This window comes from Halonatronum saccharophilum DSM 13868 (assembly GCF_000517025.1).
Taxonomy (GTDB): Bacteria; Bacillota; Halanaerobiia; order Halobacteroidales; family Halobacteroidaceae; genus Halonatronum; species Halonatronum saccharophilum.
In genome coordinates this window covers 511,359-569,029 of the sequence record NZ_KI912097.1, presented here as the reverse complement: position 1 = coordinate 569,029, position 57,671 = coordinate 511,359, and the positions used below count along the sequence as shown (strand labels likewise).

General features: G+C 33.9%; 53 protein-coding genes, 1 tRNA gene and 5 pseudogenes (2 of these 59 cut by a window edge). 7 read left to right on the top strand and 52 right to left on the bottom strand.

What is annotated here, in order from left to right:
- The 4 genes from HALSAC_RS16100 to HALSAC_RS0113995 all read right to left on the bottom strand — a co-directional run.
- Window positions 1-1,488: the 5' portion of a bifunctional 2',3'-cyclic-nucleotide 2'-phosphodiesterase/3'-nucleotidase gene (locus HALSAC_RS16100; RefSeq protein ID WP_051412246.1), read on the bottom strand. The gene continues 441 nt to the left of window position 1, outside the view; 1,488 of the gene's 1,929 nt are visible here — the first part of the coding sequence; its start codon is at window positions 1,486-1,488; the stop codon falls past the left edge of the window.
- Window positions 1,489-1,941: 453 nt separating this feature from the next.
- Window positions 1,942-2,151: a hypothetical protein gene (locus HALSAC_RS0114005; protein ID WP_027340794.1), complete on the bottom strand. Its 210-nt coding sequence runs from the start codon at window positions 2,149-2,151 to the stop codon at window positions 1,942-1,944.
- A 24-nt stretch (window positions 2,152-2,175) separates the two neighbouring features.
- A complete protein-coding gene (locus HALSAC_RS16095) occupies window positions 2,176-3,297 on the bottom strand; it encodes a YibE/F family protein (protein ID WP_051412245.1) in 1,122 nt (373 codons plus the stop codon).
- 128 nt (window positions 3,298-3,425) lie between these two features.
- Window positions 3,426-6,401, bottom strand: a complete 2,976-nt coding sequence (locus HALSAC_RS0113995) for a 5'-nucleotidase C-terminal domain-containing protein (protein WP_027340793.1) — start codon at window positions 6,399-6,401, stop codon at window positions 3,426-3,428.
- A gap of 947 nt (window positions 6,402-7,348) precedes the next feature.
- Here HALSAC_RS0113995 and HALSAC_RS17885 point away from each other — a divergent pair.
- Window positions 7,349-7,489: pseudogene (locus HALSAC_RS17885) on the top strand (transposase); the annotation flags it as partial.
- Between the two features lie 423 nt (window positions 7,490-7,912).
- Here the strand turns inward: HALSAC_RS17885 and HALSAC_RS17770 are convergent.
- The 13 genes and pseudogenes from HALSAC_RS17770 to HALSAC_RS0113925 form a co-directional block, all read right to left on the bottom strand.
- Window positions 7,913-8,302, bottom strand: a pseudogene (locus HALSAC_RS17770) (cytidine deaminase).
- A 229-nt stretch (window positions 8,303-8,531) separates the two neighbouring features.
- The gene (locus HALSAC_RS0113980; RefSeq protein WP_027340792.1) at window positions 8,532-9,725 is read right to left on the bottom strand and encodes a NupC/NupG family nucleoside CNT transporter; all 1,194 of its coding nucleotides are present in this window, start codon (window positions 9,723-9,725) and stop codon (window positions 8,532-8,534) included.
- Between the two features lie 161 nt (window positions 9,726-9,886).
- On the bottom strand, window positions 9,887-10,561 hold the full coding sequence (gene deoC, locus HALSAC_RS0113975) for a deoxyribose-phosphate aldolase (protein WP_027340791.1): 675 nt from the start codon (window positions 10,559-10,561) through the stop codon (window positions 9,887-9,889).
- A 41-nt stretch (window positions 10,562-10,602) separates the two neighbouring features.
- The gene (locus tag HALSAC_RS0113970; protein ID WP_027340790.1) at window positions 10,603-10,758 is read right to left on the bottom strand and encodes a XapX domain-containing protein; all 156 of its coding nucleotides are present in this window, start codon (window positions 10,756-10,758) and stop codon (window positions 10,603-10,605) included.
- Window positions 10,759-10,904: 146 nt separating this feature from the next.
- Window positions 10,905-11,618 (bottom strand): DeoD-type purine-nucleoside phosphorylase, encoded by a 714-nt coding sequence (locus tag HALSAC_RS0113965; protein WP_027340789.1) that lies wholly within the window; start codon window positions 11,616-11,618, stop codon window positions 10,905-10,907.
- Window positions 11,619-11,831: 213 nt separating this feature from the next.
- Window positions 11,832-12,161, bottom strand: coding sequence for a hypothetical protein (locus HALSAC_RS16085; protein WP_051412244.1), 330 nt, complete (start codon window positions 12,159-12,161; stop codon window positions 11,832-11,834).
- 196 nt (window positions 12,162-12,357) lie between these two features.
- Window positions 12,358-12,434 (bottom strand) — tRNA-Arg (locus tag HALSAC_RS0113955).
- Window positions 12,435-12,492: 58 nt separating this feature from the next.
- On the bottom strand, window positions 12,493-13,383 hold the full coding sequence (locus HALSAC_RS0113950; RefSeq protein WP_027340788.1) for an ABC transporter permease: 891 nt from the start codon (window positions 13,381-13,383) through the stop codon (window positions 12,493-12,495).
- On the bottom strand, window positions 13,383-14,444 hold the full coding sequence (locus HALSAC_RS0113945) for an ABC transporter permease (RefSeq protein ID WP_035571936.1): 1,062 nt from the start codon (window positions 14,442-14,444) through the stop codon (window positions 13,383-13,385). Before HALSAC_RS0113945 ends, HALSAC_RS0113950 begins: the two co-directional genes overlap by 1 nt.
- A complete protein-coding gene (locus tag HALSAC_RS0113940; protein ID WP_027340786.1) occupies window positions 14,444-15,973 on the bottom strand; it encodes an ABC transporter ATP-binding protein in 1,530 nt (509 codons plus the stop codon). Before HALSAC_RS0113940 ends, HALSAC_RS0113945 begins: the two co-directional genes overlap by 1 nt.
- A gap of 85 nt (window positions 15,974-16,058) precedes the next feature.
- The gene (locus HALSAC_RS0113935) at window positions 16,059-17,183 is read right to left on the bottom strand and encodes a BMP family lipoprotein (RefSeq protein WP_027340785.1); all 1,125 of its coding nucleotides are present in this window, start codon (window positions 17,181-17,183) and stop codon (window positions 16,059-16,061) included.
- Between the two features lie 314 nt (window positions 17,184-17,497).
- Window positions 17,498-18,253: a tetratricopeptide repeat protein gene (locus HALSAC_RS0113930; RefSeq protein WP_027340784.1), complete on the bottom strand. Its 756-nt coding sequence runs from the start codon at window positions 18,251-18,253 to the stop codon at window positions 17,498-17,500.
- A gap of 98 nt (window positions 18,254-18,351) precedes the next feature.
- A complete protein-coding gene (locus HALSAC_RS0113925; RefSeq protein ID WP_027340783.1) occupies window positions 18,352-18,801 on the bottom strand; it encodes an S-ribosylhomocysteine lyase in 450 nt (149 codons plus the stop codon).
- A 448-nt stretch (window positions 18,802-19,249) separates the two neighbouring features.
- Here HALSAC_RS0113925 and HALSAC_RS0113920 point away from each other — a divergent pair.
- The 3 genes and pseudogenes from HALSAC_RS0113920 to HALSAC_RS0113915 form a co-directional block, all read left to right on the top strand.
- Window positions 19,250-19,525: pseudogene (locus HALSAC_RS0113920) on the top strand (hydroxylamine reductase); the annotation flags it as partial.
- A gap of 187 nt (window positions 19,526-19,712) precedes the next feature.
- A pseudogene (locus HALSAC_RS17575) lies at window positions 19,713-19,916 on the top strand (IS256 family transposase); the annotation flags it as partial.
- A 149-nt stretch (window positions 19,917-20,065) separates the two neighbouring features.
- A complete protein-coding gene (locus HALSAC_RS0113915) occupies window positions 20,066-21,307 on the top strand; it encodes an EAL domain-containing protein (protein WP_169730102.1) in 1,242 nt (413 codons plus the stop codon).
- A 29-nt stretch (window positions 21,308-21,336) separates the two neighbouring features.
- Here HALSAC_RS0113915 and HALSAC_RS17725 read toward each other — a convergent pair whose 3' ends face one another.
- The 7 genes from HALSAC_RS17725 to HALSAC_RS0113880 all read right to left on the bottom strand — a co-directional run bounded on the left by HALSAC_RS17725 (window position 21,337) and on the right by HALSAC_RS0113880 (window position 29,291).
- Window positions 21,337-21,471 (bottom strand): hypothetical protein, encoded by a 135-nt coding sequence (locus HALSAC_RS17725; protein ID WP_281172362.1) that lies wholly within the window; start codon window positions 21,469-21,471, stop codon window positions 21,337-21,339.
- A 160-nt stretch (window positions 21,472-21,631) separates the two neighbouring features.
- Window positions 21,632-21,901 (bottom strand): late competence development ComFB family protein, encoded by a 270-nt coding sequence (locus HALSAC_RS0113910; protein ID WP_051412243.1) that lies wholly within the window; start codon window positions 21,899-21,901, stop codon window positions 21,632-21,634.
- 41 nt (window positions 21,902-21,942) lie between these two features.
- Window positions 21,943-22,845 (bottom strand): DUF8173 domain-containing protein, encoded by a 903-nt coding sequence (locus HALSAC_RS0113905; RefSeq protein WP_027340779.1) that lies wholly within the window; start codon window positions 22,843-22,845, stop codon window positions 21,943-21,945.
- A 212-nt stretch (window positions 22,846-23,057) separates the two neighbouring features.
- The gene (locus HALSAC_RS0113900) at window positions 23,058-24,575 is read right to left on the bottom strand and encodes an AbgT family transporter (RefSeq protein ID WP_027340778.1); all 1,518 of its coding nucleotides are present in this window, start codon (window positions 24,573-24,575) and stop codon (window positions 23,058-23,060) included.
- A gap of 287 nt (window positions 24,576-24,862) precedes the next feature.
- Window positions 24,863-25,918 (bottom strand): ABC transporter ATP-binding protein, encoded by a 1,056-nt coding sequence (locus tag HALSAC_RS0113895; protein ID WP_035571932.1) that lies wholly within the window; start codon window positions 25,916-25,918, stop codon window positions 24,863-24,865.
- Between the two features lie 117 nt (window positions 25,919-26,035).
- On the bottom strand, window positions 26,036-27,667 hold the full coding sequence (locus HALSAC_RS0113890; RefSeq protein WP_027340776.1) for an ABC transporter permease: 1,632 nt from the start codon (window positions 27,665-27,667) through the stop codon (window positions 26,036-26,038).
- Between the two features lie 586 nt (window positions 27,668-28,253).
- Window positions 28,254-29,291 (bottom strand): iron ABC transporter substrate-binding protein, encoded by a 1,038-nt coding sequence (locus tag HALSAC_RS0113880; RefSeq protein ID WP_027340775.1) that lies wholly within the window; start codon window positions 29,289-29,291, stop codon window positions 28,254-28,256.
- A 292-nt stretch (window positions 29,292-29,583) separates the two neighbouring features.
- On the opposite strand from HALSAC_RS0113880, the gene HALSAC_RS0113875 reads away from it, so the two are divergent.
- Complete coding sequence (locus tag HALSAC_RS0113875; RefSeq protein WP_027340774.1) at window positions 29,584-30,261, top strand: outer membrane beta-barrel protein; 678 nt, start codon at window positions 29,584-29,586, stop codon at window positions 30,259-30,261.
- Between the two features lie 188 nt (window positions 30,262-30,449).
- Here the strand turns inward: HALSAC_RS0113875 and HALSAC_RS0113870 are convergent, their stop codons facing one another.
- From HALSAC_RS0113870 to HALSAC_RS0113745, 25 genes and pseudogenes are all read right to left on the bottom strand, one after another.
- A complete protein-coding gene (locus HALSAC_RS0113870) occupies window positions 30,450-31,304 on the bottom strand; it encodes a MurR/RpiR family transcriptional regulator (RefSeq protein ID WP_035571929.1) in 855 nt (284 codons plus the stop codon).
- Between the two features lie 118 nt (window positions 31,305-31,422).
- Window positions 31,423-31,815 (bottom strand): amidohydrolase family protein, encoded by a 393-nt coding sequence (locus HALSAC_RS16685; RefSeq protein ID WP_027340772.1) that lies wholly within the window; start codon window positions 31,813-31,815, stop codon window positions 31,423-31,425.
- 91 nt (window positions 31,816-31,906) lie between these two features.
- The gene (anmK, locus tag HALSAC_RS0113860; protein WP_027340771.1) at window positions 31,907-33,070 is read right to left on the bottom strand and encodes an anhydro-N-acetylmuramic acid kinase AnmK; all 1,164 of its coding nucleotides are present in this window, start codon (window positions 33,068-33,070) and stop codon (window positions 31,907-31,909) included.
- 2 nt (window positions 33,071-33,072) lie between these two features.
- Complete coding sequence (gene chbG / locus HALSAC_RS0113855) at window positions 33,073-33,828, bottom strand: chitin disaccharide deacetylase (protein ID WP_027340770.1); 756 nt, start codon at window positions 33,826-33,828, stop codon at window positions 33,073-33,075.
- A gap of 292 nt (window positions 33,829-34,120) precedes the next feature.
- The gene (locus HALSAC_RS0113850) at window positions 34,121-35,437 is read right to left on the bottom strand and encodes a 6-phospho-beta-glucosidase (RefSeq protein ID WP_027340769.1); all 1,317 of its coding nucleotides are present in this window, start codon (window positions 35,435-35,437) and stop codon (window positions 34,121-34,123) included.
- A 3-nt stretch (window positions 35,438-35,440) separates the two neighbouring features.
- Entirely contained in the window at window positions 35,441-35,770 is a 330-nt protein-coding gene (locus HALSAC_RS0113845) for a PTS lactose/cellobiose transporter subunit IIA (protein WP_027340768.1), read from the bottom strand.
- 212 nt (window positions 35,771-35,982) lie between these two features.
- Window positions 35,983-37,248 (bottom strand): PTS sugar transporter subunit IIC, encoded by a 1,266-nt coding sequence (locus HALSAC_RS0113840; protein ID WP_027340767.1) that lies wholly within the window; start codon window positions 37,246-37,248, stop codon window positions 35,983-35,985.
- 26 nt (window positions 37,249-37,274) lie between these two features.
- Window positions 37,275-37,580, bottom strand: coding sequence for a PTS sugar transporter subunit IIB (locus HALSAC_RS0113835; protein ID WP_027340766.1), 306 nt, complete (start codon window positions 37,578-37,580; stop codon window positions 37,275-37,277).
- 16 nt (window positions 37,581-37,596) lie between these two features.
- Complete coding sequence (gene murQ / locus HALSAC_RS0113830; RefSeq protein ID WP_027340765.1) at window positions 37,597-38,493, bottom strand: N-acetylmuramic acid 6-phosphate etherase; 897 nt, start codon at window positions 38,491-38,493, stop codon at window positions 37,597-37,599.
- Between the two features lie 60 nt (window positions 38,494-38,553).
- Window positions 38,554-39,540 (bottom strand): N-acetylglucosamine kinase, encoded by a 987-nt coding sequence (locus HALSAC_RS0113825; RefSeq protein ID WP_027340764.1) that lies wholly within the window; start codon window positions 39,538-39,540, stop codon window positions 38,554-38,556.
- A gap of 253 nt (window positions 39,541-39,793) precedes the next feature.
- A complete protein-coding gene (locus tag HALSAC_RS16680) occupies window positions 39,794-39,985 on the bottom strand; it encodes a hypothetical protein (RefSeq protein ID WP_027340763.1) in 192 nt (63 codons plus the stop codon).
- A gap of 186 nt (window positions 39,986-40,171) precedes the next feature.
- On the bottom strand, window positions 40,172-40,702 hold the full coding sequence (locus HALSAC_RS17570) for a methyl-accepting chemotaxis protein (RefSeq protein WP_027340762.1): 531 nt from the start codon (window positions 40,700-40,702) through the stop codon (window positions 40,172-40,174).
- Window positions 40,703-40,971: 269 nt separating this feature from the next.
- Window positions 40,972-42,153 (bottom strand): N-acetylglucosamine-6-phosphate deacetylase, encoded by a 1,182-nt coding sequence (gene nagA, locus HALSAC_RS0113810; protein WP_027340761.1) that lies wholly within the window; start codon window positions 42,151-42,153, stop codon window positions 40,972-40,974.
- Between the two features lie 28 nt (window positions 42,154-42,181).
- Complete coding sequence (gene nagB, locus HALSAC_RS0113805) at window positions 42,182-42,910, bottom strand: glucosamine-6-phosphate deaminase (protein ID WP_027340760.1); 729 nt, start codon at window positions 42,908-42,910, stop codon at window positions 42,182-42,184.
- Between the two features lie 69 nt (window positions 42,911-42,979).
- Complete coding sequence (gene nagE / locus HALSAC_RS0113800) at window positions 42,980-44,359, bottom strand: N-acetylglucosamine-specific PTS transporter subunit IIBC (protein WP_027340759.1); 1,380 nt, start codon at window positions 44,357-44,359, stop codon at window positions 42,980-42,982.
- Between the two features lie 284 nt (window positions 44,360-44,643).
- Window positions 44,644-45,525: an N-acetylmuramic acid 6-phosphate etherase gene (gene murQ, locus HALSAC_RS0113795; protein WP_027340758.1), complete on the bottom strand. Its 882-nt coding sequence runs from the start codon at window positions 45,523-45,525 to the stop codon at window positions 44,644-44,646.
- 19 nt (window positions 45,526-45,544) lie between these two features.
- Entirely contained in the window at window positions 45,545-46,285 is a 741-nt protein-coding gene (locus HALSAC_RS0113790; protein ID WP_027340757.1) for a GntR family transcriptional regulator, read from the bottom strand.
- 231 nt (window positions 46,286-46,516) lie between these two features.
- Entirely contained in the window at window positions 46,517-46,759 is a 243-nt protein-coding gene (locus HALSAC_RS0113785; protein ID WP_027340756.1) for a ChbG/HpnK family deacetylase, read from the bottom strand.
- Window positions 46,760-47,029: 270 nt separating this feature from the next.
- A complete protein-coding gene (locus tag HALSAC_RS17565; protein ID WP_245579487.1) occupies window positions 47,030-47,314 on the bottom strand; it encodes a transposase in 285 nt (94 codons plus the stop codon).
- A gap of 21 nt (window positions 47,315-47,335) precedes the next feature.
- On the bottom strand, window positions 47,336-48,070 hold the full coding sequence (locus HALSAC_RS16070; protein WP_245579486.1) for a transposase: 735 nt from the start codon (window positions 48,068-48,070) through the stop codon (window positions 47,336-47,338).
- Between the two features lie 113 nt (window positions 48,071-48,183).
- Window positions 48,184-48,576 (bottom strand): IS200/IS605 family transposase, encoded by a 393-nt coding sequence (gene tnpA, locus HALSAC_RS0113775; protein ID WP_027340755.1) that lies wholly within the window; start codon window positions 48,574-48,576, stop codon window positions 48,184-48,186.
- 122 nt (window positions 48,577-48,698) lie between these two features.
- Entirely contained in the window at window positions 48,699-49,043 is a 345-nt protein-coding gene (locus HALSAC_RS16065; protein ID WP_051412242.1) for a ChbG/HpnK family deacetylase, read from the bottom strand.
- 33 nt (window positions 49,044-49,076) lie between these two features.
- Window positions 49,077-49,497 (bottom strand): annotated as a pseudogene (locus HALSAC_RS17880) (family 4 glycosyl hydrolase); the annotation flags it as partial.
- A 95-nt stretch (window positions 49,498-49,592) separates the two neighbouring features.
- Window positions 49,593-50,264, bottom strand: a complete 672-nt coding sequence (locus tag HALSAC_RS0113750; RefSeq protein ID WP_027340753.1) for a hypothetical protein — start codon at window positions 50,262-50,264, stop codon at window positions 49,593-49,595.
- Between the two features lie 348 nt (window positions 50,265-50,612).
- Window positions 50,613-51,968 (bottom strand): DUF6263 family protein, encoded by a 1,356-nt coding sequence (locus HALSAC_RS0113745; RefSeq protein ID WP_027340752.1) that lies wholly within the window; start codon window positions 51,966-51,968, stop codon window positions 50,613-50,615.
- A gap of 249 nt (window positions 51,969-52,217) precedes the next feature.
- Between HALSAC_RS0113745 and HALSAC_RS0113740 the strand changes: the two genes are divergently transcribed.
- Window positions 52,218-53,228, top strand: coding sequence for a polysaccharide deacetylase family protein (locus HALSAC_RS0113740; protein WP_051412241.1), 1,011 nt, complete (start codon window positions 52,218-52,220; stop codon window positions 53,226-53,228).
- 192 nt (window positions 53,229-53,420) lie between these two features.
- On the opposite strand, the gene HALSAC_RS0113735 is transcribed toward HALSAC_RS0113740, so the two are convergent.
- Window positions 53,421-53,645, bottom strand: a complete 225-nt coding sequence (locus HALSAC_RS0113735) for a DUF1450 domain-containing protein (RefSeq protein WP_027340750.1) — start codon at window positions 53,643-53,645, stop codon at window positions 53,421-53,423.
- Between the two features lie 236 nt (window positions 53,646-53,881).
- Complete coding sequence (locus HALSAC_RS0113730) at window positions 53,882-54,166, bottom strand: hypothetical protein (protein WP_281172369.1); 285 nt, start codon at window positions 54,164-54,166, stop codon at window positions 53,882-53,884.
- Window positions 54,167-54,276: 110 nt separating this feature from the next.
- On the opposite strand from HALSAC_RS0113730, the gene cooS reads away from it, so the two are divergent.
- Window positions 54,277-56,409: an anaerobic carbon-monoxide dehydrogenase catalytic subunit gene (gene cooS, locus HALSAC_RS0113725; RefSeq protein WP_027340748.1), complete on the top strand. Its 2,133-nt coding sequence runs from the start codon at window positions 54,277-54,279 to the stop codon at window positions 56,407-56,409.
- A gap of 192 nt (window positions 56,410-56,601) precedes the next feature.
- Here cooS and HALSAC_RS0113720 read toward each other — a convergent pair whose 3' ends face one another.
- Window positions 56,602-57,671, bottom strand: the 3' portion of a protein-coding gene (locus HALSAC_RS0113720) for an L-lactate MFS transporter (RefSeq protein WP_027340747.1). It continues 157 nt past the right edge of the window; only the last 1,070 of its 1,227 coding nucleotides appear in the window; its start codon lies off the right edge, out of view; the stop codon is at window positions 56,602-56,604.

Here is a 57,671-nt window from a genome sequence, read left to right as displayed (position 1 = left end):
AATTTGATACTCAACTCCTTCAATATGCTCAAAGTTAAACCCTCTAAATCCATAATCTAATAGTACTTGATCTTCAGTTTCAGATGGATCAATTTGATTGAAGTTATCTGCTGCTCTCTCTAACCAACCTCTTAATTCATCTCCATCTACCTTAACAACTTGTAAAGTATTGTCATAGATATAGATCTCTGCAACGTCTCCAACTGATATACCACCTGCAGTAACGTCTGTGTAGTAGCTTGCTCCATGACGTCCAGCTTTAAATGGTGCTGCTGCTGAAAGAATTGGTAAGTCAGCATACTCACTACCTTCAAAGTGAGTCTCAGCAAACCATAATTGAGCATCATTAACTAATTGAGTTGTTAAGTTATCTGTAACTCTTGAGAAGAATGTATTAAGACTTGTGAAAGTCTCTCCAACATCTCCTCTTACAAAATCCAATGTTTCTTGATGCTTATTTTCTGTAGCTTCAACAATAGCTTGATCTGTTCCTTCTCTTCCTTCAACACCCATTACTTCAGATCTAGCATCTACAATCTCCCATGCACCATTGTTATTAGTAAGACTTAAGTTGATAGCACCTAAGTGACTACCCCATGATCCTGGCATTACTGCAGGAACACCATGAATCGTTCCTCTCTCAATATCTACCCCAGGTATACCTTCATAATCTGTACTTGGGAATCTTCTGTGCTCATGTCCTAATAACATTGCATCGACACCTTCAACTTGAGCTAAATGATAAGCAGCATTCTCACTTGCATCATCACTTGGATCTATTCCTGTATGAGCAACAGCAATAATAATATCTGCTCCTTCAGCTCTCATCTGTGGTACGAACTTCTGGGCTGTTTCTGCTATCTCTCTAGCTTCTACTTTTCCTTCTAAGTGAAGTCTATCCCAGATCATAATTTGTGGTGGAGCAAAACCGATAACTCCAACCTTGATCTCTTGGCCATCAACTTCACGATCTAGAATTTGGTAAGGAGTGAAGTAATTATTATCAGTTCCAGCTTCATAAACGTTAGCATTTACTACTGGGAATTCCGCATCACTATAAGCTCTATCTAAAAAATCTAAACCAAAGTTAAACTCATGGTTTCCTAAGATTGTAGCGTCATATCCGATCATATTCATAGCATTGATTGTTGCATGTACTTGTCCCTCTTGAATCGGATTTACTACAGCCTCTATATTAGCCAATAAGCTACCTTGAATTAAATCACCAGCATCAAATAATAAAGTATTGTCATTATTTGCCCTTGTTTGGTCAATTAATGTAGCAGTTTGTACCAATCCAAAATGATCAACCTCACTATCATTTAGATAATCATAAGGCATGATATAAGAGTGAACATCTGTAGTACCCATAATCACTAATTCGTGAATATCACTTGCTCTAGCTTCCGCTAGTACAACCATAGAAAATGTCAAGACCACTGCCAGCGTAAAAATAAATAACTTACTAAAATTTCTTTTGATCTTCATAATTTTCCCCCTTTATTTTTTTAAAGTTTAGGTTAATAACCTATTTTTAATTTATACTAATATTTAAGCTTAAACTCAAATATTAATATCTCCAATAATTCTTTCAAAGGAGTTTTAATGTAGCTATTACTCCCTTATTGATTTCAATAAGCTTCTTAATGTACTTATAATCTTATATTTATTATTGATGTAAATTAATAATTTCTGGGTCAGATGTCTAACGACAAGGATTAAAAAATCTTCTTGTGGAAATATTATACTCTTGTCATCTCTAACCACTGCTAAATTATAACATAAAATAGAATTTATTTTAATGATTTTTGTGGATTTAATCAGTTTTTATTATTCATAGGGTGAATAATAATACTTTGGTTAAAATTTCCTGCTGATTGATAACTCTATCGTATATCTAAAATGTTTCCTATTTATCTGAATTTTAATTTCACCAATAGTTTATTTTTCATCAGCTTTATCAATAATAGTAAAAGACTCTCCTTCAGATACTGCTCCACTTAACATTACCTGATTCCCATACATATCTACAACATATTTGTTCCCCCTTACTATCTCTTTGTAATCTTTCAAGGAATACTTTCTAATAACATCTTTTAAATGTGCTCTTTGGAAAATAATTACTTCTTCCTCATTAACTATTACTTTCATAAGCATCTCCTTGATTTAAAAATTTTAATTTTTCCTACCTAATAATAAACTAGCTATTACTGAGGTCACAGGTATTGCTACCACTAATCCAAGTGAACCAGCAATCCCATTTAAAATTTCTGCTGCCACATAATCCATATTAACTATCCTAACCCAACTAAAGTTCTGGTATAAAAGTAACAATAACATAGGTAAGGATCCTCCAACATAAGCTAAAATTAGAGTGTTTGACATAGTCCCCATTATATCTCTTCCTACCTCTAATGAATGGAACATCAGTTCTTGAAAACTAATATCAGGATTGGCTTTTTTAAACTGAGTAGCACTAGAAGCAATTGACATCCCCACATCAACTATTGCCCCCAATGAACCAATGATAATCCCAGTATAGAATAATCCACTTATATTAATCGTCCCTTCTCTTGCACTAAATGCTCCTCTTGCCATTGTCAACATTTGTAATTCATCAGTAAGACCAGTTATCTGAGTAATTTGTCCTATATAATAAGCTATTAAACCAGCAACTGAAACTCCAACTCCAGTACCAATAAATGCAGCTATAGTTTTGGGGCTTACACCATCTATTATTATTAAAGTTAAAGCAATAATGATTAAGGCACTACCAGTAGCTACTGGTATAGGTGACCACCCAGCTAAAATCATTGGTAACATTATTTTGACTATTATATACCATGTTATAACTAAAGTAATAATTGTTTTTAAACCTTTAATCTTACCAATTGCTAGTAAGGCTATCCCTAGAATAATTCCTGCCCAAAGTAACCCTTCATCTCGGACTATATCATGTAACACAACATTTCTATCTTCTCTTTGATAAAAAGAGTACATCAATACTCTAGTTCCTTCTTCTAATTTAACATCAGCATGTCTGCTATTTTCTCTGTACTGATTTGTTACATAAACCTTATCTCCTTGATAACTTCCGCTTGTTACCTTTACTTTAGCCCGCTGACTAATTGATGTTCTAGTAGTACGATTTTCAACCTCCAAAACTTCACCTCTAAAATATTCATGATCTTGATAATGCGATCCATGCTCAAACTCTGGAATGAAATTTTGGGCTCCAAATGATATTAAGATTATAATAGCAATTAAAAATATCCATTTTATAATTTTAGAAAACACACTCTTCCTCCTTAGATTATGCTAATCTTTACTTTTAACTCTTTAGGCTAAAGCCCTTTATAGATTTTTTCTATTACTAATTTGAAAAATAAGCAGCCTAAAGATAGACTGCTCATTTAAATATTTAATTACTGAATAGTAATTCTTTCTTCTTCAACCTCATCAGTTACAGTTCCAAGTTCCTTAAGATGATCGATTAAGATCTCTCTTTCTGTACGAGATGTCTCTTCAACTATAACCTCAACATCATCTCTATCTACAATACCTGCATAACCGCCCCATCCAGCTCTATCCCAGATAAAGGAATTTAGAGCAACATTATAATAATCTTTTTCAACATCAATATCTAATGTAACCTCTCCATCATTGTTAATCGTATACTTCATACCAGATACTTGGTTTGGCCCATCATGGTTTGATTCATATCTTGTTTGAATAATATTTCTTATTTCATCTGCAGTTAAGGCCACTACAGTAACATTATTAGTATATTCAAAAGCAATATTATCTAATAACTCTTCATAGATTGGTCCTGCTTCAATAGTAGCACCTTCCTCTAAATCCCCTAAAGAATAAAGTGCTATTTCAGCTTCTTCAATTTGAGTAACAAATGCATCCATTAATAAATTACCTGCAGTAATTGAACCTTCTTGCATTCCAACAGTTGTAATGTCAACTTCTGTAGTAGCAATTTCATCTTGTGGATCTAGATTTTTATCCACCTCTATCGTAATTCTATCTTCTTCTAGCCCTTCTCCAACCATTTGAACATTCTTTAAATAATCTACCAAAATTTCCTCTTCTGTTCGCTCACTAGTCTCAAATTTAATTACTTCCACACCATTACTGTAATGATTCCATCTAAAATCATTAATAGCAATAGTATATTCTCCATCTGCCTTAACTCGCTCACCATTAATATAAACTTTAATCTCATGTGCCGTATCATACGAATTAGTTATAACTGTATACTCTGCACCTGAAATCTGAGTTACTGACGGGAAGTTACTATCAGCTTGATTCAATATCATTTCTTCAAGGTTCTCTCCATCTAATGTAGCAATTACTACATTATTATCAAATCTAAAACTATCATAAAGAAGTGGACCTAATGCTTCTTTATAAATTGTCCCACTATCAATTGTAGAATTATCTACAAATTGATCTGCTGGATAAATTCCAATATCAACACCTAACTCTTCTCTAGCTGCATCAGCAAATAAGTTTCCTGCTGAAACAGAACCATCCCTACTTCCTTCAGTTGTTAATGGGACAGTGGTTTCCGCAATTTCAGTTCCACCATCAGTACCTTCAACTATCACAGTACTAACTCGATTTACATCTTCATACCTTGTATTTAATTCTTCTCTACTAATATCATTTTCAAGAAAGCTAATTATAGCATCATTAGCTCTAATATAAGTGTCTACTCCGTCATTTTGACTAGTATATTCGTAAGCGGTAGCAACATATTGAGTTAAAGCAACATTATAAACCTTATCTTCACCTAATTCATTACCATCATAATCATATAGGTTAGCTCCTACTCCTGCTCCAAGCTGGTTTATTTTAACCTCATAATGTAATCCCGAAACTCTCAAATCTATACTACCACGTCGGTTGTAAGAGAACTCAACTAATGATCTTATATCCTCAGCTGTCATCTCGAAAACAATTACATGATTACCAAATGGCTCTAACTCGAAAATTTCACCAACAGTTAAAGGTCCTGCATCTAAACTACCAACTCTAATTCCACCACCATTTTGGAAGGCAAAATCAATATTATCATCATATGCACTTGCTACAATTGTAGATTCAGTAATAGCATCGGTCATTAAGCTTCCTAAAGCTTCCCTACCACTAATAGAAGTTTCAAGGTAATTGATCTCTCTATTAAAGATATCTTCAACTTGACCTTCAAAGTAAGCAATCTTATCTTCTACTTCATCAATTGTACCCTTAATAGTAGCAGTATCAATTAACTCACCACGACGACCAATAACTTCATGAGTAGCTGCGTCTACAGTTACAACTATTTTACCTAGGTATCTTGTATCATCACCAGCTTGGGCAATTAAAACATCATTTACTTCAGCAGGTGGATCAACAACAGTATGAGAGTGACCACCAATAATTAAATCAAGTTCTCCCATCTCTTCAGCTAAGCTTTGTTCCCAACCATGTCCCATATGGGTTAAACCTACAAAGATATCACTTTGCTCTCTTAAATAAGTATAATTAAGAGCTGTATCAACAGGATCAGGGAAGTTTAATCCATATAAATTGTCAATCAAAGTAGATGGGTATCCAGTACTACTTGAAACTTGAACTAAACCTAAAAGCGCAACCTCTGCTCCAAAGCTAGTTTCTAAAATTACATACGGATCAGGTTGAGTCATAGTTGCTACATTTTCATCAACCTCTATATTAGCTAAAATCCATGGATAGTCAGTAGAATCTATAGAATCCTGTACTCTCTGTTGACCATAATCAAATTCATGGTTTCCTATTACTACTGCATCATAAGCAGCCATATTCATAAGTTCAGTCATTGGTTTTCCTCTTAAATTCTCTTCATTTATTACATACTCATCTACAATTGGAGTTCCACTAAACATATCTCCACCACTAACTAGAAAGACATCATCATATTCTTTTTCAAATTGTTGCTTCTGCCAAGCTATTTTACCGAAGTTTTCAAGTACACCATGCTCATCATTAGTGTGTAAGAATACAACTTCATAAACAGAATCTTCTTCTCTTATTTCAAATACTATGTCATCTTGAGCATTATCTACAGTCTTATTATTAGGATTAAATACAAACCCTTCTTTGACAGGAGTAATAGTAACTTGACCTGTTAGGTCTGTCTTAGTCCAATTTCCTTCTTCATCAGTTATTGCTGTTGCATCAATATTACTGAAATTTAATGTTACTCCTTCTACACCATTCCCGTCAACATCTACAATCTGACCAGAAACAGTATATGGGTCTGGAGTAACAGAATCATTATCACTATTACTACAACCTACTAAGACCAATGCTCCTATAAGTAATATAGATAAGACTAACAACCTATTGCGCTTAAATAACGATTTCATAAAAAACCTCCTTTAATTTTTAAGTTCCCTAGTTGATAAAAGATAAATTCTTAAATAATAACAATCAGCTTCTTTACCTTCTTGTCTTCCTCCCCCCTTAAAAAGAGTATAGAGCGACTTACTACTAATCGCTAGATAACTTTCTTTAAAAGCTATTATATGTAAGTCGCTATTTACACAATCTTGGATCCTCTAACATTATCAAACCCAAGTGTTAAATGTTGATAGACGTCTGACGAATTCTGAAAAAAATAAAAGGATTTACTACCCCCTTTGATGGTTGTAATAAATCCTTATACTCTTATCTACTTATATTTATTATCTTATAACTTATTTTCTTATGACTTATAATAGTTTTAAATTTTCAAAGAACATCTTCTCATTATTTCCTTCTTATAAAAAACTGCTAACTTATTGGACTCTCTATTAATAAAAGCTATGTAACTTTGAAAATTTTCCAGACAGACGTCTGACGATTAATAGAAAAAATTAAACACTTGTACCTTTTCTTTTAGTCTTATTTATATTATAATCTAATTATAACATAGCTTAGTTCTGATTTCAAGATTTTTTAGGTGATTTACAAGTTAAAATGCACGATTTATTATTCACCTGTACCTTCTGCACCTTTAAAATCACCTTGTCTCAAATAATTCATTTGCTGTTTTATAATTAAATATTCCAGAGGGATATTTAATTATAAACTTTTGTATCTTTTTCACTATATTTCTTGTTAAATCTTTAAAACTAGATCCCTTAGATAAAAATCTTCTAATCATTCTATTTATATTTTCATATTGATAATGCAGTAAAAAAACAAGCAAGTCCAATGATTGAAGAAAAAACATCTAACTTAAAAAATGCTAAATCGACTAGTTTAGTGGTGAATATTTAAAAGATGAAGAACATAATAAGCTACTAGCTTTATTTAAGCTAAGTTCAAAACTAAAAGAACTTGGAAACTCAAAGAAGAGTTTAGAGACTTCTTAAAATTAGATAATATAGATGAAGCAACAGCTGCATTAAACCAATGGTATCAAAGAGTTTCTAATAGTAAGTTAATCAAAGCTTCATACCTCACCCCCTAGTCCCCTCTCCTAGAGCAGAAGAGGCGGGTTTTGTACGAAGGGGAATTGAAGTTTATTCCCCGTAGGGATTAGGGTGAGGTAGGAATTGTTATAATAAATAAGTTCACTTAGAAGAATATGACTTAAGTTAAGGTACATTAAAAATTCTATATGATTAATTAATTTGAACAAGATTTTTTTGCACAACAATTAACAGAGACCCAAATTATAATGATTCTCTCTAGTTTATTAACTTTAATACCTTAAGGTTTCAAATACTTCTATTCCCCCAAAAACAGATACTCTTTTTTCTGTTAGACGACTACTTACCAGTAATCTGGCGACTAATAGTCTAACATAACTATAGTTCTTTGAAATTATCAGCTTAACTTTATTAAACCTTGAAAGGATAATTATATTAAATAATATGAAATGTCCTACACTTTAGTCAAAGTCCTCGTTAGTAAAGCCACCCAATAGTAATTCACTTGAACTCTTGGTGACTACATCACTCTTCAAATTAGCCATAATAACTTCTATATCCTCCCCAAATTCTAAGATAACCTGTCAACAGGCTCCACAAAGAGAACAAGCTCTTTCTGTATCTGCTATAATGGCAATAGTCTTAAAATTCTTCTTCCCTTCTGATATAGTTTTAAAAATAGCTGTTCTTTCAGCACAGTTGGTCAGCCTATGAGATCAATTTTCTAGATTACAACCTATATAGATATCACCCTCCTCTGTCAATAAAGCAACACCTACCTTAAAATTAGAGTAAGGCACATAAGCAATCTCTCTAGCTCCCTTTACTTTCTCAATCAATTTCTCTTGCATAATTTATGTTCAGTAGAATAATCTAAATAAACCCTACTAAATCTTCCTTCTTTTTTAATTAAGTCTTTATTTTACATCTTTTTACTTGATATCAAAAAGAGAACCTACTGCTTTTAAAAAGCTATATAGGTCCTCTTTCTCTTATAGTCTTATAGTCTTTCTTATTAAAAGCCTAATATAAAATACATTATTGAAGTATATTTTAATTAGAATGGTGTTACTCAAATTATTACATAAAGATACCAGCAATAGTAGCTGTAGTATAAGTTGCTAAAGTACCAGCAATTAGAGCTTTAACACCTAATGAAGCAACCATTTGCTTATTCTTTCCTGCTAGTGGGCCAATACCTCCAATTTGAATTGCAATTGAAGCGAAGTTAGCGAATCCACATAAAGCGAAAGTAGCAATCATTTGGCCCTTAGGCGATAGAGCTTCTTCAGCAATAAATTCTGATAATGTAGCATAAGCAACAAACTCATTAATAGCCATCTTTTGACCTAATAGAGTTCCTAACTCAGTAGCTTCAGCCCAACTAGCTCCCATTAGATAAGCCAATGGAGAGAATACATATCCTAATATAGCTTCTAAACTAGTCCCAACTAAGCTTAATGGATAGTTAATTAAAGCAATTAAAGCTACAAAAGCAATTAACATAGCTGCTACATTTAAAGCAAGTGTCATACCTTCACTAGCTCCTGCTGCTGCTGCATCAATAACATTAGCGCTATCAACTTCAATATCGATATCTACACCACCAGCAGTTACTGATTCTTCAGTCTCTGGTATCATTATCTTAGCCATAACTAAAGATGCTGGAGCAGACATTATACTTGCTGCTAGAAGATAACCTGGGTCAATTCCCATACCAACAAATCCAGCTAAAACACCACCAGCTACTGTAGCCATACCACCAGTCATCATAGCCATAACTTCAGATCTGGTCATTGTTGGTATATACTTCTTAACAACTAAAGGAGCTTCGGTTTGACCAACAAAAACATTAGCTGCTGCTGATAAAGACTCAGCACCACTTAATCCCATAGCCTTCTTCATAACTTTAGCCATTCCTTCTACTACCTTTTGGATAATTCCTAGGTAATATAGAACAGACATCAAAGATGAGAAGAAGATGATTGTAGGTAATACCATCATAGCAAAGCTAAACCCTACCCCCATTAAAGCTTCTCCAAATACAAATTCAGCACCTGCTGATGCAAATTCTAAAATAGTTGCAATGAAATCACTCGTCCATTGAAAAAGATTCCTACCAACTGAAGTTCCAAGAATAATAAAAGCAAATACAAGTTGTAATATGATTCCACCAGCTACAGTCCTCTTATTAACAGCCTTCTTATCCTCTGATAATAAATAAGCTATTCCTAAAAATACGAATAATCCTAAAAATCCAACTAATCTACTCATTTTTTAATAACCCCTCTCTGTTAATTTAATTATTTTAAAAAGGGTTATTAATAGTTATTGATTATTAGGCGCAATCTTCTGACTATATTTAAGATATAAAGTTCTTTAAAGCACAATAACTATTATATTATATAGCGCCTAACAGTGTTGGTATAAAGATATTAATACCCTTCTGTCACCTCTATACCATCTATAATTTTAACTCCAGAGCTAGCACCAATTCGAGTAGCTCCGGCTTCAATCATAGCTTGGGCATCTTCTATACTTCTTACTCCTCCAGAAGCTTTAACTCCTAGTTTTTCTCCAACTACCTCTCTCATTAGAGTGATATCTTCTACAGTTGCTCCACCACTTCCAAAGCCAGTAGAGGTTTTAACAAAGTCTGCTCCAACCTCTTTAGCGATTTTGCATACCTTCCTCTTCTCTTCTTGGGTCAAATAGCAAGTTTCAATAATTACCTTAACAATAGCCTTGCCCTCTGCTGCTTTAACAACAGCACTAATATCCTCTCTAACTACATCCCAAGCCTCAGATTTTACTGCCCCGATATTGATAACCATATCGACCTCATCTGCACCCTTTTTAATGGCATTTTTAGTTTCAAAAGCTTTAGTCTCTGCTGTATTATTTCCTAAAGGAAATCCAATTACTGTACAAACTTTTACAGGTGTACCTTCTAGTTCCTTATTAACTAAAGAGACGAATGTAGGGTTTATACAGACAGAAGCAAAGTTGTATTCTTTTGCCTCTTGGCACTTAAGGATAACATCTTCCTTAAGTGTATCTGCTTTTAAAACTGTATGATCAATCATATTAGCAATCTTGTTCTTATCCATCTTATTACCTCCTGTAAATTATGGGATTAACCTAATTTAGATTATACTAAACTATTTACTAAAATAAAGCCTAAATATATTCCTGCTACTCCCATAACCCCAGCAATAGTCGGTGGCGCTGGAACAGGTAGTTTCAAGAAAGAGAACAATGCTCCTACAGCAAGACCAGATATAGTTGCAGTTAAAATTTGAGTCATATCCACTCCTCCTTCTTTTGATTAATTCCCTCGCCCTCCCGCTCACTAACTTCATGAGCAAAATAATTTATAGGTATCAGCCTTCATCTATCAGCTAACAGCAAGGATTAATCTTTAGCTGACTGCTGACGATTAATAGCTGATTGCTACAATTTCGTTGCTGTATCTAAAACCATTCTTGTCATCTTATCTACGCCTTCTTTTATCTTTTCCTTATCAGCTCTTATCTGCGTGAAGACATGGTCAGATACCGTAAGTACAGTAGCTGCCTTCAATCCATACTTTGCTGCAATGTTATAAAGGGCTGCAGTCTCCATCTCAACTGCTAAGACACCTCTTTTAGCCATCTTCTTTAAATCTTGGGCATAATCTTCACCTTTGCCATAAAAGAAGTCTGATGTTGCTATCTCACCAACATAAACTGGCATATTCAATTCAATAGCACTCTCGTATAAATTTTTAATTAATTCAAAGTCTGCTGGCGGTGCTAATGTTATATCAGAAGTCATCTTATTAATTGTGCTTCCAATTGTTGCTGATGATTGGGCAATAATTAAATCTGCTTGTTCTAAATCATCTCTTAAAGCACCACAGGTTCCAACCCTAATCAATGTCTTAGCTCCTAACATCTTAAGTTCCTCTAAGACTATTGCAATTGAAGGAACTCCCATCCCTGTACTCTGAATTGATACATCTACACCATTAAATTTACCTGTGTAGCCATACATCTTCCTATAAGTTGTATACAATTTTGGATCCTCCAAGAAGTTCTCAGCCATATATTTGGCCCTTTCTGGATTTCCAGGTAACAGAACAATCTCTGCTACTTCACCTTCTTTTGCTTCAACATGAATTGGCATATTACCACCCCATTCTATTATTAATATTTTATATCCTTTTATAAAGGTCTGACGTCTTACAATACCATTTTATTATCCTTTTCCTTTTTTGTCAAGGGGGTTTAAGAAAATATCTTAAATTTATAATCTCTTCCAGTTTTCAACCACGTATTTATTTAAAGCTAACAAATAAAAAAGATAAGATCTCAAACGAGATCTTATCTTTATCTATAATTAATTCTCCCTTTTTTTCATCTTATTAGCTAACTCCTCTTCAGAAGCTTCGATAACATCTTCAAGTCCAGTGCGTCCAATATTCATATCTTCTGTCTCTGTAGCAGGAGACCCCATAACTACTTGATCACTAAATCTTCCTGTTATCTGTGCAACTTCATTCTTAAAGCCGGTGTTAACACCTGTCTCTACCTCAGTGTGAGGAAAAGAAACCCTACCTAACCCTAGTTCTTGTGAATTTTCATTATTAAATTCCTCATTGTTGAACATACCTTCCATTCTATCGAATTTAGGAAGGTGGTTATGAATTTCATATTCACCTTGCTTCATTAATTTACTCACCTCCTTCTTCAATAGTTTATGATTTATCATACGATAAAATACCAAATAATTATTATTTTTAAAAAATTTTTTGAAATAAAAAAGCTTAACCTAAAAAGGTTAAGCTTTTAAACAATCCTATTAATATATAGTTTATTTTGAAAAGATTAGAACAAATCGACATTTTATGTTTTCTGTTATAAAATGGTGGGACTAGCAGGAGTCGAACCTGCGGCCTACAGATTAGGAGTCTGTCGCTCTATCCTACTGAGCTATAGCCCCACAACTATTAAAAATTATAAATGATTTTTTTATAAAATGCAAGTTTTAATTAGAAATATTAACTCCTATTATTTTTCTTAAATGGCTTACCAATTGCCGCTGGTGGAGTAGCTCTACCAATAACTCCAGCTAAAGCAACTACAGTAAAGATATAAGGTATCATTTGTACAAATTCACTAGGAATTGCAAATCCTTGTAAGCGTATTTGTACTGCTTGGAAAAAACCAAATAACAACCCTGCTCCTAAAGCTCCAAAAGGAGTCCATTTTCCAAAAATCATAGCTGCTAAAGCTATAAACCCTCTTCCTGCTGTCATCCCTTCTCTAAAGATATTTAGCACACCCAAAGATAGATGAGCTCCAGCAAAACCAGCCAACATACCACTAATAATAACACATATATACCTAGTTAACTCTACATTTATACCAACTGAATCAGCTGCATGAGGGTGTTCTCCAATTGACCTTACCCTAAGACCAAAAGTAGTGTGAAATATTACATAATGGGCTACTAAAACAAATAAAAGACCAAAATAAACTGTTGGTTTAAAAGGACCCCAGTAAGGCAAAGAATTAACTGCTGGTGAAGTTCCAGAAGTATTAAAGAATACATTTAATAAAAATACTGTTCCTCCTGCTGCTAACATATTTAACGCTACTCCACTAACAACCTGATCAGCGTGATATTTTATACTAACAAAAGCATGAATAACAGCAAAAACACCACCAAAAACTGTAGCACCAATTAGTCCTAACCAAGGGCTACCTGTAAAATAGCTAATCAAGACTGCTATAAAAGCTCCCATTAACATCATACCTTCTAAAGCAATATTAATTATTCCAGACCTTTCACAAAAGATTCCTCCAATAGCTGCTATAACTAATGGTGTAGCCATTCTTATTGTTGCATAAAGGGTCTGTAAATTAAATATCTGGGTCAAAATATCCATCACTCATCCCCCTTTCCGTTTTTCTTAAATTTAAATAACCTTCTAAACACCAAATCAGCCGATACAAATAAGATGATAACTGCCTGTAAAATTACAACTAAATCAACAGGAACACCAGCCATCATATTCATATAAGTTCTACCATTAGATAAAATTCCAAATAATAAAGCTGCTAATAATACACCAAGGGGATGATTTCTTCCCAACAAAGCAACCGCAATACCTGTAAAGCCATACTCAGCAGAAAAACCACTACGATAATTATAAAATAAACCTAAAGCCCTTTCAGCGCCAGCCAATCCTGCTAACATACCACTAATCATCAAAGCTATTACTATATTACGAGCAGAATTAATCCCTCCATATTCAGCAGCATCAGGACTAATACCTACAGCTCTAATTTCATAACCAATAGTTGTCTTCCACAGTAAATAGTAAACAATAACTAAAACCGCTAAAGCAATTACAAAACCAATATTAAGGTATGAATGCATGTCTATCAAATTTGAAAATCTCCAAAACTTAGCACTTTCTTCAATAGTATGAGTTTGTACAGTTCCAGGTCTAGCCAAAACTTTTAAGCTTATATAAGCTACTAAACTATAAGCGATATAGTTAAACATTATTGTAGTTATTACTTCATGTACACCCAACTTGGCTTTTAAGATAGCTGGAATAAAGACCCATAATGCACCAGCAAGCATAGCTGCCATAACAGTCAAAGGTAAATGAATTAACATAGGAATACCTTGAAATGTACCTACCCAAGCAGCAGTCAACCCTCCTACCAATAGCTGACCTTCTCCACCAATATTAAATAGACCACACCTAAAAGCAAAAGCTACTGCCATTCCCGTAAAAATAAGAGGGGTAGTAGCAAGTAATGTGTCTGCTATATTATTCAAACTACCAAAAGCTCCATATAACAAAGCATGATAAGCTTGAATAGGGTTATAACCTGATAATAAAACCACAATAGCACCAATTATAAATGAAGAAAATATAGCTACTAAAGAAATAGCCATTTCTTTTAAAACTTTATTCCACTCTATGCCTGACATTATTTTGATTCCTCCTTCGACTTGCTTCCACCTGTCATTAATAAACCTAACTCTTCTTTAGTTACTTTATCAGCTTCTACTATGTCAACTATTCTCCCTTCATACATAACAGCAATTCGATCACTTAAAGACATAATCTCTGATAATTCAGCTGAGATTACTAAAACAGCCTTACCAGCATCTCTTTGTTCAATTATTCTTTTGTGAATAAATTCAATGGCACCAATATCAACTCCTCGGGTTGGTTGAGAAGCTATTAATAATTCTGGGCCAAAGTCAAATTCACGTGCTACAATAACCTTTTGTTGATTCCCTCCAGAAAAAGATTTTACCTTAGCATCTTTATTAGCTGGACGAATATCATACTCTTTAATTAAACGCTTAGCATTATCTTCTAAGGCATTAAAATCAAAGTTGATTCCTTTAGCAAATGGATCTTTATAATGGTGTCCTAAAACTAAATTATCTTCAACTGAATAATCTAAAACCAAACCATGTTTATGCCTATCCTCAGGAATATGACCAACTTTAGCTTCTCTAATATTACGTGCTGTAGAATTTAATAGTTCTTGGCCCTCTAATTTAAAGATACCTTCAGTAGCCTTAGTTAAACCCGTTAAAACTTCAACCAACTCACTTTGACCATTACCTTCTACTCCTGCAATGCCCAAAATTTCGCCTTCTCTAATTTGGAAATTTATATCATCTAAAACTTTAACTCCTTTATTATCATTAAGATTTAAACCTTTAACCTCAACTCTAACATCACCTAGATTAGCAGGTTCCTTGTCAACCTCTAACAAAACTTCTCTACCTACCATCATTTGGGCCAACTCTCTTTCAGAAGCTTGTGCAGTCTCTACTGTACCAATTGACTTACCCTTTCTTAATACAGTAATATGATCAGAAACAGATAAGACCTCTTTTAACTTATGAGTAATAAAAATAATCGATTTCCCCTGATCGATTAAATTATACATTATCTTATATAGACCTTCTACCTCTTGAGGAGTTAACACTGCTGTAGGTTCATCAAAGATTAAAACTTCAGCTTGACGATATAAAACCTTTAAAATTTCTACTCTTTGCTCCATACCAACAGATATATCCTTAATTTTAGCTAAAGGATCAACTTCTAAACCATACTCTTGAGAAAGCTTTCTTACCTTAGCAACTGCTTTATCAATATCAATTCTCCCTAAAGATTTAGTAGGTTCAGATCCCAAAATAATATTTTCTGTTACAGTTAAAGTAGGAACTAACATAAAATGCTGGTGAACCATACCTATTCCAGCATCAATAGCATCATTAGGATTGTTAATATCTAACTTTTGGCCCTTATAATAAATTTCCCCTTCATTTTGCTTATAAATACCAAATAAAATACTCATTAAAGTAGATTTTCCAGCACCATTTTCTCCAATTAATGCATGTATTTCACCAGCTTCTAAATCCAGGTTAACCCTATCATTGGCTAAAACACCAGGAAACCTTTTGGTAATATTTTTCATTTGTAGAATCTTTCCCATTTTTAGACCTCCCTACTAAAGATAAAGAAATTATAAACAAGTTGCTAAATTCATTTAGCAACTTGTTTATAATTAGACATATATGCTAATTTTGTGACATATAATCTGGCACTACAATATCACCAGAAATAATTTTTTCTCTAATTTCTTCGATCTCATCAATAATATCTTGAGGAATCATCTCTTTCATATCCTTAACTCTTGCTAAATCCTCTTCGCTTATATTACCCATTTCATATGCTTCTTCAACTGTTACACCCACTCTATCTAATGGGGATAAAGCTACTCCTGCACTCTCTAATCCATAAACTTGAATACCAGCTTCAAATCTATCCTCTGTAATTGCTAATACCGTATCATAAACAGAGTTGTCAACTCTCTTTTGCATACTAGTTAAGACATTACCAGAAGCAACCCAATCTTGATCTGAATCTACACCAATAGCATATAAACCTCTACTTTGGGCAGCTCTAAATAATCCACCACCAGTTCCACCAGAAGCATGATAAATAATATCTGCTCCAGCATCATATTGAGATAAAGCAATCTCTTGACCTGTTGCTGGATCATTAAAAGCGGCTGGTGAACTTCCAGCATAAGCAACTCTATAACTTACATCAGTACCTTTAACTTCATTAATATAATCAACTCCACTTGTATAACCTAGCTCAAACTTACGGATTAATGGCATATCCATACCACCTAAAAACCCAACTACAGTATCCTCTTTAATACCATCAAGCTCATTACGAGTTGTCATTAAAGCCGCAAAAGCTCCTGCTAAAAATGAACCTTCATGCTCAGCAAAAACCAAAGATGCAACATTATCATTTTCTACTACAGCATCGATAATAGCGAATTTAGTTTCAGGAAACTCACTAGAAACTAGTGCAATATCATCTTCTTGCATAAAACCTACTCCAATAACTAAATCAAAGTTATTACTTGCTAAAAAACGTAAGTTTCTCTCTGCTTCAGCAGTTTCACGAGGCTCCATATATTGAAAATCGGCAATCAGCCCATCTTCTTTAGCCCTTTCTAATCCTCTTAAAGCTGAATCATTAAAAGACATATCACCTTTTCCACCACTTGATAATACAATTCCTACTTTTAAACCTTCTTCGGTTGTTACTTCTTCTTCTCCTCCACAACCAACTAACAATGATGTTAACATTAATAATACTAATAACATTAAAATTGTTTTTTTCATTTTCACCCTCCTAGAGATTAATTTAATTTTAAAACATTCTTAACTACCATTAACACAAATTCAACACCAAATTTTATATTCCTCTATAAAATCGTAATTTTTTATCTATAAATATATAAAAAAACACCACCTACACACTTAAAATATACTTTGTTAGCATTACTTTTTAATGCTTATCATAGCAAAACCTTTTATATTATCTGCTATTAAATCTTGAACTTAAAATTAAAATCATCGGTTCTTCTATAAATCGAATTAGATAATAACATAATCCAAAAGGCCCTTAACCTGTACAGGTTAAGGGCCAACAATCATTAATTTAACATTCTCTCAACTCTATTTAAATTAACCTCTGCTCTACTGTAATTAGGATCTATCTCTAAAGCTTTCTGATAAGCTTGCTTGGCACCAACTAGATCTCCTTCATTTTCATAAGAGATACCTAAATTATTATAGATATAAGGAAGTTGTTGATTTAACGCAGTAGCCCTCTCTAAAACAGGTATAGCATCTGCATATCTTCCAGTACTAATATAAGCAAAACCTAAATTATTTAAAACATAATAATTTTTAGGATTTAACTCACTAGCTTCTATATAATTATCAATTGCTCTTTCATAGTTCCCTTTATTCATATAAGCCCTACCTAGGACATTATAAGCATCGGCAAAGGAATCATTAGCTTCAATAGACTTTTCTAATATCTCTATTGCCTCATCATTCTCCCTTAAATCCAAATAAACTCTTCCTAGATTAACCATAACACGATAATGGCTAGGATTAGCCTTATGAGCTGCTTTTAGCTGAGTTTTAGCAGCCTCTAGTTGGCCGGTATATCTATAACTAAGACCTAAAATATAATGAGGATACATCTGTCCAGAGCTATCAGAAATAGCTTTAATTAACTCTGGAATTGCTTCCTCATATTCCCCTGCTCTAAAATGCCTTAATCCCCTTTGATAGTCAGTCAATCCATCATCGGAATTTGCTAAAGCTATAAAAGAAGAACTAACGATTATAGCCCCTACCAATAATGTTACTAATATAATAATTTTATAATCTCTTTTCATTTATAATCACCACCAGATTAATTATTGAGATTATTAGCACTTAAATAATCTCTTAATTAAAATATTCTATCTAAAGGTGAAAATTCCTGCAATTAAATCTAGAGTTTCTTCTTTATATTATCAGCAAATTGGGCCAATCTGACCTTAGCAAGCTCTGGATTATGCAATCTATAATTTCCACACTGAACCTCATTAGTAGCTGGAACCTCTTCAGTCTTACTAGCCTCTTCAAAGGTCTCTACAATTTTTGCTCTAATAAGATTTATATCTCTTCTTCCAAAAAGGGTTAGATAAAATCCAGTTAAGCATCCCATTGGAGATAAATCAATTACCCCTGGGATAATATCTCTAATATTATAAGCTAAAAGATGCTCCATAGAGTGAATAATACCTGGGGCCAAGAAATCTTGGTTTGGCTGAGCTACTCTAATATCATATTTACTCACCACTCCAAACTCCTCATTCTCATAAACTACCGCCTCTCTAATATAGGGCGCTTCCACCTTTGTATGATCTAATTCAAAACTCTCTACTTTACTTTCTTTCATAGTTAATACAACTCCTTCTTTATTATAGTTACTAATATTATTTATCCATCAGCGATTATTATCCTGCTTTAATTAATAAGATCAGCTTTGAGCCTTAAGCTAAAAGATTAAAACTTCAGTTTAGCTAGTAGCTACTAGCTATTGGCTATTATCAATGCTTTAATCAGATCCTTATCCGCTCTTATCAGATCTTAGTCAGCGTAAATGCCTTTGACCTTGACCTTCTTAAACCTCAAGTGCAAAATCATCTGCGCTGATTCCAAATTCCTAAAACCCTGAACTTTTACAGGGTAAACAAATCTTTTTTTTCGGTTTTTTGGGCTAAAGTGATCTATCTCACAAAAAAATTTAAATTATTGGGGTACTATTAATAAGAAAGATAAATTGAAAATTAATACAAGGGGGAAACTAAATGTTTGATCTTTTTAAGAACAAGAAAGAAAAGGGTAACAATTCAGGATCAGCTGTTAAGATTGCTTTAGCACTAGCTGAAGCCTTCGACTGTGAAGTAAATGATCTACCTTTGAGTATTGTGCTATTATGGTTTGAGCAAAAAGCGGTAGCTATTTTATTGGGTCTATTTAACCTAGGTATCCAAGATATCTATGTTGGCCCGTCAGCTCCAGAGTTCTTATCTGAAAATGTAGTAAAGGTATTACAAGATAACTTTAATCTACAATTAACTGGGGACGTACAAGAAGATCTAAAGAAGATGTTAGGATAGTATATAATAAATATAAAAAGAGATAGTGTACAATATTATGTGTAAATGACTTTACAATAAAAAAAGAATCCTCCTTGAAAAGTTGAAATGATTAATCACCACAAAAAACCGCTCAACTCAAAGGAAGATTCCATATAAATAGTATAATCCAAGAACTATTGAATGGTCAAGTAAATATTTATGAATTAATAAAAATAAATTATTAGCTTTTTTCAAATATCCTAGTTCTATTAGAAAATCAATTTATACTACTAGCTGGATAGAAAGAACTAATAGTTTACCTAATTTAGAAGCAGCTGAAAAACTGATTTACTTGGAAGTGAATTATTATAATGAAAAGGTATAAGATTGCGCAAGAAAAATTTCAACATTTTTTGAGGAGCGATATTAATAATTTTATGTACATAAAATTATTGACACTACCCTAAAAGGTAACATAAACTTGACACAAACCTATATCTCTGTTATAAATAAGTTATAACTTAAAAGAATATTATATACTCATAACATTCTTTAAAATCTATTATGTAGGTGATTATTGTGGAAAATAATATAAGTATAGATCAGATTAGCAAACTAATCCAATGTAAAGAAGATCAATCAATTGCTCGATTTAATAATCTTAATCTCTACACAGCAGTACAGCCTATATTCAGCTTGGCCCATAAAAGAATAATAGGATATGAAGCCTTAGTTAGAGTTAAGGATGATTCAAAAAGATGGATTAGTCCAGCTTCCTTGTTTACTAAAAAATATGAAATATCTGAAGCTATACTATTAGACAGGTTGTGTAGATACCTTCATATAGATAACTTTAGCAAGAAGAACAATGATATTAATTGGCTTTTTTTAAATGTGTCCCCCCAAACCATTATTAAGGGAAAATATTTTGGTCAATTTTTCTCTCAACTTTTAGAAAAATTTAACCTGCCTCCTCATAGAATAGTTATAGAGATTGTAGAATATCCTATCGAAAATAATGAACTTTTATTAGAAAATATTAATTATTATAAAGATATTGGCTGTCTAATAGCTATTGATGACTTTGGTGCTGGTCATTCTAACTTCGATAGAATATGGACTTTAAATCCAGATATTGTTAAGCTGGATCGATCTTTTTTATTAAAAGCATCGAAAGAAAAGAAGATCCAGAAACTACTTTCTGGAATAGTCTCACTACTACACCAAACAGGATCTTTAGTATTAATAGAGGGGATTGAAAATAAAGAAGAGACTATGATTGCTTTAGAAAGCGGTGTAGACTTTGTGCAAGGATATTACTTTGCTAAGCCATCTTTAGATATAGAATCTTCATCTAAAATCAATCTTTCTTTAGAAGATATATTTTTAGATTATAAAAAGAATGAACTAAAAAAAGAGAAGGTAAATAAAAAAGAATATAATAAATACAAAGAATTTTTATCAATAATTATTAATAAAATCAAAAAAGGATATTCATTTAAAAAAAGCTGTCAATTTATTTTAAATGAAGATGAAGTTATTCGATGTTATTTACTTAAACCTAATGGTGTGCAGATTGGTGATACAATTGCATCAAACTCTTTAGTTAATGGAGATATCCGTTTCAAACCTCTTTATGATACTAATAGTGCTGATTGGTTTAGAAAGCCTTATCTAAAGAATGCTCTTCTTCACCCTAATCAGTTACAGGTAAGTGACCCCTACCTATCTATAACTGGAGCTCATATGTGTCTTACGCTATCTATAATGTTTTCTACAGAAGGTGGAGATAAAGTTTTATGTTGTGATTTGAGCTATTAATCAACAAAAATAAAAATTTCAAACTAATATTAGTCCTCCACCTTCTGCGTATACTTAGGTTTATTATCTCTAAGGTTTATATACACTGACCCATCGGTGTTTAAAATAGCCAATACCAAATCTAAAATATCCCCTACATAACACTTTCTCAATTCATTATACAACCAATTAAAGTCTAAATTATTCTGCTCTAAGAGCTCTCCATCCTTTATAACTCTTTAAAAGATCTAATTTATTCAACTAAGCTAGAAAACACTTATCCTATGGATAAGTGTTTTCTAAGTCTACTCTCTATTATCTCTTATCTATCATCTACTATCTGATTTAACGATTATGGTGAGGTAGTTTGCTTACCTTTTGAGCCGCTTCAACTACCACTCTTAGTATATCCATCTTAGTTTGAGTACTAGAAATATCTACACTATCTAAGAGTATTCTGCCTTCTTCACTCCCTGCATATCTAGGCTGAAGGTTTTTTAAGGCTAAAGCATAGATATCCCTTTGGCACTGCTTACAGTCACATAAATCTTCCCTCTCAGATAATACCTCTTTTATCTTTTCAACTACTTCTACCTCTAATAAATTGTTATTCATCTTCATCCCCCCTGCTAATTAGCTTTTATTACCATATATAACTAATCTTCATCTGAAGAATCATCAACCTCATACCTCTTAAACCACGGGTTACCTGTACCAAACTTTGTATCCAAAATTAACCCTAAAGCAAAGGCTGTTACAATTATAGAGGTCAATACTCCTATCACAGGCACTAATCTCACCAACCATAGAATAGTTACACCTATTAATAGTCTAAGGTAGACATTCATATTAGCTTTTGCTGTATTATTAACTCGATTTCCTACAAATAAGGCAACTCCTATATAACCGATAAATCTAATTATAAAAAAAGCGATTATTATAAAAGGAACTAAAGGAATACCTACAATAGATAATAATGTAGCAACAATAATTAGCGGAAATACTAATAAGGATAAAAAACCCTTTCCAATTTTTTTTAGAGGCTCTTCCTCAAGGGCCAAGGCCATAGCCTCCTCTTGTTTAGGTAATAAAGCATAGGTTAGAGCAACTAAAGCCAATAAAATAAGAAATCTAGATATCCTAAAAGACCATCTAAATAGATTATGTGGTAGAGAAAACTTAAACTTATCCCTTATAATTATTCCTCTTCCACCAATAATCTGAATATTATCTCCACCAACCTGAGCAGTTGGCCCTTCATTGACCCTTCCCATTATCGACACAAGATCACCATCAATTTTATTATTGATATCAATATTACCCATTATAGAAACAAGATCACCTTTTACTCTACCATCAACCTTTACATTACCCATAATCGCTACAACATCACCATCCACAACCATCTCTTCACTTATATAAATATCATCCATTATCTTAATTATACTTTCATTACTATCTACTATTAAAACTTCATCAGGTTGAGCCAAAATATCTGAGGATAAAACTACAAAGACTAAAGAAACAGCCAACATAAAAATTATAAAACCCTTCTTCATTCATCTCCTCCTCTTAGTTTGATTAAAACACTTAATAAAAAGTTAATCCTTTTATAACTATATTATTCATTATAAGTCCATAATTAACCTTTAAATTTTGAAATTTTATCCTAAGAAACTTTTATAATAATCACTTCCTTTTAATTATAACCTTTAAACAAGGAGAAAATAAAAAAACTTCCACCCTTTTAAGGGTAGAAGTTGAATATTTATTAATAGAATAATCCTGCACCTGGTCCAATTGGTAATCCAAATACAAACCATATAATTAACATAATAGTCCAAACTATTGAGAATGCAATTGAATAAGGTAACATTGTCGATATCAAAGTACCAATACCTATATTCTTATCATACTTCTTAGCAAAAGCAATGATAATTGCAAAATATGGCATCAATGGAGAGATGATATTTGTAGTTGAATCACCAATCCTATAAGCCATCTGAGCAAAATCAGGACTATAACCTAACTGCATTAGCATCGGTACAAATACTGGAGCCATAATTGCCCACTTAGCAGAAGCACTACCAATAAAGATATTGATTATACCAGATACAATGATAAAGGCAATAATCAATGGTAGACCAGTAAAGTTAATAGCCTCTAAGAAGTTGGCCCCACCTACAGCTAGAACAGTACCTATGTTTGACCAGTTAAAGTAAGCAACAAACTGACCTGCTGCAAAGGATAGAGCTATATAAACACCCATATCAGACATGGACTCTGACATAAATCCTGCCACATCTGAATCATTCTTAATTGTCTTAGTAGCTATACCATAAGCAAGACCTGGTACAAAGAAGAATATAGCAATCATCGGTACCATCCCTGCTACAAAAGGACTTGCACCTTTAATAATTTCTCCTGCATCATTTCTTAATATTCCAGCCTCTGGAATAGTCATTGCAGCGATTACACCAATTGCTACTAACAACCAAACTCCAGCCCATCTAAGACCTTTTCTTTCAACATCAGTTAACTCTTCTAACTCTTCAGCATAACTTCCTGTATATTCTCCAAATCTAGGTGCTACAACCTTCTCTGTCACCCAAGTACCTACTAAAGTGATCAAGAAAGTAGATGCAATCATAAAGTACCAGTTAACTGTTGGAGCTACTGTATATGCTGGATCTATTAATTGAGCTGCCTCTTGAGTCAACCCTGCTAATAGTGGATCCAAAGTTGAAACCAAAAGGTTAGCACTAAATCCACCAGAAACACCAGCAAAGGCCGCTGCTAAACCTACTAAAGGATGTCTTCCCTTAGCTGCAAAAATAATAGCTCCTAAAGGAACTAAAACTACATAACCTGCATCAGATGCCACATTGGACATAATACCAGCAAATACAACTGCTGCTGTAATGTACTTATCAGGAGCACCTAGAACCATCTTCTTCAAAGATGCACTGATAAGACCTGATTTATCAGCAACACCTACACCTAACATAGCTACCAATACAGTTCCTAAAGGCGCAAAACCTGTGAAATTGGTCGTTGCTTCAGAGAATACTCTTCTAATACCATACTTAGATAATAAATTAGTAACCTCTAACGTCTCTCCAGTCCCCGGGTGATTTACACTAATCCCAAATAAACTTACTACCCATGATAAAACCAAAGTCAAACCAGCCAAAATAAAAAATAATGTGATTGGATGGGGTAACTTATTCCCTACTCGCTCTACCCCGCTTAAAAATCGATCCGTCATGCTTTTCTTCTTACTACTCATTAATAATACTCCTCCTCTTTTAATTTAAATCTAAAAATTTTAATATTGCATACTGACATTAGTAATTCTATAGATTTAATCTAAATTCCTGCATACTTCTTGAAAAAAGTTTTAGATGAGTATTTTGATTAGCTTTGTTACTGTTAAACCACAAAAAATAAAGGCTTAGTCAAAAGCCTTTATTTCCGTGCTCATTTGCTTGAATGCTCGGAGTAATATGAAAGCCTTCCCTACAGGTCTCAAGAGACCTTCCGTGCTCATAACCTTCACCAAAAAGATTGTGAAGGTTATTTCGCTACACCAGCTACACAGGTGGGCATTATATTAATAGAAACTTCATCTCCTCTTTTAATTATCCGTTCTGGATTGACATGAACTAAGAGGTTATAGGTCTTTTCATCTAAGGATACTCTTACAACAATATCAGTGATATCACCTTTATATAAAACATCCTCAACTATCCCTTCAATCGACCCTTGAGGATCTACCTTTAAGCTATTAGGACGAATTGATATAGTAACTTTATCACCCGGCTGCTTTCCTTTGGTATGTTGATGCTGGCAAGAAAAGGTTCCTAGATCAGTTATTACGCTCTTGCCATCAGAATCTATAATTCCATCTACTAGATTAGATTGCCCAACAAAGGAGGCTACAAAGGTTGTCTCGGGGATTTCATAGATTTCTCTAGGTGTCCCCTTCTGTTCAACCTTACCCTCATTCATAACAATTATTTTATCAGATATAGATAAGGCCTCTTCTTGGTCATGGGTGACAAAGATAGCTGTAGCATTGCTCTTTCTAATAATACGGGTTACATCACGTCTCATCTTCTCCCGTAAGCTCATATCTAAATTACTAAAGGGTTCGTCTAAAAGAACTACTGCAGGATCTCTTACTAGAGCTCGGGCCAAGGCTACTCGCTGCTGTTGGCCCCCAGATAGCTCTGCTGGATACTTCTTAACCTGACTTGCCAAACCTACTAACTCTAAAGTCTCCAAAATCTTAGCCTTAGATCCCTTTTTATCCTTAAGACCGAAGCCAACATTCTCTTCTACACTAAGGTGTGGGAAGAGAGCATAATCTTGAAAGACCATACCTACACTTCTCTTCTCTGGCGGTATCCAAGAATCTTTAGAGGCTACCCTCTCTCCTCTAATTACTATTTCTCCATCACTTGGGCGCTCAAGACCAGCAATCAAACGTAATAAAGTGGTCTTTCCACATCCACTTGGCCCTAGAAGGGTGACAATCTGACCTGCTTCTACGCCAAAGCTTACTTTATTAACTGCAGGAACCTCAAATCCCGAAAAATTCTTAGTAACATTACTCAATTCAATAATCATATAATCCATCTCCTTCTTATTTCAAATTGATAATTGATAATGGCTAATTGATAGTTAATCAAAACCTCTAATAATTTTAAAACTTTTAACTATCAACTATCAATTGACAACTATCAATTAGTAACTCTTCTCTTCTTGTGAGAATAAAATCCACAATGAAAAGGAAGATATTATAACTAATAATAAAGCTGGAACCGCTGCACGGGTATAGAATGCTTCAGTAGTAGCATTCCATATCTCCGTTGTCAAGGAACGAAAACCTATTGGACTTAACAACATAGTTGCTGGTAACTCCTTCATTGTCGTTAAAAAAATAAGGGCTGCCCCTGTCAATATCCCTGGGCGAATCAAAGGTATTGTAACAGAGCGTAAAATTTTAAATCTAGAACAACCCATAGTTAGACCTGCATCTTCAATATTTGGGCCAAGTTGCAATAAAGAACTACGCAATGACCCCATGGCTTGAGGTAAGAATAAGATAATATAAGCAAAGACTAATAATGGCATAGTCTGATATAAAGAGCTTGCATAGTTGGCCCCAAAGAAGACTAAAGATAAAGCAACTACTATACCAGGTAAAGCATAACCTGCGTATGTCACCTTCTCTAAAAGGCTACTAGCCTTGCTTTTATATCTTACAGATAGTATAGCTACAGGTAAGGCTACTATTATACCAACTATAGCAGTTATACTAGCAGCATAGAAGGAGTTAAAAGCTGCCTCCCAACGCAATATAAAGACTTCTCCCTGTATCAAACCACGAATAAGCCAGAAAAGACTAACTCCAACTGGTAGGACCAAAGCCAATAAAACGATTATAGTACAGAATATAAGTGCAGGCCATTTCCAATAGCCTAAAGAAACCTTCATTAATTTCCTCTTTGCACCACTACCTACTTTATGATAACGATCTTTACCCCTAGTTCTCATCTCCAAACTAACGATAAACATAGTTAATAAGACCAATACAAGGGCCAACACAGAAGCATAAGTACGATTAAAAGAACCTCGATATTGAAGAAAGATAACTCTAGTAAAAGAATCAAACTGCAACAATGATACTGCAGCAAAGTCACTTAATGTATAAAGAGCTACTAAAAGCCCACCTCCAGCAATTGCAGGACGCAATTGAGGAAAGGTAACTTTCCAAAATATCTGCCAAGGACTTTGGCCCAAGGTGCGCGCAGCCTCCTCTTGGGATTGATCCATCCCTAAAAGAGCACCTCTTACCGACAATAAAACATAAGGATAACTTAATAAGGTTAAAACTGCCCAGGCCCCAAAAAAACCATAGATACCTGGGTTATAGGATATATTAAAGAGATCTGTAATGAAAAGATGAACTATCCCACCATATCCAAAGGCGGCTACAAAAGCAAACCCCCCCACCAAGGATGGTATTACAAGAGGAACCATAGTTAAGATTGACCATATCCTCCTCCCAGGAAGATCAGTCCTTACTGTAAGCCAAGCAAGAGGAACAGCAATAGTTATAGTCGAAAGGGTCACTGCCCCAGCTAAAGCTACAGTATTCAACAATACCCTTATTGTCTGCTCACGTAAGAGTAAATCTAAAAAGTCCTCTGCTCCCCATACCCTTATAATCAAATAAAACAAAGGTAACGACATAGCAAGGGCTACAAAAACCACCGGAATCAATATAAATGCCGGAGCCTTAAAAGGCCAAGTCAGTTGGCCCTTTCTAAATAAATTTATTTTATCACCTATATCTGAAAATTTAAGTTCCATTATATATCCTCCACCTTTTTAGCACTTCTTGTCAAGAAGCTCAAGTATCTATTAATTTCCAAGAATAAATTCCGACTTTTTTCAAAAATATTTAAAAAAACATTTCTTCTTATCATCCTAGCCCTCCCATTAACTAGTACTATCTTAGTATGTATATCATCCTTGAATTTAGTAATAATTTCAATCGACAACTACAACTTTCATTATATTGAAAACAATTATCAAAGTCAAGAGGTAAATAGAAGGAATCTTATTATTCTTATGATTTTACTTTGTTTTTTAAGGGAGGTTTTATGAGATTTATTGAAACTATATAGTAATATAGTTGCACTTTTGTGCAACTAGTAATCAGTGATGAGTGACGAGTAATGAGTAAGATTAAAACCTAAAGACCTCTTATTCAAATTTAGGCAACAAAGGGGTTTTTTAAGGTTTTACCCATTACTCATTACTGATTACCCATTACTAGTGGCACGAAAGTGACACTTAATTACTTATTAACCTTCACTTTTACAAAAAATAAAAACCTAGAACTCGCCAGTCTAACTGACAGTTTCTAGGTTTTTAATATAATTTAACTTCCTAATTATAATGCTCCTACTTCTGATAATAACTCTAATGTTCCTTCTAAATCTTCAATATCAGATAAATCGATATCTGGAGTATTAATCTCTTCTAAAGGCTTTAGTAATGGATTATCTACAACCATACCTTTTACAGTTGGATATTCATTATTTCCCTCAACAAAGTGTTGTTGAACCTCTGGTGTTAACAAGAATTCTATAAACTTATTGATTGCCTTATCATTATCAGCAGTATCCAAAGCTCCTATACCTGCTATATTGATCATAGAACCGGCATCATTTGTGGTATATAAATGTCTTACTGGGAAGCTTTCTCCATATTCTGCTAAGAATCTAAATAAGTAATAATGATTCACAAAACCTATATGTGCTTCTCCTCTGCTAACTCCCTCTACAGTACTTGTATTGTTATGGTACCTAAGTGGATTGTTAGCTTGGATTCCACGTAACCATTTCTCTGCTCTCTCATCCCCTTCTATAACACGCAAAGCTGTTACAAAGGCTTGGAAAGATCCATTAGTAGGTGCCCAGCCGATACGTCCTTCCCATTCAGGCTCTGTAAAACCCCAGATAGTATCAGGTAGTTCATCCTCATTAACCTGGTCAGTATTATAAGCAACAACTCTAGCTCTTCCTGATATACCTAGCCATTCCCCTTCTGGTGATCTTAATCTAGAATCAACTTTATCTAAATACTCTTGAGGTAAAGTTTGAAGGCGACCTTCCCTAGCTAATGCTCCTAATGCACCTGCATCTTGAGCAAAGAAGATATCTGCAGGGCTATTATCACCCTCTTCTAGAATTGTAGCAGCCAACTCTGCAGTATCTCCATATCGTACATTTACTTCAATTCCTGTCTCTTCAGTAAACTTATCAAATACTGGTCCAATCAAATTTTCAGATCTTCCAGAATAAATGGTTATCTCCTCTTGGTTACCCCTTCTAAACCAACCAAAGAAGGCCTCTGTAGTACTACTAAAACTTAACAATAAAACTAATGCCAATACTCCTACTCCTAATAAAGTCCTTTTCTTAAACATCTTTCTTCCTCCTTATATTTTATAAATATTATTATGTAGAGTTTTTAGCTCTTTTAACCGAAAACGATTATCATTTCCAGCTCACAATCTTATTATATTGAAAACCATTATCACTGTCAAGAGGTAATTAAAAGAAATTTTATTTTTCCCATAACTTTACTATGATTTAAAGTTGATAAAGTGATAGAATATTATTAATAGCAATTAAGTGTCTGTGTCAGTTAGAATTTAAATTCTTGAATTTGCTGACACAGACACTAACACTATTAAAAAGACTAGAAAGGTGAAGAAAATGAAGAAGATACTTATATTAATTGTTCTTTTATTGACAATAGTCAGTCTACAGGAGGTAGGATATGCAGATAATCTATTCTACTTTGAAATTCTTGAAGCAGATACCTCCTTTAAAGAGATTGGAGGAGAAATTACTCTGAATAATGGATTTAGATTAAAAGGAGATTATAACTTCAGCAGGATAAATCAATATAGCATAGGATTGGATATAAGTAAGGCTAATCTATCTATAATGAAAGATATCTTTAACACAGAGAACTTAAAAGGGAGTTTAGGAATTGGGTATGACTATGGCAGTGCTCACCTATCTTCAACTTACTTCCCCGAAATGGAGGTAACTTCTAAGGAATCTGGGTTTAATATCGGGGGTCAAGGAGAAGTAAAGTTAGATGATAAATTCTCAGCCTTTGGAGAGATTAACTTTAGTCCTAGGGCCAACTTCCGAAGCAGAATTGAAGGCAAAGAGGATAAAAGTATAAGTAATACTAATAGCAAGTACTTCGGTAAAATAGGTACAAAGATAAAGATAGCCGATAACCTATCAGGAAGGGTTGGTTATAGCTTCACAAGATATAAAGATAAAAGCAATACATCTCTATTGGAAGATGGAGAAGTAGAAGAAAGTCTAAACAATAACCAATCAGGTATATTCTTTGGTTTAGAGACAAGATTTTAGTCAGCTATCAGCTTAAACCTAAAAAACCTTAAATTCAAAAGATCTGACAGTGATTAAGTTCTGATGTTAAAGTTAACCACTATATCTAAAGAATCATAATTTTCTAGATAACAAAAGAACCTAGGAGCATTTGACTAAATGCTCCTAGGTTCTCTACTGATTACTCATCACTCATTACTCTTCACTAATCAATATTTCTTATCTTCAACTATCTCTCTAGTATCCTTTAGACTTTCAAAGACCTGGTTATGTCTTTTAGCAGCTACCCCCATAAAGATAGTATCTATAAGGTTTAACTGGGCTATCCGAGAAGCCATAGCCCCACTTCTAAAGGTATTCTCTACATAAGCTATAAATAAATCTATATCTGAAAATTCTAATATTGGCGACTGACCATACTGAGTAATAGCTATAGTTGTTGCCCCTCTCTTTTTCCCTTCTTTTAAAGCTTCTATAACATCCTTTGTCCTTCCAGAGGTAGATATACCTATTGCTACATCCCCTTCTTCCATATTGGTTGCTGAGGTCAATTGCATATCACTATCTAAGAAAGCAAAGGTTGGAATATTAATTCGCATAAATTTATACTGAAGGTCTAAACCTACTATTGCTGAAGCACCTATACCAAAGATATAAATTCTTTTGGACTCGCTTATTTTATCAATAGCCTTTTCAAGATTGTCAAGACTTAAAACCTCCTTGGTATCCTCAATAGCTTGCATACTTCCAGCAGATATCTTAGCTAAGATATCATTAGGCTTATCTCCTATCTTTATCTTCTCATGGATAATACCCTCCTTATCTGAAGAAGTAGATAGATCATAAGATATAGATAGCTTAAGGTCCTTATAACCTTTCAAATCTAAAGTTTTACAAAACCTAACTACACTAGCTTCACTAGTTCCACTAAAATTAGCTAGATCTGTTATTGATAACCCTATAGCTCTATCTGGATTATCTAAAATAAACCTTGCAATCTTCTCTTCTGAAGGTTTAAAGGTCTTTAGACCCTGTTTAATCTTTGTTAGAATTCCTTTTAACATATTTATCTGCTCCCTACTCTCTATAATTATAGTAACAAAGTGAAACTTTATTACTATTAATTTCAACTAGTCCTACATACCATTTAATTATAACAAAAAACTAAGCAAGTATCTACCATCAAATACTAGATGTATAAACCTCTATTCCTTCTATGAAGGTTCTTTTAACATTAAAATTAGAATCAAGAACTATTAAGTCTCTATCTTTACCCTTTTTAATGCTCCCCTTCTTATCTTCAAAATTCAACCTTTTGGCTGGATTTAAGCTGATTAACTTTATAGCTTGGGCCAACTCCACCACATGGGTTCCTGTCTTTAAGATATGATCTGGTTCATTAAAACCTACATGACCATTGGTCCCAATCCCCAAAACCTGTAGGTCTATACCCCCAGCCCTATCTATCTTTTGATCATACTCCTTACAGAATTCCTCTAATTTATCAATATCTCCACTAGGTATATTTATTCTATCCTCTGAAAGGTTAACCTTATTAAAGAAATTATCAAACATATAATAGTTATAACCTCCTTATATTAATATACCGTGTGCCATACAAAGAGAGCAGCTCTTTATAGGGCAATTATCTGCTATCTATTATCTATCAATAACTAATCTTTCCCATAATCACCGGCTTATCAGCTTCTGTTACACTGGGAACATTATTTGAATTTCCATTTATAGTTTCATTAGCGAGTATAGCAAAAGCTATAGCTTCTTTGGCATCACTAGAATAACCAAGGTCTTCTTGTAATCTAACTGTAACACCATCTAACTCTTTTCTAATCATATTGATCAAAGTAGGATTATAGCTACCTCCCCCTGCAATTATCACTCCATCTAAATTATTTTTAGGCATAACCCACCTTTTATAATTATAAGCAATAGATCTAGCGGTAAAAGCTGTTACCGTTGCTACCATATCTTCATCCTTTATCCCCAACTCTCTGCACCTAGTAAAGAGCTTCTTACTAAATTGGAGACCAAAATCTTCCCTACCGGTAGTCTTAGGTGGTTTAGCTTGGATATAAGGGGTGGACATCAATTCATCTAAAAGATGAGGTATAACCTTACCTTTGCCCCCAAGCTTACCATCTTTATCATAACCTAGCTCACCTTTAGTAATAAGAGAAACTATGGCATCAATGATCATATTCCCTGGCCCTGTATCAAAGGCATAGACATCATCTAAGTTGGCCCCTTTAGGGATTATAGTCACATTCCCTATTCCACCTATATTCTGAAGAGCAAGAGTCTTATCTTGATTGCTATAAAGAATATATTCAGTATAGGGTACTAAGGGAGCCCCATGTCCCCCTGTAGCTACATCTCTAACTCTAAAGTCTCCAACTGTTAGAATTCCTGTCCTCTCAGCAATAACACTTGGTTCAGCAATCTGTAAAGTGCTCTTTTGAGGAAGGTGGTAAATAGTCTGACCATGAGAGCCTATCAAATCGACTTCACTTGGTGCAACACCTGCCACTTTGCAGGTATCTAAAGCAGCCTTAGCAAACTCTTCCCCTAAGTCAAAGTTTAACTGGCAGATTAAATCAACCGATGACTCCTCTATAGAACAAGCTCTCATAACCTTACTTTTTAACTTCTTATCTAGGGGATGATTATTGAATTTTATCAAATCAACCTGGGTATCAAAGCCCTTACCTTTAATCTCTACTAAAGCTGCATCTATACCATCTAAAGAGGTTCCCGACATAAGACCAATTGCTAAACGTTTATCTTTATTGTAGATATTTAATAGTTTCTGCATATCTAATCCCTCAATTCCATAAAACCTATTAGTTCTATTTCCTTATCATCTAAGTACTTTTTAAGCTCTGTACTGGTTAAGACCTCTAACTCCCTCTCTCTTTGCTCATTATAACTACTGATCTCTTTTAACTCTTCATCAGCAATAGCAGGATGGGTCATAATCTCAATTGTTCCACCTTCAAAGCTATTAATTATCTTCTTTAGGTTCTCTACGTTGGCCCCTTCTCCATAGAAGTCCATACTGAAATGATCAGTTGTCATAACACCCTCTCGATTTATCTCTTCTTTAACTTGAGAATTTGGTTGGCGTAAAGGTAAATCATACTCCTTAGCCAATTTGATTACAACTCCTCTTACCCCATCATCACTATGAATATGATGGTGACTATCTAAATGAGTTAAAGTCAATCCGCTCCCTAAGAAGGTTTCAATCTGATTTCTAAGTTCAAATTCAACCTCCTTTAAATTCATAACTGGCAAAAGCTCTCCCCTTCTTCTATAAAACCTTTTTTCATCAGCTATTAAGGTAGGAACTTTATCTAAAGAAGAAATTGGACTTCCACAGGTCAAGGTTAAATGAAGCCCTAAGCCCTCTATACCATTCTCTTTAACTAACTTTATAGCATCTTGAGCCTTAGACATGTTAATCATAATAGTTGTAGCCCTAACAACCCCATCCTTCATCGCTTTGATAATACCTTCATTACATCCATCAGTCAAACCAAAATCATCGGCATTAACAATTAACCTCTTCATTTCTTATCAACTCCAATCTTCGAGTTTAGAATATAAATAGCTAAGTGGCACTTAAACGTTATAATGTAGGTGCAGACCTATGTGGATGCGGTTTATGCGGTTTTCACGGAGAATTTTTGCTTTTTTAAAACTTGTAGGTCTACCCGAAATGATATACTAACCGTTATATCTTCAAAAGATTAGATCAAATATTAATGAGATTCTATTTCTGGTGAATCTCTGGGTCTTAGCAGACCCTTCGCCAAAACCATATCAACACAGGTTCACCCTACAAATATAATTTTTACGAAAGCTATGCTTTATTACTAAATTGTGGTAAATAATCTCTGTTCTGCTCTATAATCTCATCCAATAGCCCCTTAGCTACTTTGACAGAGGGGATTAAAGGATGTAAAGCCAAGGCCTGTAAAGATAGTCCATAATCTCCACTAACTCCTGCTTCTACAGATAACTCTTCATAGGCCTTAACACTTTGAATCAACCCATAAATAGTCGGTGGTAGCTTTCCAACTGTAATTGGGTGGGCTCCAGTGCTATCTACAAGGGCATTAACCTCGATAGAAACATCATCGGGCAAGCCTTTTATTGTACCATTATTTCTAACATTTACAGTATGAACTTCCTTCTTATCATTATAGATTGCACTGATCAATGATACTGCTGCATCTGAATAATAGGCTCCTCCACGTTGCTCTAATTGTGGTGGCTTAATATCCAACTCTGGATCATCATAAACCTCAAATAACTGTTTTTCGATTCCCATAACCTGCTCTGCTCTAGTTCCTTTATCACTATTTGCTGCTTCTATCTCATCAGCCACCAGATCATCGGTCATATAGTAATACCTATGATAAGGGCAAGGAATCATCTTTAAAGATTCTAAAAGATCCTTATCCCAGTTAAGATCAGGAATATTCTTCATAGTAAGCTCTGCTCCATCAGCTAGCTTATCAATTACCTTCATAGTTACATCTTTGCCATCTAGATAAGCACACTTGCCCCATACTAAATGGTTTAACCCTACAAAGTCCATCTTAACTCTATCACTATCAACCTCTAATATCTTAGCAACCATCTTAACCATACCGATAGGTACGTTACATAGACCTATTGTCTTAACATTGGTATGCTTTAATATAGCTTCTGTAATTAATCCAGCTGGATTGGTAAAGTTGATCAACCAAGCATCTGGGGCCAATTCCTCAATATCCTTACAGATATCCATAATCACAGGAATAGTTCGCATAGCCTTAGCAAAACCACCCGCCCCTGTAGTCTCTTGACCTAATACCTCATACTTTAAAGGTATTCTCTCATCTCTAGATCTAGCTTCTAAACCGCCAACTCTAAATTGGGTACTTACAAAATTGGCATCTTTGATAGCTTCTCTTCTATCTAAAGTAAGCTTAACATCTATATCCAAACCTGATTTCTCTACCATTCTCTTAGCAAGGTTTCCTACTATATCTAACTTCTCTTTACCATCTTCAATATCTACAAGATAAATCTCTCTTACAGGTAGTTCATCTGCTCTTTTAATAAACCCTTCGAGCAACTCTGGAGTATAATTACTTCCACCACCGATTACAGCAATCTTTAAACCTTCCATGAATTATCCCTCCATCCTTTTTTCTAACTCTTCAATACGCTTATATAGTCCAATCATATGTTCTATCAGACTCTTTTCTGCAATTGTTGTCATCAAATGATCTTGAGCATGTACTGATAAAAGAGACATATCTATATCTTCTCCATTGATCTCCTTTTGGATTAGATCAGTTTGAGCACCATGAGCTACACCAATACCACCTTCGGCTTCCTTTAACTTCTCTTTAGCAGAATTATACTCTCCTTTTTGAGCAATCTTTAACGCTTCATATGCATTACCCCTTGCCTCACCTGCATTAACAATAATTGAAAACAAAATTTCTTCCATATTCATAAAAAACTCCTCCTTTATATATTAGCTACTAGTCTCTAGCTACTAACTTTTAGTTAAAAACTTTAAATCCTATTTTAATGCGATTATTTTTTGCTAAATAGCTAGTGGCTATTTACCATTAGCTATTTAGCTCCACTTCTATAAAATAGCAGGTAAATTTACCTGCTATTTTATAGAAGTACCAGCTTTTAGCTGATACTTCTTAAACTGACTTAAATCTGTTCTCCAGCTTCACCTTGTTCTTCAGCAACTAATTTTTTCTCATAAGCCTTAAAGAATGGATAGTAGATTGCTGCCATTATTGCAAAGTTGACTAATACCAAGATTACTGCTCTAAAGTCTCCACCTGTTGCTAAGTAAGCACCAATTGGAGCAGGTAAAGTCCATGGAGCAAGAATTGAAGGTCTAGCTACTAAGTTAAAGTACATTGCAAAGTAAGTCAATATACCTGTAATAATTGGCCCTAATATAAATGGTATTGCCAGGATTGGGTTTAACATAATCGGGGCACCAAAGATTACTGGCTCATTAATATTACAGATACCTGGGATTATACTTGCTTTACCTAATTTCTTTAAATAACTTGATTTAGAGAATAACATCCACATTACTAAAGCCACTGTTGCTCCTGAACCACCAATCCAGATAAACCATTGGAAGAATGGTTCTGGAGCGATATTAGGTAGAACCTCTGCTCCTGCTGCAACTGCCTCGACATTCTCATCAAGTAATGTTAACCAAATAGGTCTTGCTACAGCACCAACAACTGATACTCCATGAATACCTGAAGCCCATAATAGAGTGATTAAGATTATCGGTACCAGTACACCTGGCAAGGTATTACCTGCAGTTACTAAAGGTCTAAATATCTCCATGATAAAGGTATGAATATCAAAACCTAATACATGTACAATAATCCATACAAAAGGGATGATAACACCAGCAGGAATTAAAGCTTCAAAGGATCTAGCTACAGAATCTGGAACCTCTTCTGGCATCTTGAACATAATATTTCTTTCTTGTAAGAATCTTAGAATCTCTACTGCTACAAAAGCCATAATAATGGCTACAAATAATCCACCACCACCAAGTTTATCCATAGGCAATACAAATCCTACTTCATCAACCATTTGAGGTGTGACAGTTAAAAGAAAAGTCGCTAAAGACAATAGACCTCCCGAAACCCCATCTAACTTATAAGACTTGGCAAGACTATGACCGATACCATAAGAAGCATATAGTGCCATAAGACCCATAGTCAACCTAAAAGGAAAGAGTATGGTACCCAAATGTGGTTCAACTAATTCAGCCAAAAATGGTATAGGTGGGAAGGCAAAGATCAAGAAGAAACTTCCTATAATAATCAATGGCATAGTAGATACGATACCATCACGTACAGCCCTTAAGTGTCTTTGTTCTGCCAACTTTGTCATTGGTGGCATTAAAACCTTTTCAATAAATTTAAAGAATTTATTCATGATAATCCCCCTTTAATTTAATTTATTTAGATTAACTCCTTTACTTGTTGGAGTAGCTTTGGTCCGCCTAAAGGCCCATAACCTTGAGCATCAATAACAGCAATTGGAGTTTCTGCTTCCTCTGCTGCTTCTTTAAAGACATCTAGTCTATGCCTTACTTGAGGTGCAACTAAGACCAAGTCCCAACCATTACTTAAAGTATCTTCATACTCACCAGTTCCTACTGCTTTTATCTCAGTTTCCATACCCTCTTTTGTAGCTTCCTTCTTAAGTGCCTTAACTACAATAGCACTTGACATACCTCCAGAACATACAATTAATATTTTCTTCATTCTAATATCCCCCCTATTAGTTAATTGCTTTACGTACAAAACCATCAGCTTCCTCCAACTTATTTACTGCTTTCTTATAAGAGAAATTACCTTTAATCATTACAATTGCTATCTTAGGGTTATAATTTGCTGCCTTTAAAGCCTTATGTGCTATGCTATAATCAACGCCAGTTGCTTGCATAACTATTGATTTGGCCCTTTCTACAAGTTTCTGGTTGGTTGGCTGTACATCGACCATCAAGTTCTTATAGACCTTACCTAATTTTATCATTGATGCAGTCGATAACATATTTAGAACCATCTTTTGGGCTGTTCCCGATTTTAATCTTGTAGATCCTGTGATGACCTCCGGGCCAACAACTGGACTGATAGGGATATCTGCGATCTGACTGATCTTAGAATTTTGATTACAACTTAAAGCAACTGTTGTAGCTCGAATTGACTTAGCATATTCTAAAGCTCCTATTACATAAGGTGTTCTACCACTTGCAGCAATGCCAACGACTATATCCTTAGAACCAAAGTCAATCTCTTTTAGATCCCTCTTACCTAGATCATAGCTATCTTCTGCCCCCTCTACAGCATCTACCATTGCCTCCTTCCCACCAGCTATAATTCCTATGACCTTATCTGGTGATGTTCCAAAAGTCGGAGGACATTCAGCAGCATCCAAAATACCTAAGCGCCCACTGGTTCCAGCACCTATATAAACAAGACATCCACCTTCTTTTAAGACTTTAACTATAGCTTCTACTGCCTTTCCTATCTGGGCTATCTCTTTTTGAACAGCTAAGGCTACCTTTTGATCTTCTCCATTTATTAGCCTTACAATATCAACTGCTGACCTTTCATCAATATCCTCTGTATTGGAGTTCTTAACCTCTGTTACTAGGTCTTCTAACTTGCATTCCATCTAGATATACCTCCTTCCCTTAATAGCGACAGTGTTAGTGTCTTTGTCAGCTAAATTATTTTAGATACCCCCATTGTCACTATCACTTACTCTCATTCTTTCTTTTAAATAATTTAAATCATATTCTACACCAAGGTCATTCCAGCCTATTATGAGGGCTCCTATTCCTGCATCAAATAAAGGGGGATTTATCCTTATATTCTTATGCTTACTTATTATTCTATCCCTTAACTGATCCTTTAATAAAGGGATATTGGTTAATAGTCCTCCTAAAAAAGAAATATTGACCATCTTAGCTTCAGGGCTTAACTTATAAATAATCTGATCAGCTATCTTAGCCAACTCCTCTACCCCTGTTTGAACTATCTGTTGGGATGCCTTGTCACCTCCCTTGACCTCTTCAAAGACTAAGGGAGCCAACTTAGCTACATCATTCTTTCCTGTATCAGGGCTATAGATGAAGTCAATTATCCCCTCTGCTGAGGATATATCAAGTTTCTTCATCACCTTATCGGTTAAAGTTGTAGTTTCTTCTCTTCCATCATAAGATTTCATAACCCCCTCTAAAATCCTACGACCAAAGTAATAACCACTTCCTTCATCACCAATTAAGTGCCCCCAACCTCCTACTCTAAAGAAGTTCTTATGAGAATCTATGCCATATGCTATGGAGCCTGTTCCAGAGATTATTATTATCCCCTTCTCTTCTCCATGGGCACCGACAAGTCCAGTTTTGGCATCATTATTAATTAGAAGCTTGGCCTTAATACCTAATTTGGAGAATATCTCTTCTACTATAAGCTTATCCTTCTCCCGATCAACTCCAGCTGCTCCTATTGATACTATAGAGATATCTTCATAACTTATCTCGGTACTCTTGCATAGATCCCTGATTATCTTTTGAAAATTTCTTTCAACCTCTTTCAATCCTGCAGATTGGTAATTTCCCGACCCAGCTAAGGCTAAAGCTAAGAGATTTCCTTTATCGTCTCCTAAGTAACCTAAGGTCTTTGACCCGCCTGCATCAATACCTATAATATAGCCCATAATTAACACCTCTTTTTAAAAGTTAAGCCCTTAATTACTTAACTTAATTATATTATAACCTTTATGGAGGTTATTTTCAACTATTTTTTTAAAAATGTAGTTAATTTTCTTTATGTGATTGTTTAAAAAACCTCTCAAAGCTTGATATGACTAGCTCTTAGTCGCTGTAAAAAACTTTTATATTATTTGTAAATAATATAAAAAGACCAGCCAAGGTGGCTGACCTGAAATAAAAAGATTATTTATATTTACTTTATAAAGTATTAAAACTCAAATTCTCAACCTCTTTTATCAATTGAGTTAACCTCTTACTTCCATCAACTAAACCATCTATCGACTTCCCTATCTCTTTAGCAATATATATTATATCATCTGTAGATCTTTTTATCTCATTACTACCTTTAATTAATTGATCAACTGAATTTGCCGTTTTGCCTACTTGCATTACTGTATCTTCTACAGCTTTTTCAATACTTTTAAATACACCTCTCGTTTCTTCTATAATCTCTTCTCCCTCTTTTGCTTTCTTTTCTGCTTTTGCAACTGAATCTAAACCTCTTTATGATTCTACCTGTGTCCTAACAATAAGACCGCTAATTTCATCAATGGCTTTAGCAGTTTCATCAGCTAATTATCTAATTTCTGTACTTACAACCGCAAACCCCTCACCATATTTTCCAGCTCTTGCTGCATTTAATGCTAATAAATTGGTTTGTTCAGCTATATTATTAATTAAGTTAATAATTTTACTAATATGCTTAGAATTATCATTCAAACCTTTAAGCCTAGATACTGTATCTTCAATACTTAAGTTTATACCTTTAATGCTTTCTATAGTAGAACTTATATTCTCACCACCAAAATTAGCTTCCCCAGAATAACTTGCTACTTCATAAGTACTATCAGAAATTTCTTCAGTGCATTGTACCATATTTTCTGCCAAAACCTTAGTATCATCAATGATTATATTACGATTTTTATAAAGTTTTTCTAAATTTCTAATATCTAATACTAAACTCTCTAACTCTTCTTTTATCTCTTTATTTATAGTTTGATACTTTCTCTTTACCTTGTCTACTCTTTTCTTTTCATTCTTAAGCTCTCTTATATTTTCATTACTCCTTTTTATATTTATTCCTAAAATAATACTAACTCCTATCAATAAAGATAATAAGCTATTAATATTTTCAAAGGAATATGCAAATAAAGTTGTAAAATCTAAAATAATCTTTTTAATTTCTACCCCAGATTCACCTTGATATTTATCTTTTTTAATTTTTTCATCAATAACACCCCACTTAATTAATACTATCTTTTTTCTACTTAGAATATTTTATCAATTAGTATTAATTCAATTACCTATATTAGGATAATGAGTTAGTTAAGAAAATAAAGCACTTACTCTTAAATAATTAGATAAAAATGTGTGATTCAACTTTTATTATTTAGGCAATTATAAACCTCTCTTCCCTCAATAAAAGTCCCTTTAACTTTAAATTTAGAGTTTAAAATTGTTAAATCTGCATCCTTTCCTACTTTAATACTCCCCTTCTTATCATCAATATTTAATCTTCTAGCTGGATTTAAGCTGATTAACTTTATAGCTTGGACCAACTCCAATCCAGTAATCTCAATAATATTCTTTAAGCTCTTTCTTAACTCTGTTGTACTCCCAGCTAGATTACCACTCTCTAATCTAGCAATACCACCTTTAATCTTAACCTCTTGTCCACCTAGATCATAGACTCCATCCTCCATATCAGAAGCTCTAATCGAATCACTTACAGGAATTATCTTCTCCATCTTCTTTAGCTTAAAAACCATCTCTATTATTGAAGGGTGTAAATGGTGTCCGTCGGCTATTATTTCCACAGTAGCTTCTTCATCTAACAATAAAGCCCCAAGAACTCCAGGCTCTCTATGGTGTAAAGCTCTCATTCCATTAAAGAGATGGGTACCATGATCAAGCCCCCATTTAAAACTTTCCTTAACCTCTTCTTCACTAGCATTACTATGACCTGCACCTACTACTACACCCTTGGCTACCAAATACTTAATTACCTCTTTACTACCTTTAATCTCCGGGGCCAACGTTACTAGTTTTAGCTTATCTCCCAAAACATCGTAAAGCTCTTTAACCTCATTTAACCTTGGGGGCCTAATCTGATCCTCCCTTTGAGCCCCCTTCTTCTTGCCGTTAATATAAGGTCCTTCTAAGTGAAGTCCAATTATATTACCCAAGTTATCTTTAGAAGATAGATAAGAGTTTAGTTTTTGACTAACTTCTTTTAACCTTTGGTGACTTGCCGTTAAAGTAGTGGCTAATAAAGCTGTCACACCTTGGCTAGCTTTAGCTTCAGAGATAATTCTAAAAGCATTAAAGTTACCATCCATAATATCACTTCCACCAGCTCCATGGGTATGAATATCTATGATTCCAGGTGATAGATAATCTCCTTGTAAATCTATAATATTAGACCCTTCATTAACCTGCAATTCCTTAGCCATTTCCCCAAATTCGACTATTATACCATCTTTAAGCTTTAGATAACCCTCTTCTACTATCTTATCTTCACCTATAACTTTAGCATTGATAAAGATCAAGTCCTTCATACCTCACCTCCAAAATCACCTTAATCTACTAACCTATTAACTTTGCAGCCTTTTTATCTACAACTACTGTAACATCTGGATGTAGTTGCAATAAAGACGCAGGAACTTCAGTAGTTATCTCTCCACTTATAGTCCTTTTAATAGCCTCTGCCTTATTCTCTCCACTTGCTAACAGGAGTATCTTTTTGGCCCTCATAATAGAACTCATCCCCATAGATATAGCCCTTCTTGGAACTTCATCTAAGGAATCAAAAAAACGACTATTAGCCTCAATAGTCTCTTGGGCCAACTCCACCACATGGGTTCCTGTCTTTAAGATATGATCTGGTTCATTAAAACCTATATGACCATTGGTCCCAATCCCCAAAACCTGTAGGTCTATACCCCCAGCCCTATCTATCTTTTGATCATACTCCTTACAGAATTCCTCTAATTTATCAATATCTCCACTAGGTATATTTATTCTATCCTCTGAAAGGTTAACCTTATTAAATAAGTTATTATACATATAATAATTATAACTTTGCGGATGTTCAGGGTTTAAACCTAAATATTCATCTAAATTAAAGGTTATAACCTCAGAAAAACCTACCATCTGATCGTTATACATTTCAACTAATTTTTGATACATACCTAGCGGAGTCGACCCTGTTGCCAACCCTAAAACAGAGTTAGGCTTTAAAATTATCTGACTAGATACTACACTAGCCGCCTTAGTACTTACTTCTTCATAATCTTTTAAAATATGAATTCTCATCAAATCACCTCTTATTTATTATTAATAGTGTGACTAATAATATTTTCAGCCACACTATTAGTATAATCCTTAATTATCTAACTCTTTATTAATCATTAAAGCAATAGATTCTGCACGTGTTCCAACAATCACCTGTACTGCTTCATCACTTATCTTAATAACTCCTGAAACCCCTAATTTTTTTAATTCTTTTTCATTAACAGCTTCTGCATCTTTAACGGTAAGCCTTAACCTAGTAATACAAGATTCTACACTTTTTAAGTTATCAGCTCCACCCAAATTCTCAATATAAGCTGTAGCATCAACATTACTATTAACAACTTCCCCTTGGTTATTTTCTTCTTCCTCACTTATTCTACCTGGAGTCAAAATATTAAACTTAGTAATTATAAATCTGAAAAGGAAATAATAAATTGCAAAAACAACTAGTCCTAAAGGAATTAATAATAATGGGTTACTTGCTAATCCATAATTTAAAAAGTAATCAATAGCTCCTGCTGAAAAACCAAAACCATGCTTAATACCAAATATATGAGTTAATGCTAAAGAGAATCCTGTTAATAAAGAATGAACAAAATATAAGACTGGAGCTAAAAACATAAAACTAAATTCAAGCGGTTCAGTAATCCCAGTTAGAAAAGATGTAAATGCAATACTAAATAAAGCACCGGAAGCTTGTTTTTTATTTTCTGCACAATGATACATAGCTAAAGCAGCTGCTGGTAATCCAAACATAAAGATAGGATAGAATCCACCCATAAATGTTCCAGCTGTTGGGTCACCGGCAAAAAACCTTGATAAATCACCAGTAACAATCTCACCTGCTTCAGTTGTGTAATCACCAAATACAAACCAAATAAAGCTATTCAATACGTGATGTAAGCCAATAGGAATTAAAGCTCTATTTAAGATACCATAAACAAATACTCCAAAAGCTCCAGCACCAATAATCCAATTTCCTACTACTTCAATTCCCATTTGAATAGGAGGCCATACATAACCAAATATTCCAGCCAATAAAACACATGAAGCTCCAGTAATAATTGGAACAAATCTCTTTCCACTAAAAAAACCTAACCACTCAGGCAATTCGATATTATGATATTTGTTATACAAAGAACCAGCTACCAAGCCAGCTATAATCCCAGCTAAAACTCCCATATTAATATCACTATTTATCGCTTCTGTACCATTAGTCAATACAAAATAACCTACTACACCAGCCAATCCTGCTGCTCCTGATCCATCAAAAGAAATCCCAACAGCTACACCAATACCAAATAACAGTGCCAAGTTATCAAATATTGCTGCTCCTGCTGATGCAACAAAAGGAATATCTAATACATCTCCAGCACCTAACCTTAATAAAAGTGCTGCAGCCGGCAAAACAGCAATTGGTAACATTAATGCCTTACCAATCTTCTGTACATGAGTAATTAATTTTTTCATAATTATAACACTTCCTCTCAAAGAATTAATTTAATTTTTTACTACATAAGCAGATATAAGCAGATATTAATTACTTATGTGCATTATAATATTCATATAAATTGCCTCTTATTTATCTTATAAAATTATGGCACAACATCAAATTGATTATTACTTTAAAAGATATTGAAACTATATTATAAATTAAATATCACCTCCATCACTTAATAATTATAGCTAACTACACTACCTTGCTTCTTATTTGTATTATCAAGTTTTAGCTATTGCTTACGACTTTAAATATTTTATACTAAATCCCTAGTTATACAACCATTGTTTTCTTCTAAAAAAGCCTCTGCTTCTTCTAAGTTCAAATCCTTTTTAATCATTATTATACCTAACCTTGCATCATAATTGCATTTATCCAATACTCTTTTTACTGTTTTATTACTTACTCCAGTTGCTATCTGAACTATCTTTTCTATTCTCTTTTTTAGCTTATTATTAATTGGCTTTACATCAATCATTAAATTACTATAAACCTTGCCTAATTTAACCATAGAAGCAGTACTTAACATATTTAAAACCATTTTTTGAGCTGTTCCAGCCTTCATTCTAGTTGAACCCATAATCACTTCAGGACCAACATCAACAGCAATACAAATATCTGCTATAGTCTGTAATTTACCATTTTTATTACAGATAATGCTTATAGTTTTGCATCCTAAATCATTAGCATATTCTACAGCCTTTACCGCATAAGGTGTATTGCCACTAGCTGAAATTGCCACAACAATATCATCTTTACTAAGATTTATATTAGATAAATCTTTGATTGCTAAATCACCATCATCTTCAGTCTCTTCAAGTGGCATACTCAAAGCATCTTTACCACCTGAAATAATCCCTTGAACCAGATTATCATCTATACCAAAAGTTGGAGGGCATTCTACAGCATCTAAAACACCTAATCTACCACTTGTTCCACTTCCAATATAAATTAATCTTCCTCCATTTTTTAATCCTTCAACTATACAATCAACTGCATTAGCTATACTTTCTTCCTCCTTTTTAACTGCTAATGCTACTTTTTCATCTTCATTATTAATCTTTAAAATTATATCTTTAGTTGTTAATGTATCAATATCTAAAGTATTAGGGTTTCTTTTTTCAGTAATTTTCTGCACTTTATCTCCTCCTTATATATTAACAGCTAAGAATCAATTCATGTTTATATCTATCACTTCTATAAAGAGCTTTAGTATATTCAATTATTCTATCATTTTTAATATAAGTTGTTCTTCTAAATAGTAATGCCAATTGATCACTATTCACCCCTAATAAATCACTCTCATAATCATTTAAAATTGTAGGCTCAATAGTCTGCTTAGCATAATCCAACTGATAATTACAGACTCTTTTAAAAATATTATATAATGAATTATCTTTAATTAACTTTTCATCAATGCTAAAACAGAGATCATAAGGAAGCCAAGCTGTTTCTAAAGCAAAAGGTTCTCCTTCTACACTTCTTAACCTTTTAACTTCTATGATATCATCTTCAGCTTCAGGCATCTGTAAATGTTTTTTTATCTTTTTGGTTGCAGATTTTATTTCAAAATTCAATAACTTAGTAGTAGATTCTAACCCCTTTTCCTCCATTGTTTCAGTAAAACCTTTAAGTTTAGAGAGTTGATATTTTATATCGGGCTCAAAATCAGCAACAAAAGTCCCCTTTCCTTGTTCTCTATATAATAATCCTTCATTTACTAAAGCCATAATTGCTTTTCTAGCAGTCATCCTACTAATATTATGAATCTCACATAACTCTCTTTCTGTCGGGATAGAATCTCCAGGAACTAATATATTATTATCTATCTTTTCTTGCAAAATTTCTTTTAACTGATGATACAAAGGTAATGGATTATCTTTTGTAACTTTTTTCATATTATAAATTCACCTCATTAATTGTATATAACTTATATCATTAATACATTATATTGTATATACCAATTTTTCTATGGTTATTATACATCTATATTTAGTATTTGTCAAATTTAAAATAAATTTATTGTGAATATCTGTAATAGACCTTATATTCCCTTCTTATTATGTCTACAAAACATATTAACTACAAGCAACATTCTATACTTTAAAGTATAGAATGTTGCTTGTTTATTAGTTATTATTTAATTCTGAAAAACTAACTAACTCAACTTTTCTAACCTTAAGCCAATCTTTCGACCCCTCAGTTGTTAATATATCTAACTCCTTCTGTCGCTTCTTATTATAACTACTAATACTTTTTAATTTATCATCTACATAAGCTGGGTGAACCATAATCTCAATTATACCTGCATCAAATCCACTAATAATATTTTTCAAATTACCCAAAGTAGTATTATCACCATAAAAGTCCATACTAAATTGACATCCTCCCCGCCCGCTCCTATCGTCACCTACAAGTTCTAACGAACTTTTCGTGAAACCCATAAAGACAATATCCGAACGAGGATTCCTAAAAGAAACTTACGAGGTTGTCTGCTGATTAAATGCCAGTCCATTTCTGGTAGGCAAGTATAACGCAAACTTTAGGCTGTGCCATCAGCCCTCCTAAGATAGGCATATAGCCACTTAGGTTATTACCATCTAAGCAGATTGTTGTGAATGCACTTTATTACGTAGTGTCTGTTAAGACACGGAGGCTAAATATTTATTAGCTATATTTCTACTTGCATTTAAATCAGCGTGGATATGATTACCACACTCACAAGAATATAAATTAGCTTTACGATTAGATTTTTTTATCTTATTACATTTAGAACAACTCTGGGAGGTATATTTAGGGTTAATATATTCCACCTTAATCCCAGCTAATTGGGCTTTATATTCAATAAATTGTTGAAGTTGATAGAAAGTCCAGTTATGAAGGTTTCTATCTGCTCTATTAAGACTTTTAGCAGAGTGTTTTTTCACGGAAGGTCGTGATTTTTCGACCTATAGGGTATTTCGGATATTCTCTAGATTCTCCATAATTACAGTACCAACTTGCTCTTGCACAGCAAGATTAATAAGTTGTCTACTAATTTTATGGTTTAAATCAGTCATCCATCTCTGCTCTTTGTCATCAATAGTTTTAATAGCTTTAACCTTCTTAGATTGACCTAGTTTTCTTCTTAACGAACGATATTTCTTACGGATAAAACCTGCTTTTTTACCATTGTTGAATTGACAATTAATCTCTTTTCCTTGAGAGTTTTTAACACTAGCAACAGCTAATTGTCGAAGTCCTATATCAATTCCCATTACATTAGAGTTAGTGATTTCTTTATCAGCAATTTTAATTGTTACAGCAAAGTACCATTTACCTCTTTGGTAGAACAGACTAACTTTGCCTAATTTACTACCATTATCAATATATTGTTGCAATTCTTCAAACATTTTAGTCTGTTTAACAGGGAAAGCAAACCTTTGACACTTGCTAGTATAAAGAGGTATTGAGATTATATGATTATCAATTTTATAATTTTGATTATTATAGCAAATAGGCTGATTGTTTTTAAATTCTAAATTATCTTTATCAGAATCAGATTTTAAAAACAACTCATAGAGTGCTTTAAGTTTGTCAGCGACAGATTGACGATTCTTAACTACTTCTGCAATATTATTTAAGAATATATTTTGTTCTCTTTTAGTTGGTTTTAACAACTCTAAAACATAAGTTAAGTGCATATTAATCACCTTTGATTTTCAATATAGTGTTGGATCGTTTCTGAACTTACATTACCCCTACGAGTTTTTAACAATCAAAAAAATCTCTATGTTAGTAGAAATTTAATTTTATATTATTTAGTATGTTGCTGAACATATTGTTTTATACTTTGAGAAGTTATATCTCCCGCAGTAGCCACAAAATAAGCTCTAGTCCATACAGAACCTTTAATATTTAATTTAGGAAAGTGTTTCGATATTCTTCTTCCAGTAGTACCTTTAATGATATTCATTAGTTTACTAGGAGAATACTTAGGCAAAGTTGATATAAAAAGGTGTATATGGTCTGGCATTATTTCAATAGCTAATACTTCAAAATTATGTGTGTCTGCTAATTCATTAATGGTATCTAAAGTTAATTGTTTAATTTTAGGATTATCTAAAATATGTTTTCTATACTTAGGTATCCATATAAAATGATAGTTTAAAAGGAACTTTGCGTGTCTTGTACTTTTATAGGTATTCATCATTAAAAACTCCTTGATATCAGTTATTATGTCTATAATATCATAAAAGGGGTTCGTGTTAAAGAAGTGTATTATATAAATAATTTTAATTTTTAAGTCGATTAAAAATTAAAATAGCCGATTCATCCCCGCCCATTAACATAGGCGAGGCTTTCTCGGCTACAATTTGGTAAAGGTCGATTATACTCCTTTGCTAACTTAATAACAATCTCTCTAACTCCATCATTCATATGGATATGATGGTGGCTATCTAAGTAAGTTAAAGTTAGCTTTCCACAAGTTAAGGTTAGATGAAGACCAAGCTCAGTTATTCCATTCTCCTTAGCCAATTTAATTGTCTTATTAGCGGCATATTGATCATAAATCGTTGTACTACCTATAATCCCACCCTTGATACCTTTAATAATTCCTTCAGTACATACTTTAGTTAACCCAAAATCATCTGCATTAACTATTAATTTCTTCACCTATAACACCCCAATTCTCTCTTAAATATTTAATCACTGATTAAACCGTGGTAAATAATCCTTATTTTCCTTTATGATATCATTTAATAAACCTTTAGCTACCTTAACTGAAGGAATCAAAGGATGAATAGTTAGCGCTTGTAACGATGCTTCATAATTACCATAAACACCTGCTTCTACAGATAACTCTTCATAAAAATTTAACACTTTGTATCAATCCATATATACTTGGAGGTAATTCTCCAACTGTAATCGAATGAGCTCCCTTACTATCTACAAGGGCATTAACTTCTATAGAAACATTATTAGGCAAACCTTTAATCGTACTATTATTTTTAACATTTACAGTATGAACATCCTTCTTATCATTATAGATTGCACTGATCAATGATACTGCTGCATCTGAATAATAGGCTCCTCCACGTTGCTCTAATTGTGGTGGCTTAATATCCAACTAAGGTATTACCTGCAGTTACTAAAGGTCTAACTTTAACTTTAACCTTACCCTTAATTTTTATTTGTAGATAAGTATATATTCTAAATCTATCTTTAAGAATCACTCAAATCCAAATCAATTACAATCCTTGCTCTATTTCCAGCTCCCACACCAGCGATACACCAATTAAACCGATTGATATCTGCGGCTAGAGCACGATCTTCCATACTACCTTTAGGAAAGAGTGATAAAGTAACTTCAGTCCCTTCAACATACCTTTGGAAGAAAGGGTCATTCCAGTGGCGAGTAACATCTGAGGGCTCATAATATAAAGTAAACTCTAATTGGTTATCTACCACATATCGGGTAAAGTCCTTCTTATACCCCTCATCACGCTCACCATTATGAAAATCACTTCCCCCTGCAAAGTTATTGCCCCTACCTTCGAAGTTGGTAGCATTTGGCCCATGGAAACCTACATCTGGACCTCCTCCAACTAGGGTAAACTCTTTCCCTTCCACTTCATTAGGTAAATTTTTTAAAACTAACTCCACTTTAGCCAAGTGTTCATGCCCTGATTGGCCCTCCTTATAATCATAATTAACCTTATCAGCTGGAACTTTCCTTCCAAAGACTACTGGTGACGTCCAATCTAATCTACTACCTTTCACTATATCTTCACCTTCCTCTTTAATCTCTTCATTGTTATTCCACCCTACTACTAGTAGGGATAAGAGTAGCAAAAATACCAATAAAAAACACCTTTTAATTGATGTTCTTTTCAATTTTATTCCCCCATTTGTTTTCAATTAATGATTTAAACTATTAATTAATTCTATCCTGATCTGCACCTTTTCCCTATCTCTTAGTAATGCCAACATATTTAACATATTAATAGCTTAACCCATAATAATCCCCTTACAACTTAATTATTCCAGATTAACCTTAATTCTATATCTAATTTATAATTAAAAAACCACTTAAAAGAACTTAAATCCTTCTAAACAGTTCAATTAATTTCTATTTTAACCCATTCTCTAACTACAGTTACAAAAGGTCTTTCGTTATTTACAAATGTGAATCATCTTAACTTATTGATTCCGACCTTTAAAATTTATTATTATTTCTTCTTCCTACCAATAATAAGTTACTCCTAACTTCGGGCCAAACTCTGACTGACTTTCCCAAACTCCATTATCCTCTTCTTTAGTGTTGGTAAGTCCATAGAAACCTCTAACCCCTAGCTTGCCAAAAGCTATATACTCAACACCCAGACCTACCCAATACTGAGGTGCTATAAGGCTACTATCATTAATCTCATCATTACCAAAAGTCAATCTATATCCACCAGTTAATGAAAGCCTTACTCTCCCTTGATCATATCTTTTAAATACCCCATCAAAGTTTATTGGCATAGCAAAGCCATCATCATTATAAGTAATAAAACCTAATCCATAGTTAAAACTATCATTTACCCAACTTCTAGCCAGCAGATAAGCCGGGCCAAAAGCCTCAATACCCTTCTTATCACTCATATCTAAAAGCTCTTCTTCTAAAGGATAAGTATCTCCTGTCACCTTTGACTCTGATTTAGATTCCATTGGCATCCTAAACTCCTCATCCATAAAAGGACTGCTTATTATTACAGTTCCAGACATATCTTGAATTAGATTCATCTCTCTTATCCAATTATTATTAGGGTCTAAGATTATCTCACCATTTTGCTTTCCATTAAAATCAAAATCTATATCCATTCCCTCTAGAGCTTCTTCATCTAACTCTATATCCTTAAACACAAAGTTTCCATCTGTCACAATAACCACTCTATCATCACTAACCTCAGCCAAAGAATACTTACTCGTTATAACAAAATCCATTGGCCCGCCGACTTCAATAGTACTGTCCCAACTATCTCCAATTTTTACAGGTTCTTGAGGTAAATAAGCCAAAAATTCACTCCAAGTACTCTCTATAAAATCATCATCCATAAAAGCATCTAAGCCCACTGCATTATCATCATCTAAAATTTCTTTGAGCAAATCACCATACCCGGAGGCGTCAATAATTTTTCCTTTATTTGAAATGACCAATTTAAACTCCATACCCTCTAAAGATTCCATAGAAGAATCGAGTTCACTATTTATTTCATCATAGAACCCTTCATTCTCTTCTTCTAACCGATCAAGAAGCTCACTTTCTATTCTCACTATATCAAAATCCACACTAGTAACTTTAACTCCTAAATGGTAATTATGGTCTCTACTTATTTGATCTATCACAAAAGAATATTCTAATTCCATAAAATGCTCCATTAACATAGGCATCCCCATAACATCTTGCTCAATAATTTGGGTAATAGAATTAGTTAACTTATACTCCCAACCCTCCTCTAAATCTAAGCTAAGATCATAATAATCACCTTGAGCCAAAACTCCATAAGATAACAATAAAATAAATATTACTGCAATAACAACTGTTCTTTTCTTCATTCTTCTCCTCCTTAAAAAATAGTTTAGATATCGTCACAAGTATATTATACCATTTAATTACTATTCTTCAAGGATTACATTTCAATATTATTCTAACAAAAATCTAATTTAGTTCTATTTTTTTTTTCTGAAAGCATAGCAATAAAGCCAATTTAAGTAAAAAACATCCCAATATTTACTCCTTGAGAAGAATTATCATTTATGATAATCTAATCTTAGCTCAATTAGATCAAGGAGGTATATTAAAAATTGAAACTAAATAATAGACACATTATCACATTAGCATTAGTTGTTGTATTAATTCTTATAGTCGCTTCAGTAGCAGATGCCTACCAAAGGTATACTGTTCAACAAGGAGATTCACTCTTTACTATTTCACAAAAATTTAGTATATCAATCTCATCTTTAATTGATCTAAATAATATTGATAACCCTAATTTAATTCTTACTGGTGATAGGCTTACAGTTCCTGCCTTAAGTACAGGATCTAGTTCTAATAATGAAAGAATCGTGAATAACTCAAACAATAATTCTTCAAGAAATAACTCAAATAACCGTGCCTCTTTTAGAGATTCAGCTTGGCAATCTAGAGAGAATAATAAAGCCGTAGTTGCACAAAAAGAGACACCGGTTGAAAGAAAACTTTATCGAAGAGGGCCAAATACTATGAGAGCAGCACTTACCTTCGATGACGGTCCAGATGCTGTTTATACTCCTCAGGTTCTTGATGTATTAAGAGAGTATAATATTAAAGCCACCTTCTTCTTGGTTGGTCAGCGTGTTGAGAAACACCCTGATGTCGTCCGACAAATTTTAAAAGATGGACATACTATAGCCAACCACTCTTGGTCACATGCTGACTTAAGAAGAATAAGCGAAGAAAGAGTGGAAGAAGAGGTAATGAGAACTGAAAAAGCACTAGAGAAAGTAATTAGTCGCAAAACGGCTATGATAAGACCACCTTATGGTGCAGTATCTAATAAGGTATTAAAGCAATTATATGATATGAACTACTCTGTAGTAAATTGGTCGGTAGACTCCCTTGATTGGAGGGCCAAGGATAAATCAGAAGTTATAGAAAGGACTATCCCTAACTTACATGGAGGTGCCAACATCCTCTTCCACTCTGCCGGTGGAGAAGGGCAAAGCTTAAGACCTACAGTAGAAGCATTAGCGATAATAATTGAAGAACTACAAAAAAGAAATATTGAAATGGTTACTGTAGATGAGTTACTTTCTATACCTGCTTACAAAAGATAACTTTCATAAGTCAAGTCTCCTAGGAGGCTTGACTTTATTTTTATGATATATAATAATCAAGCTATGTTTTATTACTAGGGGCAGTGTAAGTTTCTGTGTCAATAAAAACCTTAGACTACCAGAAGAGAGCTCGAGCCATATTTAGGTTTTAGTTTTTGACTTTACTGAAACTAATTGGCACGAAAGTGCCAATTAGTGAGCAAACTCACTTTTGATTTCATCATATAATTTTTCTATCGTCTCACCTTGAACAAAATGTTCATTTACTACCGCAAAAAGGCCAAGGACACAGTCATTACAATAACCCAAGCACGGTTCTACTTCTACATTTACCTCTTCAAACTTCTCCTCTAATAGATTTATAACCCTCTCTATGCCTTGACTGAAATTATTTTCGCAGAATCTAACTTTTCTCATAAATGTTTATCCCCTTTCTAAGCAATTATACTATTCTAAATTATATAGTAATAAAGCTTCACTTTCGTGCCACTAGTAATGGGTAATGAGTAAAGTCAAAATCTCAAAACTTCTTATAAGTCTTAGCTAACAAAGGGTTTTTTGTTTTCTTAAGGTTTTACTCATTACTGATTACTCATTACTGATTACTCATCACCAGTAATAAATCTACACTATATTACTATTAAGTATCAGTTTTATACCATCACAAAACCTTCTTTAGCTATTATCTCAACCAGCTCATCTGGCGATAAGTCACTAAAGTCCACCCCATCTAGCTCAATCCCTTTTGCTATAACCTTTCGCAAAGCCAAAGCCTTAACCATATCTCCTACAACAATCATCCCTATTATCTTGTAGTCTAAGGTTAAAGTATACTTATTATTATCTAAGTCCTCTTCTAAGATTACAAAAGTGGCCTTCTTCTCATCAATCTCTCCCATAGAAAAGACTGATAAACCAAAAGCCCTTAAATTAACTATAGGTATGTTTGACTTATAGGCTTTTAATATTTATTTCTTTATCTCGTATAAAAAATGATTTAATAATACAAATTAAATGTGATAACTAAAAATAAAAAGGAGGCAAAAAAATGTCTGACAAAGATGTAAAAGAATCTTATGAGCGAAGTACCGCTAGAATGAGAGGAAGCGGAAAGGCTATAGGCTCTCAATTATCTGATGAAGATTATAATGAGCCTGATAATCACCAAGATATTCACAAAAAGTTTAAAGCAGATTATGAAAAGATAGAAAAATCTCTATCAATGGAAGAGGTCCACAAATGGCAAAGAGAACATATTGAAAAGAAGGATCAATCTATAGATGGATACCCAATGAATGTAATAATTGATCCAGCAATGAGAGAAATGTATCAAGTAGTCAACAAAGCCGATATAACCAATGTCTTCGACCGTTTTAGCCAACAGCAACCTATCCAGTGTAAATTCTGTGTTGAAGGGCTATCCTGCCAACTCTGCGCCAACGGACCTTGTAGGATACACCCAAAAGCATCTAGGGGGACCTGTGGCGTCGATGCTCATACAATGGTAGCAAGAAACTTTATGTATAGACATGTGACTATAGGTACATCAGCCAATATATTCCACGCTCAACAAGCTGCCCGTACACTAAAAGCTGCTGGTGAACACTCCGAGAGTGGATTAAAGATTCGTGATGGAGAAAAGTTAAAAAAATTTGCCGAAATGGCAGGGTTAGATTCTAATAAAGCAATTGAACAATTAGCAGTCGATTTCGCTAATTGGGTTATTGACGATATTCACAGACCCTATCACCTTGAATCTGAAGCTGTCAAAGCCTTTGCTCCAGAAAAAAGAAAAAAGTTATGGAGAAAGCTTGGATTGTTCCCAGGAGGTGGGTATAGTGAAGTTGCCTATTCTCAAACCCAATGTATGACCAACTTCAACTCTGATCCTATCGAATTTTTATTAAGATCTGTTCGCTTAGGTATTGCTAATGAATACCAAGGATTATTCCTCTTAGATATACTACAAGAGATCTTAATGGGTACCCAAGAAATTACTAAAAAGAAACAGAATATGGGTCTTTTAGAAAAGAATATGGTCAATGTTATTACAAATGGACATATGCCACTACTTGCTCATGTGGCAATCGACCTTGCTTCTAGTGATGAATGGCAACAAAAAGCTAAAGATGCTGGTGCAGATGGCATTCAAATCCTTGGCCATGTCTGTGAAGGTCAACAGCTTATGAACTACTCTGGAACTCACAATACCAAAGGATACGGTGGTCAAGAAGGAGAATGGTTATCCCAAGAATACCTTCTTGCTACTGGAGTCGTCGATATGTTTATGTTCGATTATAACTGTACAGTTCCTACTATGCCTTTATTTGCAAAGAAATTTGGTACTAAGCTATTGAGTACCCATCCAGTAATCAAACTACAAGGAACAGAAACCTTAGATTTTATTCCAGAGAAGATGAAAGAACAAGCCCAAAAAGCCTTAAATAAAGCAATAGAATCCTTCAAAGAGAGAAAACAAGAGAATAAAGAGACCTATATTCCTCCTTATGTATCTGATTGTACTGTAGGATTCAGTACAGAGTCAGTAAGAGAAGCCTTAGGAGGAAGTTTTACACCCCTTATTGAACAGATAGCCAATGGGAATATCAAAGGAATTGCTACTATTGTTGGTTGTACTACTGCTAGATATGGACAAGGTGGGAGTAATATCTTCAAGATTACTAAAGGTCTAATAGAGAATAACATCCTTGTCTTATCAGGAGGATGTACTTCCAGTGTTATGCAGTATACTGGTTTAACAGATCCTAAAGCCGCTCAAGAAGCTGGAGACGGTTTGAAAGCAGTCTGTGAACAGTTAGGTATTCCTCCAGTTCTAAACTATGGAGCCTGTGTTGATATCGGTAAGATGACTCAGACAGCCAAAGAGATTGCTGATGAATTAGATGTAGATACAAATAAACTACCTTTAGTCATTGGAGCACCAGAGTACCTAGAGCAGAAAGCAGTAGCAGATGCTTGTACAGCAATAGCCTTAGGATGGTTAGTCCATATTGCCCCAGTTCCATCGATTACAGGTAGTGATGTAGTGGTTAAAACCTTAACCGAAACTACTGAAGAGTTAGGACTAGGAAAGGTAGTAGTAGAGATGGATGCAGAAAAAACAGTAGATATCTATGTAGATCATATCAATAAGAAGAGAAAAGAGTTGGGATTAGAATAACATTAATAAAAATAGCAACGAATTACACCCATCTTCGCTAATTTAAATCAAAATCAAGGTCTAAAATTAATTTTAGACCTTGATTTTTGATCTTTAATTGGCTTGATTTGCGTTAATTCGTTGCTAAATTATTTTAAAATTTATTTTCTCCTGGAAATTTTTGTATTTTCCAACACTCATACTTAATAACTATCAAGCAATTTTCTCATTATCCAAGAAGAAGATTGCTATAATAATCCCTATTCCAGCTAAAATAGCTGTTGGATAGAATGTATATAAATAAGTTCCTAATACATCTCTTAACCTACCAGAGATAAAGTTACCAAATATAGCTCCAACTCCATAAGCTGTAAAGAGATAACCATAGTTCTTACTATAATGCTTATCACCAAAGAAGATAGCCGTAGCTGCTGGAACAATTGCCAACCACCCTCCTAAATTAAGCCAGAATATTGCAAAAGCAAGCCCATAAATAAAGGCATTACCCTCTCCTGCTATCAGCATCAATAAAGATGCAATAATGATTAAAATATAAGAAGATACTGCAGCCCACTTAGGACTGTATCTATCGGTAATCCAACCAAAGATAGGTCTACCTATACCATTAAAGATAGCAAAGAAAGAGACCATAAAGGCTGCCTGTCTTGCCTCTAAACCTACTACCTCTTCACCTACTGGACTAGCAATCCCAATAGCCATAAGCCCTGTCAGAGTACCTATTATATAAGTTATCCAGAGACCATAAAAGACAGGAGTATTTAACATACTTTTAGTATCAATATCTATCTTTGCCTCAAAGTCATCCTCATCTTCAACTCCAAGCTCTTCATCTGGAAATTTTAAAGGCAAGGATAAGATGGTAATAATAATAGCAAATGCTATCCCTATTACCTTAAAAGCAACAAAAGGTCCATACCCATCTATCAACCAATTAGCTAAAGGCGCAGTTACTAAAGGTGAGAGTCCAAAACCACCCAGGGTCATCCCTACTGCCAAGCCCTTCTTATCAGGAAACCATTTAGCAGCTACCGCCATAGGAGCTCCATAGGCTATCCCAACACCTGCACCACCAATTATCCCATAGGAGAATATTAGAAAAGCAAAATTGATCTCTGGAGAAAATCCAGCTAAAAGCCACCCTATAGATACCAGCAAGCCTCCAGATATAGTCATCTTTCTTGGCCCGTACTTATCTATCATCCCACCTGCTATAGGCATTAAGACTGCATACGAAACCAAAAAAGCCATATAAGGCAAACCAC

What these genes read in the sequence shown, in the direction of transcription:
- HALSAC_RS0113850 (WP_027340769.1), bottom strand. Translation starts at nt 35,437, where the DNA reads ATGGAAGGTTTAAAGATTGCTGTAATCGGTGGTGGAAGTAATTATACT.
- HALSAC_RS0113965 (WP_027340789.1), bottom strand. Translation starts at nt 11,618, where the DNA reads ATGCCAATTCATGTTGAAGCAAAAGAAGGTGAAGTAGCAGAGATTGTT.
- nagB (WP_027340760.1), bottom strand. Translation starts at nt 42,910, where the DNA reads ATGAGAATTCATATTTTAAAAGATTATGAAGAAGTAAGTACTAAGGCG.
- HALSAC_RS0114005 (WP_027340794.1), bottom strand. Translation starts at nt 2,151, where the DNA reads ATGAAAGTAATAGTTAATGAGGAAGAAGTAATTATTTTCCAAAGAGCA.
- HALSAC_RS0113735 (WP_027340750.1), bottom strand. Translation starts at nt 53,645, where the DNA reads ATGAGAAAAGTTAGATTCTGCGAAAATAATTTCAGTCAAGGCATAGAG.
- HALSAC_RS0113950 (WP_027340788.1), bottom strand. Translation starts at nt 13,383, where the DNA reads ATGGATATTTTGACCCAGATATTTAATTTACAGACCCTTTATGCAACA.
- HALSAC_RS0113790 (WP_027340757.1), bottom strand. Translation starts at nt 46,285, where the DNA reads ATGAAAAAAGTTACAAAAGATAATCCATTACCTTTGTATCATCAGTTA.
- HALSAC_RS0113930 (WP_027340784.1), bottom strand. Translation starts at nt 18,253, where the DNA reads ATGAAAAGAGATTATAAAATTATTATATTAGTAACATTATTGGTAGGG.
- murQ (WP_027340765.1), bottom strand. Translation starts at nt 38,493, where the DNA reads ATGGAATGCAAGTTAGAAGACCTAGTAACAGAGGTTAAGAACTCCAAT.
- HALSAC_RS0113970 (WP_027340790.1), bottom strand. Translation starts at nt 10,758, where the DNA reads ATGACTCAAATTTTAACTGCAACTATATCTGGTCTTGCTGTAGGAGCA.
- HALSAC_RS0113900 (WP_027340778.1), bottom strand. Translation starts at nt 24,575, where the DNA reads ATGAGTAGTAAGAAGAAAAGCATGACGGATCGATTTTTAAGCGGGGTA.
- HALSAC_RS0113925 (WP_027340783.1), bottom strand. Translation starts at nt 18,801, where the DNA reads ATGAAAGAAAGTAAAGTAGAGAGTTTTGAATTAGATCATACAAAGGTG.
- HALSAC_RS0113745 (WP_027340752.1), bottom strand. Translation starts at nt 51,968, where the DNA reads ATGAAGAAAAGAACAGTTGTTATTGCAGTAATATTTATTTTATTGTTA.
- tnpA (WP_027340755.1), bottom strand. Translation starts at nt 48,576, where the DNA reads ATGAATACCTATAAAAGTACAAGACACGCAAAGTTCCTTTTAAACTAT.
- HALSAC_RS16680 (WP_027340763.1), bottom strand. Translation starts at nt 39,985, where the DNA reads ATGCAAGTAGGCAAAACGGCAAATTCAGTTGATCAATTAATTAAAGGT.
- chbG (WP_027340770.1), bottom strand. Translation starts at nt 33,828, where the DNA reads ATGAAGAGGTTAATTGTTAATGCCGATGATTTTGGTTTGACTGATGGA.
- HALSAC_RS0113995 (WP_027340793.1), bottom strand. Translation starts at nt 6,401, where the DNA reads ATGAAATCGTTATTTAAGCGCAATAGGTTGTTAGTCTTATCTATATTA.
- HALSAC_RS0113945 (WP_035571936.1), bottom strand. Translation starts at nt 14,444, where the DNA reads ATGTCAGGCATAGAGTGGAATAAAGTTTTAAAAGAAATGGCTATTTCT.
- cooS (WP_027340748.1), top strand. Translation starts at nt 54,277, where the DNA reads ATGTCTGACAAAGATGTAAAAGAATCTTATGAGCGAAGTACCGCTAGA.
- HALSAC_RS16085 (WP_051412244.1), bottom strand. Translation starts at nt 12,161, where the DNA reads ATGAAGCAAGGTGAATATGAAATTCATAACCACCTTCCTAAATTCGAT.
- HALSAC_RS0113845 (WP_027340768.1), bottom strand. Translation starts at nt 35,770, where the DNA reads ATGAATATGGAAGAAATTTTGTTTTCAATTATTGTTAATGCAGGTGAG.
- deoC (WP_027340791.1), bottom strand. Translation starts at nt 10,561, where the DNA reads ATGGATAAGAACAAGATTGCTAATATGATTGATCATACAGTTTTAAAA.
- nagE (WP_027340759.1), bottom strand. Translation starts at nt 44,359, where the DNA reads ATGAAAAAATTAATTACTCATGTACAGAAGATTGGTAAGGCATTAATG.
- HALSAC_RS0113905 (WP_027340779.1), bottom strand. Translation starts at nt 22,845, where the DNA reads ATGAAGAAGGGTTTTATAATTTTTATGTTGGCTGTTTCTTTAGTCTTT.
- HALSAC_RS0113835 (WP_027340766.1), bottom strand. Translation starts at nt 37,580, where the DNA reads ATGAAGAAAATATTAATTGTATGTTCTGGAGGTATGTCAAGTGCTATT.
- anmK (WP_027340771.1), bottom strand. Translation starts at nt 33,070, where the DNA reads ATGCAGAAACTATTAAATATCTACAATAAAGATAAACGTTTAGCAATT.
- HALSAC_RS0113935 (WP_027340785.1), bottom strand. Translation starts at nt 17,183, where the DNA reads ATGAAAAAAACAATTTTAATGTTATTAGTATTATTAATGTTAACATCA.
- HALSAC_RS0113890 (WP_027340776.1), bottom strand. Translation starts at nt 27,667, where the DNA reads ATGGAACTTAAATTTTCAGATATAGGTGATAAAATAAATTTATTTAGA.
- HALSAC_RS0113910 (WP_051412243.1), bottom strand. Translation starts at nt 21,901, where the DNA reads ATGAATAACAATTTATTAGAGGTAGAAGTAGTTGAAAAGATAAAAGAG.
- HALSAC_RS0113870 (WP_035571929.1), bottom strand. Translation starts at nt 31,304, where the DNA reads ATGTTAAAAGGAATTCTAACAAAGATTAAACAGGGTCTAAAGACCTTT.
- HALSAC_RS16070 (WP_245579486.1), bottom strand. Translation starts at nt 48,070, where the DNA reads ATGCACTTAACTTATGTTTTAGAGTTGTTAAAACCAACTAAAAGAGAA.
- HALSAC_RS0113880 (WP_027340775.1), bottom strand. Translation starts at nt 29,291, where the DNA reads ATGTTTAAGAAAAGGACTTTATTAGGAGTAGGAGTATTGGCATTAGTT.
- HALSAC_RS0113785 (WP_027340756.1), bottom strand. Translation starts at nt 46,759, where the DNA reads ATGGACTTTTATGGTGATAATACTACTTTGGGTAATTTGAAAAATATT.
- HALSAC_RS0113825 (WP_027340764.1), bottom strand. Translation starts at nt 39,540, where the DNA reads ATGGGCTATATTATAGGTATTGATGCAGGCGGGTCAAAGACCTTAGGT.
- HALSAC_RS0113895 (WP_035571932.1), bottom strand. Translation starts at nt 25,918, where the DNA reads ATGATTATTGAATTGAGTAATGTTACTAAGAATTTTTCGGGATTTGAG.
- HALSAC_RS16685 (WP_027340772.1), bottom strand. Translation starts at nt 31,815, where the DNA reads ATGTTTGATAATTTCTTTAATAAGGTTAACCTTTCAGAGGATAGAATA.
- HALSAC_RS0113940 (WP_027340786.1), bottom strand. Translation starts at nt 15,973, where the DNA reads ATGGGAAAGATTCTACAAATGAAAAATATTACCAAAAGGTTTCCTGGT.
- HALSAC_RS0113875 (WP_027340774.1), top strand. Translation starts at nt 29,584, where the DNA reads ATGAAGAAGATACTTATATTAATTGTTCTTTTATTGACAATAGTCAGT.
- HALSAC_RS0113840 (WP_027340767.1), bottom strand. Translation starts at nt 37,248, where the DNA reads ATGAATAAATTCTTTAAATTTATTGAAAAGGTTTTAATGCCACCAATG.
- HALSAC_RS0113980 (WP_027340792.1), bottom strand. Translation starts at nt 9,725, where the DNA reads ATGAGTAGATTAGTTGGATTTTTAGGATTATTCGTATTTTTAGGAATA.
- nagA (WP_027340761.1), bottom strand. Translation starts at nt 42,153, where the DNA reads ATGAAGGACTTGATCTTTATCAATGCTAAAGTTATAGGTGAAGATAAG.